The sequence below is a fragment of the Microbacterium sp. FW305-3-2-15-F-LB2 genome (assembly GCF_058787255.1).
Map to the genome: position 1 here is coordinate 1009215 of NZ_JBYSZO010000001.1, position 56691 is coordinate 1065905.

The window sequence follows — 56691 nt, forward strand, 5'->3', positions numbered from 1 at the left end:
CCGATCGAGGAGATCGCCGACGGCATCCTCGACGCCATCGCCGCGGAGTGCGAGGTGCGTGGCATCCCGATGCCCGATGTCGCGTGCGAGCCCGGACGCGTCATCGTCGGTCAGGCGGGCGTGACCCTCTACGAGGTCGGCACGGTCAAGAAGGTCTCGATCGGCGACGGGCTCGAGCGGACCTACGTCAGCGTCGACGGCGGCATGAGCGACAACGCCCGTCCCGCGCTCTACGGCGCCGACTTCTCCGCCCGCATCGTCTCGCGCGTCAGTTCCGTCACCCCCGCGCTGTCGCGCGTCGTCGGTCACCACTGCGAGTCCGGCGACATCGTCGTGGATGCCGAGTACCTCCCCGGCGACGTCACCCCGGGCGACCTCCTCGCCGTTCCCGCGACCGGGGCCTACTGCTTCTCCCTCGCGAGCAACTACAACTACACGCCGCGGCCGCCCGTCGTCGCGGTGCGCGACGGTCGGGCACGCGTCATCGTCCGCGGCGAGACCGTCGACGACCTCCTCTCCCGCGACGTCGGCGTCGCGGCATCCCCCGCCACCTCGTCCCGCGGCCCGGCCGCACCATCCCACGGAGACACCGAATGACCGACTACCGCACGCTGCGCGTCGCGCTGCTGGGCGCGGGTGCCGTCGGCTCGCAGGTCGCTGACCTGCTGCTCAAGCACCGCGCCGAACTGGCCGACCGCGCGGGGGCGAACCTCGAACTCGCGGGCATCGCCGTCCGCAACGTCGACGGCAAGCGCGACACCGACCTGCCGCACGAGCTGTTCACGACGGATGCCGAGACGCTCATCAACGGCTCCGACATCGTCATCGAGCTGATGGGCGGGATCGAGCCGGCGCGCACGCAGGTGCTGCAGGCGATCAACTCCGGGGCCGACGTCGTCACGGCGAACAAGGCGCTGCTCGCCACACACGGTTCCGAGATCTTCGAAGCCGCCGACCAGGTGGGCGCCGAGGTCTATTACGAGGCCGCGGCCGCCGGCGCGATCCCGATCATCCGGCCCCTGCGCGACTCCCTGGCCGGCGACCGAGTGGTCCGCATCATGGGCATCGTCAATGGCACGACGAACTACATCCTCGATCGGATGGACACCGAGGGCGCCGATTTCGGCGAGGTCCTCGCCCAGGCGCAAGCGCTCGGGTACGCCGAGGCCGACCCCACCGCCGACGTCGAGGGTTACGACGCCGCGCAGAAGGCCGCGATCCTCGCGAGCCTCGCCTTCCACACGACCGTCCCGCTGGATGCCGTGCACCGCGAGGGCATCACCCAGATCGACGCCGCGATCATCGAGTCCGCCCGCCACGCGGGGTATGTCGTGAAGCTCCTCGCCGTGTGCGAGCGTCTCCCGGCGTCCGACGGCGAGTCGAGCGAGTCGATCTCGGTGCGCGTGTACCCCGCGCTGGTCGAGCGCTCCCACCCCCTCGCGAGCGTGCACGGCGCGAACAACGCCGTGTTCGTCCAGGCCGAGGCCGCCGGTGACCTGATGTTCTACGGCGCGGGCGCCGGCGGCGTGCAGACCGCCTCCGCGGTCCTCGGCGACGTCGTCTCGGCCGCGCGCCGTCACATCGCCGGGGGAGTGGGCGTCGGCGAGTCCACGCGCGCCAACCTCCCCACCGTCCCGATCGGACGCGTCATCACGCGTTACCAGATCACGCTCGAGGTCGACGATCAGCCGGGCGTGCTGGCGACGGTCGCCGGCATCCTGAGCGAGGGGCGCGTGTCGATCGCGACCGTCGAGCAGACCACCATCGAACCGGATGCCGAGAACCCCGCCGAAGGCGGATCGGCGCGTCTGGTCATCGGAACACATCAGGCCCGCGAGCAAGACCTGAGCGAGACCGTCGAGCGTCTCGCCGCGAGCGGCGTCGTCGAGCGCGTGGTCTCCGTACTGCGTGTGGAAGGGAACTGACATGGCACACGTCTGGCGCGGAGTCCTCCGCGAGTACGCCGACCGTCTGGGCGTCACCGACGCCTCGACCGTCGTGACCCTCGGCGAGGGCGGGACGCCTCTCATCCCGGCCCCCGCGTTGTCGCACCGCACGGGCGCCGACGTCTACGTCAAGTTCGAGGGCATGAACCCGACGGGCTCGTTCAAGGACCGCGGCATGACCGTGGCCCTGTCGCGGGCCGTCGAGCACGGGGCGAAGGCCGTCATCTGCGCGTCGACGGGCAACACCTCCGCCTCGGCGGCCGCCTACGCGGCCCACGCCGGCATCACGGCCGCGGTGCTCGTCCCCGAGGGCAAGATCGCGATGGGCAAGCTCAGCCAGGCCGTCGCGCACAACGGTCGCCTGATCCAGATCCGCGGCAACTTCGACGACTGCCTCGAGATCGCGCGCGAGCTCGCCGACCACTACCCGGTGCACCTGGTCAACTCGGTCAACCCCGACCGCATCGAGGGCCAGAAGACCGCGGCGTACGAGGTCGTCGAGCAGCTGGGCGACGCCCCCGACTTCCACTTCATCCCCGTCGGCAACGCCGGCAACTACACCGCCTACTCGCGCGGCTACCGCGAGGAAGTCGACCGCGGCGTCGCCACGCGCGTCCCCCGCATGTTCGGCTTCCAGGCGGCCGGCTCCGCCCCGCTCGTGCGCGGCGAGGTCGTGAAGAACCCCGAGACGATCGCCAGCGCGATCCGGATCGGCAACCCCGCGTCGTGGCACCTCGCCCTCGAAGCGCGGGATGCCACCGACGGCTGGTTCGGCGCCATCGAGGACGACCGCATCCTCGCGGCGCAGAAGATCCTCGCCGGCGAGGTCGGCGTGTTCGTCGAGCCCGCTTCGGCGATCAGCGTCGCGGGCCTGCTCGACCGCGCCGAGGCCGGCCTTATCCCCGCCGGGGCGAAGGTCGTGCTCACCGTCACCGGTCACGGCCTGAAGGATCCGCAGTGGGCGCTGCGCAAGGCCGACGGCACCGAGGTGCAGCCGACCGTCGTCGACGCGACCACGTCGGAGGTCGCTTCGGTCCTCGATCTGAAGCCGGTGGCCGAGTGACCGCAGCCCTCGGGCGCCGCGTCGCGGTCCGCGTGCCGGCGACGAGCGCGAACCTCGGTCCGGGATTCGACACCCTCGGACTCGCGCTGAGCGTCTACGACGAGCTGACGGTCGAGGCGCTCGAGCCCGGTCGCCTCGAGATCGAGGTGTCCGGCGAGGGGACGGCCGACGTCCCCCGCGACGCCTCTCACCTCGTGGTCCGTGCGATCGCGCACACCTACGCCTCGGTCGGGCGCGAGATGCCGGGGCTTCGCCTCGTGGCGCACAACGTCATCCCGCACGGGCGGGGGATGGGCTCGTCGGGTGCGGCCGTGGTCGCCGGCATCCTGGCCGCGAAGGGGTTGTTGGAGGGCGAGGCCGATTTCAGCGACGTCGACCTGCTCCGCCTCGCGACCGAGATGGAGGGCCACCCCGACAACGTCGCCCCCGGCCTGTTCGGCGGTCTGACGATCGCGTGGATGGATGCCGCGGGCCCGCAGCACAAGCAGCTCATCGTGCACCGCGGTGTCTCGCCGCTCGTACTCGTGCCGAGCTTCACGATGTCGACGGCGGTGGCGCGCAGCCTGCAGCCCTTGCAGGTCCCGCGCGAGGACGCGGTGTTCAACGTCTCGCGATCGGCGCTGCTGATCGCGGCGATGACCCAGAGCCCCGAGCTGCTCATGGCGGCGACCGAGGACAAGCTGCACCAGAACTACCGTGCGCAGGCCATGCCGGAGACGGACCGCCTCGTGCGGGCGCTTCGGGCCGAGGGCTACGCGGCTGTGGTCTCGGGAGCGGGACCGAGTGTGCTCGTGCTCGCCGACGGTCCGGGGCAGCGCGTGGCCGCCGCGGACTTGACGGCATCCATCGTCGACACCCCGTGGCAGGCGCTCATGCTCGCCGTCGACGTCAAGGGTGGTACAGTGAAGCCCGTAGAGGGTTCCGCTTAGCACGCGAATCTGAGCCTCTGCACCCCTGCGAAATCCGCAACAAATTGCGAACCCGGTCTCGGCTGCAGTCTCCCGAACCGCTGGTGTGAGCTTCGTCTGCGCTCTGCAGCGATACCCCGCGATTTGACCATGTTTCATTTCTGAGGAGCACTCGTGGAGTCCATCTCCGAGACCCAGTCCGTCGACGCGCCCGAGGGCGCGGACATCCCCACCGAGGAGCAGTCGACCGCTCCCGCTGACGACACGCTGTTCGACACACCCGTCGATGCGGAGGGCGAGGGCGCCCCGGCCGCGGAGGAGCCGGTGGTCGACGAGACGCCGGAGGCCGACGCATCCGGCGAGCAGGCCCCGTCGAGCGACGAGCAGGCCGCTTCGGCCGTCGAGCCCGCCGCGGAGGAGTCCGCCGCGGCGCCGGTCGAGGCCCCCGCCGCCGAAGTGACGGCCGCTGCGGAGGCTGAGACGCCGGTCGCCGAAGAGACGAGCGACACGGTCGATGCCGCCGCGATCGCGCCCGCGGCCGAGGAGGCCGCCGCGGCCCCCGCCGCCGAGGACGCCGCCGCGGCCCCCGCCGCCGAGGACGCCGCCGCCGAAGAGGCGCCCGCCAAGCCCGCCCGCGCTCCCCGCAAGCGCGCTCCGCGCCGGGCGAAGAGCGCCCCCGCCGAAGAGACGCCGGCCGAGACCCCCGCGGACGCCGCGCCGACCGAGGTCCCGACCGACGCCGAGGCCCCGGTCGCGGAGATCCCGGCCGAGGCCCCCGAGGACACGGCGTCCGACGCCCCCGAGGCCGAGAGCGCCGAGGTTCCGACCGAGACCCCCGACGCCGACGCCGGCCCCGAGGCGGCATCCGGTTCCGAGAGCGAGGCTGCCGAGGGCGAGGCCACCGACGAGTCCGCCGAGACGCCGTCGCGCGGCCGCAGCCGCAGCCGGTCGCGCAACCGCAACCGCAACCGTGCCGACAACGCCGACGCGGCTCCCGCCGCCGCCCCTGCGACCGAGCCCGAGGAAGCCGCTGACGCCCCCGCGCAGAACGGCCAGCAGGCGCAGCAGCAGAACCAGGCGAACGGCCGCAACCGTCAGCGCAACAAGCGTCGTGGCCAGCCCACGCCCGGCGACGAGTTCGAGAGCGAGCTCGGTGAGGACGACGTCCTGATCCCGATCGCCGGCATCCTCGACGTCCTCGACAACTACGCCTTCGTGCGCACCACCGGCTACCTGCCCGGCCCGAGCGACGTCTACGTCTCGCTCGGACAGGTCAAGAAGTACAACCTCCGCAAGGGCGACGCCGTCGTCGGCTCCATCAAGCAGCCGCGCGAGGGCGAGCAGTCCAGCCGTCAGAAGTACAACGCGCTGGTCAAGGTCGACTCGATCAACGGCCTGTCGGTCGACGATGCCGCCGCGCGCGTGGAGTTCGGCAAGTTGACGCCGCTGTACCCGCAGGAACGCCTCCGCATGGAGACGGCTCCCGAGAAGCTCACGCAGCGCCTCATCGACCTCGTCGCCCCCGTCGGCAAGGGTCAGCGCGGCCTCATCGTCGCGCCCCCCAAGGCGGGCAAGACGATCGTGCTGCAGCAGATCGCCAACGCGATCGCGCAGAACAACCCCGAGGTCCACCTCATGGTCGTGCTCGTCGACGAGCGCCCCGAAGAGGTCACCGACATGCAGCGCACGGTGAAGGGCGAGGTCATCGCCTCGACGTTCGACCGCCCGGCCGAAGACCACACGACGGTCGCCGAGCTCGCCATCGAGCGCGCGAAGCGCCTCGTCGAGCTCGGTCGCGATGTCGTCGTGCTGCTCGACTCGATCACCCGCCTCGGCCGCGCGTACAACCTGTCGGCCCCGACGTCGGGCCGCGTGCTGACCGGCGGCGTGGACGCTTCGGCGCTCTACCCGCCCAAGCGCTTCTTCGGCGCCGCGCGCAACATCGAGAACGGCGGATCGCTCACGATCCTCGCGACGGCTCTCGTGGAGACCGGCTCGAAGATGGACGACGTGATCTTCGAGGAGTTCAAGGGCACCGGCAACAGCGAGTTGCGCCTGAACCGCCAGCTCGCCGACAAGCGCATCTTCCCTGCGGTCGACGTCAACGCGTCCTCGACGCGTCGCGAAGAGATGCTGCTCTCGCCCGACGAGGTCAAGATCACCTGGAAGCTGCGTCGCGCCCTCGCGGGTCTCGACCCGCAGCAGGCTCTCGAGGTCGTGCTCGGCAAGCTGAAGGAGACGCAGTCCAACGTCGAGTTCCTCGTCCAGATGCAGAAGTCGATCCCGGCCCCCGCGCGCGGAGACAACGGGCACGACAACGGCATCCGCTGAGTCGTGTCGGACTCTGGCATCCTCGAGTCCGTCCGCGGGCTGCTCGACGAGCACCGGCAGGTCGAGCTCGAGCTCAATGACCCGGCGGTGCACGCCGACGCGGCGCGCGCGAAACGCGTCAATCGGCGCTACGCCGAGCTGAACCGGATCGTGCACGCCTACGAGGCGTGGCAGTCTGCGGCGGACGACCTGGATGCCGCGCGCGAACTCGCGCGCGAAGATGCCGCGTTCGCCGAGGAAGTGCCCGCGCTCGAGCAGCGACTGGACGAGAGCCAGGAGCGGCTCCGGCGGCTGCTGATCCCGCGCGACCCCGACGACGCGCGTGACGTGATCATGGAGATCAAGGCGGGCGAGGGCGGTGCGGAGAGTGCGCTGTTCGCGGCCGACCTCCTGCGCATGTACCTCCAGTACGCGACGTCCATGGGGTGGAAGACCGAGCTCCTCGAGCGCAACGAGTCCGATCTGGGCGGCTACAAGGACGTCCAGGTCGCGATCAAGGGCTCGTCGAGCGACCCCGCGCAGGGCGTGTGGGCGCACTTGAAGTACGAGGGCGGCGTGCACCGGGTGCAGCGCGTTCCGGCGACCGAGTCGCAGGGGCGCATCCACACGTCGACGACCGGCGTGCTCGTCTTCCCCGAGGTCGACGAGCCGGAAGAGGTCGCGATCGACCCCAACGACCTGAAGATCGACGTGTTCCGCTCCTCGGGTCCTGGTGGGCAGTCGGTCAACACCACCGACTCGGCCGTGCGCATCACGCACGTCCCGACCGGCATCGTCGTGTCGATGCAGAACGAGAAGTCCCAGCTGCAGAACCGCGAGGCCGGGATGCGCGTGCTGCGCGCCCGCCTGCTCGCCAAGCAGCAGGAGGAGCGCGACGCGCAGGCCGCCGACGCCCGACGTTCCCAGATCCGGGGGATGGACCGCTCCGAGCGCATCCGCACGTACAACTTCCCCGAGAACCGCATCGCCGATCACCGCACCGGCTACAAGGCGTACAACCTCGATCAGGTGATGGACGGCGCCCTCGGCCCGATCATCGAGTCGGCGATCACCGCCGATGAGGAGGCACGGCTCGCCGCTCTCTCCGAGGGCTGAGTCCGCGGCATCCGCCGCTGGGGTCAGACGTCCCAGGCGGGCGGGTGGGGGAGCGGGCCGCGCCGGCGCTCGAGTTCGGCGCCGAGCGACAACAGGGACGCTTCGCCGCCGGGACGCCCGATCAGCTGCACCGACACCGGGTGTCCTTCGGCATCCGTCGTCACCGGCAGCGTCAGGGCGGGAAGCCCCGCCACGTTGACGAAGCTCGAGTAGGGCGCGTACTCCACCTGCATCGCGAACGTCCGCTCGGGGTCATGCCCGGCGTACCACCCGATCGGGCGCGGCGACTGGGCGAGCGCGGGGGTGAGGACGGCGTCGAAGGCCGCGAAGTCGGCGATGGTCCGCCGCTCGAACGCCCGCGCCTCGCTGAGCCCGCCGAGCAATTCCGGGGCGGAGAGCGAGCGACCCTCCTCGACCAGCCATGCCGTGAGCGGTTCGACGAGGGCCATGTCTGACGTGCTCAGCGGGATCCGCGCGGCGCTGGCGCGCCAGAGCACGCGAAAGAGGGCGGGATAGCCGACCGGATGCCAGTCGGCCCCCGCCACCGCGTTTCCCGCGTCGCTCAGCCACGCGGAGGCCGTGTCGAAGGCCGTCCGGGCGTCGTCGTCCAGCACGATGTTCTCGTCGTCATCCCAGGGCGAGACGGTCGTGACGCCGATCCGCAGGCCCGAGGACGGTGGGCGCGCGGCCGTGACGAAGGGACCGTCCCCGGGCGCCGCGGTCGCGTACGTGAACGCGGCGAGGCCGACGAGGGCGTCGAGGAGGAGTCCCGCGTCCTGGACGGTGCGGGCGATCGGTCCGGCCACGGCGAGCCCGTCGGGGCTGTCGAACCCCGAACCGATCGGGAGGCGTCCTCGTGACGGCTTGAGCCCGACGACGCCGACCGTGGCCGACGGGATGCGGATGGAGCCGCCCCCGTCCGATCCGACCGCCGCGGGCAGGAGTCCCGCCGCAACCGCGACGGCGGCGCCCCCGCTGGATCCTCCCGCTCCCGCCGACAGGCGCCACGGATCGCGTGCCGGGCCGTGGATGAGCGGTTCGGTGAAGCCGGTCAGCCCGAACTCGGACGTGCTCGTCTTGCCGACGTTGATCGCTCCCGCGGCGTCGAGGGCGGCGGCGAGAGGATCGGAGGCCTCGGGTATGAGGTGCGCGCGCGCCCGGGAGCCGTACCGCGTGGGGACGCCCGCGCGGGCGACGAGGTCCTTGTCGGCGAGCGGCACGCCCCACAGCGGCCCACGCTCCGGAGCGACGGTGAGGTCGTGAGCGCGACGGCGGGCGGCATCCGGGGTCACCTCGGCGAAGGCTCCGAGATCGGTGAGTCGCGCGATCCGGGCGAGATAGTGCTCGGTGAGATCGCGAGGATCCAGCGCGCCCGCGCGGAGCTCCTCGCCCTGCGCCACGAGCGACAGGTCGTGCAGGCGCGTCATGTGTCGAGCCTACGGTGTTGCGGCCATCGTGAGCCGGCGAGGGTGGGCGTCCGCGGGTCGCCCGTGCGGGGCTCCGGCCTCGTCAGATCCAGTACTCCGGTGCCGTCAGCAGGGCCCGAGTGTCTTCGTCGGTGCGTCGTGAGCGCTGCTTGGCCGGAACCCCCACCAGGACGCTCTCGGGCGGCGCGTCGCGCGTCACGACCGCGTTCGCGCCGACCAGGCTGTGGGCGCCGATCGTGATCGGACCGAGGATCTTGGCGCCCGCCCCGACAGCCACCCCGTCCTGCAGAGTCGGGTGGCGCTTGCCCCCCTCGCGCTGTCGGCCGCCGAGGGTGACACCGTGGTACAGCATCACGTCGTCGCCGACCTCCGCCGTCTCGCCGATGACGACGCCCATACCGTGGTCGATGAAGAACCGGCGCCCGATCGTCGCGCCCGGGTGGATCTCGACGCCGGTGAGCCACCGCGCGATCTGCGAGATGGCCCGCGCCGGGAAACGGAAGCCACGCACCCACAGCCCGTGAGCCACGCGGTACGTCCATACGGCGTGAAGACCCGGATAGAGCAGGGCGATTTCGAGGCCGCCGCGTGCGGCGGGATCGCGGAACTTCGCCGCGGCGACGTCCTCGCGGATGCGGGAGACCACTCCCACGTCAGTTGTCGCGCAGGTCTTCGTACAGGGCGGTGGAGAGGTAGCGCTCACCGTACGAGGGGATGATCACGACGACGTTCTTGCCCTCGGCCTCGGGGCGGCGGGCGATCTCGAGCGCGGCCCAGATGGCCGCTCCCGAGGACATGCCGACGAGGATGCCGTCCTTGGCCGCCGTCTCGCGCGCCAGGCGGATCGCGTCGTCGAACTCGACGTCGATGACCTCGTCGATGATGTCGCGGTCGAGGATCGCGGGGACGAAGTTCGGGCCGATGCCCTGGATCTTGTGGGGCCCCGGGTGGCCCTTCGTGAGGATGGGGGAGTCGGCCGGCTCGACGGCGACGACCTTGACGCCCGGCACGCGCTCCTTCAGCACCTGGCCGACGCCGGTGATGGTCCCGCCCGTGCCGATGCCGGCGACGAAGTAGTCGACCTTGCCGTCGGTGTCGCGCAGAATCTCCTCGGCCGTGGTCTTGCGGTGGATGGCGGGGTTCGCCTCGTTCTCGAACTGCCGCGCCCAGACGGCGCCGGGGGTCTCGGCGACGATGCGCTTGGCCTCCTCGACCGCGAAGGACATGCCCTTGGTGGGATCGGTGAGCACGAGCTCGGCCCCGAACGCCCGGAGCAGAACGCGGCGCTCCTTCGACATGGACGCGGGCATCGTGAGGATGACCTTGTACCCGCGGGCGGCGCCCACCATCGCGAGGGCGATCCCGGTGTTGCCGCTCGTGGACTCGACGAGGGTCCCGCCCGGCTTCAGCTCGCCCGACGCCTCGGCGGCGTCGACGATGGCGATCCCCAGACGGTCCTTGACGCTCGAGGCGGGGTTGTAGAACTCGAGCTTGGCCAGGATCTGGCCCCCGGCGCCTTCCGCGACGCGGTTGAGGCGCACCAGCGGAGTGTCGCCGAACGCGGAGGTGATGTCGGAGTGGATGCCGGGCATGGCTGGCCTTTCGCCGTCGGTCGGATCGCGACAATCCTAGATGCGCGGTGGCTCCCGCGTCCGTGTATGACGGTGCGCGACTAGGCTCGGGAGCCGTCATGCCCGAGCCCGTACACCCTGCCCTGCCGTCCGTCGCCGATGTCGTCCGCGACACCATCACGCGTTTCGCCTCCGCCGGCATCCCCGACCCCCAGGTGGATGCCGAACTCCTCGTCGCCCACGTCCTCGCGACCTCGCGGGGCGGGGTCCAGGCGGCCGCCGTCCGCGGCGACCGGTTCCCGGACGCCGCGCGAACGGCACTCGCGCCGCTCGTCGACCGACGCTGCGCGCGGGAACCGCTGCAACACCTCACGGGGCTCGCGCCGTTCCGGTCGATGGAGCTCGCCGTCGGACCGGGTGTGTTCGTCCCGCGTCCCGAGACGGAGATGGTCGCCCAGCTCGCGATCGACGCGCTGGGCGCATCGGCATCCGACGCCCCGATCGCGGTCGACCTCGGCACCGGCAGCGGGGCCATCGCCCTGGCGATGGCCACCGAGGTCCCGCGCGCGCGGGTGTACGCCGCCGAGAATTCCGTGGACGCGTTCATCTGGACGAAAGAGAACGTCGCCCGCATCGGGGCGGCCAACCTGACCCTCGCCTTCGTCGACCTCGCCGACGCGTTCCCCGAACTGGACGGCACCGTCTCGGTCGTGGCATCCAATCCGCCGTACGTGCCCGACGACGCGATCCCGCGCGACCCCGAGGTGCGGCTGTACGACCCTCCGGCGGCGCTGTACGGCGGGCCCGATGGATTGGATGCGGTGCGCGTGCTGAGCCACGTGGGCCTTCGCCTCGCGCACCCCGGCGGCATGATCGTGATCGAGCACGGGGAGTGGCAGGGCGCGGCGATCCGCGAGATCCTCACCGCCGACGGGTGGCGCGCCGCGGCGACCCACCCCGACCTCACCACGCGCGACCGCGCCACGACGGCGATTCGTCCCTGACCGCACGCCGGGCTCTCCGTCGGTAGACTGTCGCGCGACATGTCACCCGTCTACGACTGCCGTGACGAGTCGCAGCTGCTCTCCGGGATGCGCCACGCGCGTCAGGCGATCGGTCGAGGCGAACTCGTCGTGCTCCCCACCGACACCGTCTACGGAATCGCCGCGGACGCGTTCAACGCGCGCGCCGTCGCGGGCCTGCTCGAGGCGAAAGGCCGCGGCCGACAGCAGCCGCCGCCGGTCCTCGTGCCCGGCGTCGGCACGCTCCGCGCCCTCGTGGCCGAGGTCCCACCCGCTGTCGACGACCTCGTCCACGCGTTCTGGCCGGGCGGTCTGACCATCGTCCTGCCCTCCCAGCCCTCCCTGTCGTGGGATCTCGGCGACACGCACGGCACCGTCGCCGTTCGCATGCCGGCCCAGAACCTCACGCTCGAGCTGCTCGAAGAGACCGGGCCGCTCGCGGTGTCCAGCGCCAACCGCACCGGGATGCCGGCCGCCGTGAGCATCGACGAGGCCCGCGACATGCTCGGCGACAGCGTCGCCGTCTACCTCGACGCGGGTCCCAGCCAGTGGGGCTTCGCTTCGACGATCGTGGATGCCACGACCCTGGTCGGCGGTGCCGAGCCGCGCGTCCGCGTCCTCCGCGAGGGCACGATCTCGCGCGAGCAGCTGCGCGAGGTGCTCGGCGACCTGCTGGAGCCCGATCCCGAGACGGGCGCCGCCCCCCAGTCGGCGATTCCCGCCCCGGATGCCGAGGCCCCCGGGCCGTGACCCAATACCTCCTCACCATCCTGTTCACGGCGGCGGTGACTCTCGCGCTGTCGTGGGTGGTGTGGAAGCTCGCCCTGCGGTTCAAGCTCTACCCCGGCATCCGCGACAGAGATGTCCACAAGACACCGACACCGCGCCTCGGCGGAGTGGCCATGTTCCTGGGCGTGGCCGCCGCGTTCGCACTGTCCAGTCGCAATCCGTACTTCGCGATCTTCTGGACCGACCCGGTGCCCGTCCTGTCGCTCCTGGGAGCAGTGCTGCTGATCGTGCTCGTCGGTGTCGCAGACGACCTGTGGGACCTGGACTGGATGATCAAGCTCGGCGCGCAATTCATCGCGGCCGGCATCATCGCGTGGTTCGGCCAGCTGCAGATCCTGTCCCTGCCCATCGGTGCGTTGACGGTCGGGTCGAGCTGGGTGAGCTTTCTCCTCACCGTGTTCGCCCTGGTCGTCGTCATGAACGCCGTGAACTTCATCGACGGCCTGAACGGTCTCGTCGCCGGCGTCTGCCTGATCGCGAACGGCGTGTTCTTCGCCTACTCCTACCTCCTCGTGCGCGACACCGGTGCCAGCACCTACTTCAACCTGGCATCCTTCATCGCCGCCGTGCTGATCGGCGCGTGCCTCGGGTTCCTCCCGATGAACTGGACGCCGGCGAAGTTGTTCATGGGGGATGCCGGAGCCCTCATGCTCGGCCTCCTGATGGCCAGCTCGGCGATCGCGATCACGGGGCAGCTCGACCCGGCCGTGCTCGACCCCGAGCAGCTGGGCAGATCGCAGCTGCTCGGAGCGTTCATCCCCATCCTCCTGCCGGTGGTCATCGTGCTCCTGCCGCTGCTGGACTTCGGGCTCGCCGTCGCGCGACGGCAATGGGCCGGGCGCTCGCCGTTCTCGCCCGACCGCAAGCACCTGCACCACCGCATGCTGGACATGGGACACAGCGACCGCGATGCGGTCCTGATCTTCTACGCGTGGACGGCCGTGGTGAGCCTGTCCTTCTTGCTGATGTACATCGGCACACAGCAGAGCTGGCCGGGCGACTACTGGATCGGCATCGGCTTCGGCGCGGTCGGGGTCATCGCCTGCGCCGTCTTGACCCTTCTTCCCTCGCCCCGACTCCTGCGCCTGCGGACCCGCCGCGCGCAGCACACACCCCCGGAGACCTCCGCATGAGCACCGCTTCCCCCGCCGCCCGCCGCCCGCTCTCCAGCACGCCGATCCTGCGCACGGCCCTGGTCTGGGGAGGGATCGTCACCGCGGTGCTGCTCGTCGCCGGCGCCGTGGTCGGCTTCTTCACCGCGGGGCCCGCGGGACTGGGCAGCGCTCTCGTCGGGGTCGCCGTGAGCGCCTTCTTCCTCGCGGTGACCGCCGCGAGCATCCTGATCGCCAACCGCTGGTTCGGCGATCCGCTCTACGTTCCGATCTTCTTCGGCATCGTTCTGGGCGGATGGCTCCTCAAGCTGGTGCTCTTCATCGTGGCGATCGTCATCCTGCGGGGCCAGGACTGGGTGAACCCGGTGGTCTTCTACGTCGCCCTGGTCGTGAGCGTTCTCGCGTCGCTCGCCGTGGACGTGGTCGTCCTCTTGCGCATGCGCGTCCCCAGCGCGAGCGATGTGACGCTGCCGACCGACCCCGATGAGGGCGACCGTCGCGCCTGAGCCCTATAACCCGCGCCCTGGCGGGTCCGTGCACGATACTCCGTCGGCGAGACGACAGCGGGGCCGACACTCATGGATCAGCCGGGAGTTTGATAGGGTGGGAGAAGTACCCACCCGCGGCAGGAACTCTCTTCCACGCTCGCACTTCGGGTGCTCTCACCGACCATCGTCGCAACGGTTCACACCGATGCCCCGAAGCTGGAGCCAGCGCTGTCCACTCAAGCTGCGACCCTGATCACGAACTTCGCGTCTGCGGGTGCTGAGTTCCACCCGCCGTCCATCAACGAGTTCTTCCCCGATGCGGTTCTGTTCGAGGGAACCGTCTTCGCGATCACGCGCATCAATCTCGTGCAGATGCTCGCCACGGCGGTCCTGGTCATCCTGCTGATCGTCGGCACCCGCCGTATGAAGATCGTCCCCGGCCGTTTCCAGAGCGTCGTCGAAATGGGCCTGGACTTCGTCCGCGTCAACATCGCCGAGGACATCCTCGGGCGCAAGGACGGGCGTCGGTTCCTCCCGATCCTCACCACGATCTTCTTCATGGTGCTGTTCATGAACATCACGGGTGTCATCCCGTTCCTGAACATCGCCGGCACGAGCGTCATCGCCGTTCCGATGCTCCTGGCCCTCGTTGCCTACGTGACCTTCATCTACGCGGGCGTGAAGAAGAGCCCCGGCGGCTTCTTCAAGAACGCGTTGCTGCCGTCGGGCGTGCCGTGGCCGCTGTACATCATCATCGTGCCGCTGGAGTTCCTCTCCACCTTCATCATCCGGCCGATCACGCTGACGCTCCGACTGCTGATGAACATGGTCGTCGGCCACCTGATGCTGGTGCTGTTCTTCTCGGCGACCCAGTTCTTCGTCGTCGGCCTGAGCGGCTGGTGGACGGCGCTCGGAGCGGGTTCGCTCGCCTTCGGCTTCGCCTTCACCCTGTTCGAAATCTTCGTCGCCTTCCTCCAGGCGTACGTCTTCGCGATCCTCACCGCGGTCTACATCCAGCTCGCGGTCGCAGAAGAGCACTGAGCGGCCCGGCGCACGCCGAGCCACCCAACCGAAAGGAAAAAACCCGTGGACGCAACTACGGTTCTCGCCCAGGTCACCGGTAACGTCGCCACGATCGGCTACGGCCTCGCGGCGATCGGCCCCGCCATCGGTGTGGGCATCGTCGTCGGCAAGACGATCGAGGGTGTCGCCCGTCAGCCCGAGCTGGCCGGCCGTCTGCAGGTGCTGATGTTCATCGGTATCGCCTTCACCGAGGCGCTCGCCTTCATCGGTATCGCGACCGGCTTCATCTTCACCTGATCCGGCCGCTCTCGACTCACTGTAAGGAGACAGGATGCTGAACGCTCTTGTCACACTCGCCGCGGAGCCCGCGGGGGAGGAAGCGCACAACCCGCTGCTTCCGGCGGCGTACGACATCCTCTGGTCGGCCGTCTGCTTCGTCGTCATCATCTTCGTGGTGTGGCGCGTGGCTCTGCCGCGCATGGCGAAGCTGCTCGACGAGCGCAGTGCCGCCATCGAGGGCAACATCGCCAAGGCCGACGAGGCCCAGCGACAGGCCGAGGCCGCGCTCGAGCAGTACACCGCACAGCTGGCCGAGGCTCGCAAGGAAGCCGGTGAGATCCGCGAGGCCGCCCGCGAGGACGGCAAGAAGATCGTCTCCGAGGCGAAGGATGCCGCGTCCTCCGAGGCCGCTCGCATCACCGCCGCCGCGCACGCGCAGATCGAGGCCGAGCGTCAGTCGACCCTCGTGTCGCTGCGCGCCGAGGTCGGTACGCTCGCGGTCGACCTCGCCGGCAACGTCATCGGGGAGACCCTCACCGACGACGCCCGCGCGCAGGCCGTGGTCGACCGCTTCCTCGCGGACCTCGAGGCATCCGAGAAGGCGGCCCAGTAATGGGTAGCGCGACCACTCAGGCGCGGACCGCGACGACCGAGGCGCTGACCGCGGCCTCGGGCGTCGACCTCGACGTCGCCCGCGAGCTGTTCGCGGCCGTCGGCGCCGTGAACGGATCGGCGCAGTTGAGCGGCGCGCTCTCCGACTCGTCGGCCCCGGCCGCCGCGCGTGGCGCGCTGGTGACCGCGGTCTTCGGCTCCGGCTACCGCGACGTCACGGTGGCGCTTCTGCGTCGTGCGGCCGAGCAGCGCTGGTCGAACTCTCGCGAGTTCATCGAGGGGCTCGAAGAACTGGCCGTGCGCGCCGCGACCATCGCCGACCCGTCGGCCGACATCGAGGGCGAGCTCTTCCAGTTCTCGCGCACGGTGGCATCCAGCGGCGAGCTCGAGCTGGCACTGGGCGGTCGTCTCGGCGACGCGTCCGGCAAGGCCGGGCTTGTGTCCACGCTCCTCGACGGTCGCGCCAGCGCCGCCACGGCGCTGATCGTCGCCTCGCTCGTGCAGAACGCGCGCGGTCGCCGCGTCCGCGCGCTCCTGCGCCGCGCCGAGTCCCTCGTCGCCGACCAGCGCTCGAGCATCGTCGCCACGGTCTACGCGGCCGCGCCGCTGAACGCCGAGCAGCAGACGCGCCTCCAGAACGCGCTGCGCGCGCGTTACGGGTCGGCGGTCACCCTGAACACCGTGATCGACCCGACGGTGGTCGGCGGACTGCGTGTGCAGGTCGCCGACGACGTCATCGACGCGAGCGTGTCCGCACGTCTCGCCGACCTTCGCCAGCGCATCGCCGGCTAAGACTTTGCCGCCCGAGCGGGTGGAGATCTGGGGGCTCGCGCCCCACGAACGAAGGAAGACAATGGCAGAACTCTCTATCAGCCCCGACGTCATCCGTGACGCGCTGAAGGACTTCGTCAACGCCTACGAGCCGACGGGCGCGGGTGCGACCGAGGTCGGCACCGTCGTCGACGCGGCCGACGGCATCGCTCACGTCGAGGGACTGCCCGGCGTCATGGCGAACGAACTCATCCGCTTCGACAACGGCACCCTGGGCCTGGCTCAGAACCTCGACGAACACGAGATCGGTGTCGTCGTGCTCGGCGAGTTCTCCGGCATCGAAGAGGGCCAGAGCGTCACCCGTACCGGCGAGGTCCTCTCGGTCGGCGTGGGAGACGGCTACCTGGGTCGCGTCGTCGACCCGCTCGGCAACCCGATCGACGGTCTCGGCGAGATCGCGACCGAGGGCCGCCGTGCGCTCGAACTGCAGGCGCCGGGCGTCATGCAGCGCAAGAGCGTGCACGAGCCGCTGCAGACCGGCATCAAGGCCATCGACGCGATGATCCCCGTCGGTCGCGGCCAGCGCCAGCTCATCATCGGCGACCGCCAGACCGGTAAGACGGCCATCGCGATCGACACGATCATCAACCAGAAGGCCAACTGGGAGTCGGGCGACGTCAACAAGCAGGTCCGCTGCATCTACGTCGCCATCGGTCAGAAGGGCTCGACGATCGCTTCGGTCAAGGGCGCCCTCGAGGACGCCGGCGCGATGGAGTACACCACCATCGTCGCCGCTCCCGCGTCCGACCCCGCCGGCTTCAAGTACCTCGCGCCCTACACCGGTTCGGCGATCGGTCAGCACTGGATGTACGGCGGCAAGCACGTCCTGATCATCTTCGACGACCTGTCGAAGCAGGCCGAGGCTTACCGTGCCGTTTCGCTCCTCCTGCGTCGTCCGCCGGGCCGCGAGGCCTACCCCGGTGACGTCTTCTACCTGCACTCGCGTCTGCTCGAGCGTTGCGCGAAGCTGTCCGACGAGCTCGGCGCCGGATCGATGACGGGCCTGCCCATCATCGAGACCAAGGCCAACGACGTCTCGGCGTACATCCCGACCAACGTGATCTCGATCACCGACGGCCAGATCTTCCTCCAGTCCGACCTCTTCAACGCCAACCAGCGTCCCGCGGTCGACGTGGGTATCTCGGTGTCGCGCGTGGGTGGTGACGCCCAGGTCAAGTCGATCAAGAAGGTCTCGGGAACGCTGAAGCTCGAGCTGGCTCAGTACCGCTCGCTCGAGGCGTTCGCGATGTTCGCCAGCGACCTCGACGCCGCATCGCGTCGTCAGCTCGCTCGCGGTGCGCGTCTGACCGAGCTGCTGAAGCAGCCGCAGTACTCGCCGTACCCCGTCGAGGAGCAGGTCGTCTCGATCTGGGCCGGTACCAACGGCAAGCTCGACACGATCGAGGTCTCCGATGTGCTCCGCTTCGAGCGCGAGCTGCTGGACTACCTGCGTCGCAACTCCACGGTGCTCGACACGCTGCGCGAGACCAACGCGTTGGGCGACGACACCGTCGCGGAGCTGGAGCAGAAGATCGACGCGTTCCTTCTCGAGTTCCAGCCGGGCGCCGACCAGGGTGCCCCGGGTGCCGAGCAGGTCGAGGCGGCCGAGGCCGAAGACATCAACCAGGAGCGAATCGTCAAGGGCCGTCGCTAACAGCGACGACACGAGAACGGAATCATGGGCGCACAACTGCGGGTCTACAAGCAGAAGATCAGTTCTGCTCAGACGACCAAGAAGATCACGAAGGCGATGGAGCTCATCGCGGCTTCGCGCATCCAGAAGGCGATGGCGCGTGTGCGCGCGGCGTCGCCCTTCGCGCGAGCCGTGACGAGCGCCGTCTCCGCGGTGGCCACGCACTCCTCGATCGACCACCCGCTCACGACCGAGCGGGAGAACATCCGCCGCTCCGCCGTGGTGGTCTTCACCTCCGACCGCGGTTTGGCCGGCGCGTTCAACTCCCAGATCCTCCGTGAGGCCCTGGAGTTGGCCGAGCTGCTGCGGACGCAGGGCAAAGAGGTCGTGTTCTACCTCGTCGGGCGCAAGGCCGTCGGCTACTTCCAGTTCCGCCGGATGCCGAGCATCGCGCAGTGGACGGGTGACACCGACACTCCGCAGTTCTCGACGGCGGAAGAGATCTCGGATGCCGTGCTGCAGGCCTATCGCGCCGGTGGCGACAACGACGGCGTCGACGAGATCCACCTCGTGTACAACCGTTTCGTCAGCATGATGACGCAGTCGCCCGAGTCGGTTCGGCTCCTGCCCCTCGAGGTGCTCGAGGCTGAGGAAGCCCCCGCCCAGGCGGAGATCTACCCGCTCTACGAGTTCGAGCCCGACGCCGAGACCGTGCTCGATGCGCTCCTGCCGGTGTACGTGCAGAGCCGTATCTTCAATGCCCTCCTGCAGTCTTCGGCCGCGAAGCACGCCGCGACGCAGAAGGCCATGAAGTCGGCAAGCGACAACGCCGACAAGCTCATCACCGACTACACCCGCCTGCGCAACAACGCGCGTCAGGCGGAGATCACGCAGCAGATCGCCGAGATCGTCGGCGGCGCCGATGCTCTGTCATCCGGCAAGTAAGTTCCCAAGGAGAGAAGAAGCCATGAGCCTCACCGCCGAGAAGACCGACGCGGCTGTCGTCGGCCGCGTCGCGCGTGTCACCGGGCCCGTCGTCGACATCGAGTTCCCGCACGACGCGATCCCCGAGATCTACAACGCCCTCAAGACCACCATCACCATCGGTGACACCTCCACCGAGATCACGCTCGAGGTCGCTCAGCACCTCGGCGACGACCTCGTGCGCGCCATCGCCCTGAAGCCCACTGACGGTATCGTCCGCGGCCAGGAAGTGCGCGACACCCGCGGACCCATCTCGGTCCCGGTCGGAGACGTCACCAAGGGCAAGGTCTTCGACGTCACCGGTGAGGTGCTCAACGCCGCTCCGGGCGAGACGATCGAGGTCACCGAGCGCTGGGGCATTCACCGCAAGGCGCCCAGCTTCGACCAGCTCGAGTCCAAGACCGAGATGTTCGAGACCGGCATCAAGTCGATCGACCTCCTGACCCCCTACGTGCAGGGTGGAAAGATCGGTCTGTTCGGCGGCGCGGGCGTCGGCAAGACCGTCCTCATCCAGGAGATGATCCAGCGCGTCGCGCAGGACCACGGTGGTGTGTCGGTGTTCGCCGGTGTCGGCGAGCGCACCCGTGAGGGCAACGACCTCATCGGCGAGATGGAAGAGGCGGGCGTCTTCGACAAGACCGCCCTCGTGTTCGGCCAGATGGACGAGCCGCCGGGGACGCGTCTGCGCGTGGCGCTGTCGGCTCTGACGATGGCGGAGTACTTCCGCGACGTGCAGAAGCAGGACGTGCTGCTCTTCATCGACAACATCTTCCGCTTCACGCAGGCCGGCTCCGAGGTGTCCACCCTCCTCGGCCGCATGCCCTCCGCCGTGGGTTACCAGCCGAACCTCGCCGACGAGATGGGTGTGCTCCAGGAGCGCATCACCTCGACGCGCGGACACTCGATCACCTCGCTGCAGGCGATCTACGTCCCCGCCGACGACTACACCGACCCGGCTCCGGCGACGACCTTCGCCCACCTGGATGCCACGACCGAGCTCTCGCGCGAGATCGCGTCGAAGGGTCTGTACCCGGCCATCGACCCGCTCACCTCCACGAGCCGCATCCTCGACCCGCGCTACATCGGTGCCGACCACTACCGTGTGGCCACGTCGGTGAAGCAGATCCTGCAGAAGAACAAGGAACTGCAGGAGATCATCGCGATCCTCGGTGTCGACGAGCTCTCCGAGGAAGACAAGATCGTCGTGTCGCGTGCGCGCCGTATCCAGCAGTTCCTCTCGCAGAACACCTACATGGCCAAGAAGTTCACCGGCGTCGAGGGCTCCACGGTCCCGATCAAGGAGACCATCGAGTCGTTCGACGCGATCGTCAAGGGCGACTTCGACCACGTCGCCGAGCAGGCGTTCTTCAACGTCGGCGGCATCTCCGACGTCGAGGCCAAGTGGGCGCAGATCCAGAAGGAGAACGGCTGACATGCCGCTGCGCGTGAACCTCGTCTCGGCCGACGCCGAGGTCTGGACCGGTGAGGCATCGCTCGTCGTCGCCAAGACGGTCGAGGGCGAGATCGGCTTCATGCAGGGGCACGAGCCCGTGCTCGCGATCCTCGCCCAGGGCGAGGTGCGCATCACGGGTGTCGACGGGAACAAGATCCTCGCGAACGCGGAGGACGGGTTCCTGTCCATGGCGGGCGACGAGCTGACGATCGTCGCCGGTCACGCATCGCTGGTCTGACACACTCCTCTTCGACGCGCGTCGCCCGGTTCGTCGGGCGGCGCGCGTCGTTCGTTCCCCCGAGGTCGCATGCTGGTTCTCCTGCCCCCTTCCGAAACCAAACGCCCCGGCGGTGACGGTGCCCCGCTCGATCTCGGAACGCTCGCTCTGCCGTCGCTCCGCTCGCCCCGCGAGCAGGTCGTCGAGGGACTGGTCGCTCTGAGCGCTGACGCGGAGGCATCCGCGCGCGTGCTCAAGCTCAGCGCACGTCGCCTGCACGAGGTCGCGGACAACGCCGCGCTGCGGTCCGCGCCCACGCTGCCCGCGGTCGACCGGTACACCGGGGTGCTCTTCGATGCCCTCGGCGCCGACACGCTCGACGTGACCGCGCGCACGTGGGTAGGGCATCACGTCCTCATCCACTCGGCGCCCTTCGGTCCCGTGGGGGCGCTCGACGGCATCCCCGCCTATCGGCTCGCGGCATCCACCTCGGTTCCGGGGCTCCCGCCCCTTCGGCGGGTGTGGGCCGATGCCGTGTCCGCGGCCCTTCACCAGGCCGCGCCCGATTTCGTCCTCGATCTGCGCTCGGAGGCGTACGCCGCGCTGGGGCCGCTACCCGCGGGCGTGGACGGCGTCTACGTCCGCGTGGTGTCCGAGGGCGCCGACGGCGCGGCACGCGCACTCAACCACTTCAACAAGAAGGCCAAGGGCGAGCTCGTCCGTCTGCTCGCGCGGACCGAGGCCGGTGTCCGGTCCCGGTCCGATCTCCTGGCCTGGGCGCGGACGGCGGGGCTGGTCCTGCGCGAGAGCGCGGAGCGCGAGATGGAACTGGTCGTCTGAGGTCGCCGCAAGGGGTCTATCAGCGAACATTCAGCTTCGCTAACATGTGAGACGCATAGCACGCGCGGACGTCGCGTCGTGTTCATCCTGAAAGGGAACTCACATGGGTGACTCCTATTACTACGACGACGGCAGCGGCGCCTTCGGGGCCTTGGCGTTCTTCCTCGTCCTCCTGCCCATCCTGCTGATCTTCGCCCTGGCGGGATACGTCATCTCCGCCTTCCTGCTGATGAAGGTGTTCGAGAAGGCTGGGGTCGAGGGCAAGTGGCGCGCGTGGGTGCCCGTCTACAACGCCCTCGTCGCCGCGAAGCTGGGCGATCTCTCGCCCTGGGTCTACCTGATCGCCATCGTCGCCTCGAGCGTGCTGGTGAACATCCCGATCATCGGATGGATCATCGGTCTCGCCGGTGTCGCCGCCGCGGTCATGTTCGGCTACCGTCTCGGCCTGAAGTTCGGCAAGGACTGGCCGTACCTCCTCCTCTGGCTCATCCCGGGCGTGGGATATCTCATCTGGCTCGGCATCCTCGCCTTCGGCTCGTCGCCGTGGAACCCGGCGATCCGCCCGTCGCCGTGGGCGAACACCTTCCTCGCCGACAAGACCGTCTGGAGCGGCATCCCGGTGCAGCCGGACCAGCAACTGCAGGGATCGACCCCCGGCGGCCCGGCGGGTCCGCCCACGGGCTACGCGCCGCCCGCTCAGCCCTACACCCCGCCGCAGGCTCCGCCGGCCGCGGGCCCCACGCCGCCTCCGCCGGCATCCCCGGCCGGGCCGACGCCGCCCCCCGGCGGGCCCGCAGGTCTGACCGCAACGATGAGCTCCTCGCGCCGCGAGGAGCTCATCGTCGTCTCGCCGCCGACGTCGCCGCGCCCGTGGCATCCGGGGGCAGCGTCCGCGCGTCGACTAGGATGACAGGGCCGCGCGGTTCCGCCGGCGAAGATGTCGGCCAACCGGAGGATCTGTTCGTGCCCGAGGTGACCACGCATACGCGTACTGTTCCGCTGACGGACGGGGCGCTCGACCTCTCCTGGGCGGCGATCACCGATACCGGTAAGCGCCGCGAGGTCAACCAGGACGCGGTGCTCGCGGAGTTCCCGCTGTTCGTCGTCGCCGACGGCATGGGCGGCCACCTCGGTGGCGAGATCGCGAGCGCGAGCACGGTCGATCGTCTGCGCGCGGTCGTCGAGGGCGGGTCGGTCTCCCCGAAGAACATCGAGAAGGCACTCGCCCGCGCGGTGAAGGACATCGTCGCGCACCCCGAGACCACCGATGAGGGCACGGGCACGACTCTGACGGGCGTCTACCTCGAAGTGGGGTCGGACGAGCCGCACTGGGTGACGTTGAACATCGGCGACTCGCGGGTGTATTTGCTGCGCGATGACGACATCGTCCAGATCACCACCGACCACTCGGTCGTTCAGGAGCTCATCGCCGCCGGACGGCTGAGCCCGGAAGAGGCCGAGAACCACCCGTACGGCAATGTGATCACGCGCGCCGTCGGTCCGAGCGACAGTGTCAAGCCCGATTACCTGCGACTCGAGGTGCTCGACGGCGACCGCTTCGTCATCTGCTCAGATGGATTGACGAAAGAACTCACCGATTTCGGCATCCGCCATTTCCTCGAGGCGAATCCCGACCCCGCCGCGGCGGTCGAGGCCATGATGGCTGCGGCTCTTGAAAACGGCGGCCGCGACAACATCACCATCGTCGTGCTCGACGTCGCCCGCCGCGCCGCCTGAGAAGGCGGAACTTGACCGGGGAGCATCGCTGCTCCTACGTTCAGCACATGACCACCGCACCCGAACGGACGGCCGGCAAAGGCCTCGCCGCAGGTACCTTGGGCCTCTGGGGCTCGACCGTCATCGGCCTCGCCTCCACCGCGCCGGTGTATTCGCTCGTGGCGACACTCGGTTTCGTGGTGCTCGCCGTGGGCGCCTCCGCCCCGATCGCGTTCGTCATCGCGTTCATCCCGATGCTTTTCATCGCGTTCGCGTACCGCGAGCTGAACAACGCCGTCCCCGATTGCGGGACCACGTTCACGTGGGGCACGAAGGCATTCGGCCCCTGGGTCGGATGGATGGGCGGCTGGGGCGTCGCGGTGGCCGGAATGGTGGTTCTCGCCAACCTGGCGCAGATCGCGGGCATCTACCTGTGGACGCTGATCGGCGACGGATCCCTCGCCGAGAACGTGCCGCTCGTGACCGCCACGGGCGTCGCCTTCATCGCTGCCATGACGTACGTCAGCTACCGCGGCGTCGAGATCGGCGAGCGTATCCAGAACATCCTGCTCGGGGTGCAGTACCTCGTGCTGGCGCTGTTCGTCATCGTGGCGCTGTGGAAGTTCTTCGACGGCACGGCGCCGAACCCGACGCCGTTCGACTTCGCCTGGTTCAACCCTCTCGGCTTCACCGACTGGAGCGGATTCACCGAGGCGGTCCTGCTGGCCCTATTCATCTACTGGGGGTGGGACACCTGCCTCGCCCTCAACGAGGAGACGAAGGACCCCAAGCGCATCCCGGGGCGCGCGGCCCTGCTGACGACCGTCATCCTGCTCGGCACCTACGTCTCGGTGACGGTGGCGGCGATGATGTACGCCGGGGTCGGCGAGGACGGGACGGGGCTGGCCAACGCCGACAACGCCGACGACGTGTTCCTCGCGTTGAAGGATGGTCTCTTCGGGCCCTTCGGCTGGATCCTCGTCATCGCGGTGCTCATCTCGGCGGTCTCCTCGACCCAGACGACCATCCTCCCGACGGCGCGTGGGACGCTCGCCATGGCCGCCTACAAGGCACTGCCGGCACGCTTCAGCACGGTGCACCCGCGGTTCCACACGCCGTCGTTCTCGACGCTGGTGATGGGCATCGTCGCAAGCATCTACTACATCGGCATGACGCTCATCAGCGACAACATCCTGCAGGACTCGATCCTGTCTCTCGGTCTCGCGATCGCGTTCTATTACGCGATCACGGGGTATGCCTGCGTCTGGTACTTCCGCCGTGAGCTGTTCACGTCGGCTCGGAACCTCGTGTACCGCGGCATCCTGCCCCTGCTGGGCGCGCTGATGCTGACCTACGCCTTCGTGCAGTCGGCCATCGACATGTACGACCCCGAGTACGGTTACACGGTCCTGTTCGGTATCGGCGGCACGTTCGTCCTGGGAATCGGCTCGCTCGCGATCGGCGTCGTGCTGATGGTGCTCTGGTACGCGTTCCCACGGTCGAAGCCGTTCTTCCGCGGCGAGAGCCTCAACCGCGACACCGAGGTCCTCGTGCCCGAGGAGCCGATCGCCTACCCGCGGTCGGTCGACGGCGGCATCTGACGGCCGTCGCGCCGGTCGCGCATCCGCCGATCGGCCGGGGGGATCAGGCCACGGCCCGGATGACGCCGACCGGCTGACCGCCGCCGAGCACCTCGAGGGACAGGGCGGGAAGCACGTCGGCGACCGCCGAGGCCTCGAGGGCGCCGGCACGCTCCAGCAGGCGAAGGGCGACCGCGTGCGCCGCGCGGTTGGATCCGTCGAGCATCTTGAGGGCGACCGTCGTGCCGTTCGGTGCCGTCATCACCTGCACGCCTTCGGCACCCTTCTTCGCGAAGACCCCGAGCCGCTCGATGACGACGGCGTCGGGCAGACCCGGTCCGTCGATGGTCCACGGATTCTCGCGGACGGCGCGCACGAGGGCACCGGCACTGCGGTGGAGGGCGAAGGGCGACCTCTCGGAGGACGTCGCGATGCGCTGGATGGCCCGGGCGAGGCCGATGAGACTCATCGCGTAGACGGGCGCGCCGCACCCGTCGATGGCGGTGGTGGTGATCCGCTCGCCGACCAGGCGCTCGATGACCTCGCGGATATGCACCTGCAGCGGGTGCTGCGGGTCGAGGTAGCCCGCTGTCGGCCATCCGTTCGTGACGCACGTGAGGAGCATCGCCGAGTGCTTGCCCGAGCAGTTCATGCGGAGTGGGGAGGGAGCCCCGTGGTCGCGGACGAGATCGTCTCGCGTGCGGGGGTCGCCTGGCCAGGCCGCGGGGCAGCCCAGATCGTCCTCCGTCAGACCGGCCGATTCGAGGATGCCGCGGGCGACCTCGACGTGGCGGTCGGTGCCGGAGTGGCTCGCCGTGGACAGTGCGAGCCGCTCGCCGGCGAGGTCGGCACCCGCCGACAGACATGCGAGAGCCTGGAGCGGCTTCATGCTCGAACGGGGGAGGAGGGGCGCCGAGGGGTCTCCGAGAGTGATCTGCTCGGACCCGTCGGGGGCCAGCACCACGGCGAAGCCGCGGTGGCGCGACTCGATGAATCCGCTGCGTTCGACGACGGCGAGTTCGACGGCATCCGGGGCTGTGGCAGGCATCCCTCCATGGTATCCGGCGGCCCGAGAGGCGCGGGAGAGGGCAGGATGGAAGGCATGATCGGAGAGCACCAGTACCGTCTGCACGCCACGTGGGCCGGCGACCGCGGAACGGGGACGAGCGGGTATCGGGACTACGACCGCGCGGTCACCCTGGAGGTCGACGGCAAGCCGCCGCTGGAGGCTTCGGCGGACAAGCCGTTCCGAGGAGACCCGGCGAAGTGGAACCCGGAGGAGCTCTTGCTGGGGGCGCTCAGCGAGTGCCACCTCCTGTCGTACCTGCACGCGTGCGTGACGACCGGTGTGGTCGTCGTCTCCTATAGCGACGATGCCACCGGGACGATGGTCGAGGACGGGAAGGGCGGGGGAGCGTTCACCGACGTGCTGCTCCGGCCCCGGGTGGTCGTCGCGGACGAGTCGATGGTCGAGGCCGCGATCGCGGCGCACCGCCAGGCGCGCGAGTGGTGCTTCATCGCGAACTCGGTGAACTTCCCGGTGCGCCACGAGCCGGTGGTCACCACCGCCTGAGTCGACGCCCGCGGGCGGCGTCGTACAGTGAGCGCATGCAGCTCGAACCCGCTCTGCGACGTCTGGACCAACTTGCCGGAGGGCGTCAGGCCGACCACCGTGTCCCCCCGTCCGAGGATCCCCGCGTGCGCCGTGCTTTCCGCGCCGTGACGATCCTGCTCGCCGCCGGGTTCCTGCTGGGGGTCGCCACGATCGTGGTCGCCGCGATCATGACCGTCGGTGGGGACGACGTCGGATTCGGGGTGTGGATGCGGTGCCTCGTCGTGCTCGGCATCACCACGACGCTGTTCTACTTCCTCTGGCGGGCGCGCGCGGGCTGGTACTGGGCGTTCCGGCGCTTGCAGCTGTTCAGCCGAATCTTCCCGATCGTGGCGCTCGTCCTCGCGGCGATCCCCGGTCTCTACCCCTTCTGGGTGGTGACCGAGCAGATCCTCTTCGCCATCCTCCTGATCGGCGTCTCGGACTACTTGCAGTCGGACGCGATGCGCGCGGCCTTCCCCAAGCCGTCGCGGTGACTCGGCATCCGGATGCCGCACCTCCGGGAAACGACGGAACCCCGCCGGCGCGATGCCGACGGGGTTCCGGTGTTCCTGGATGGGCTCAGCGCACGTCGTCGTCGACCCAGTCCATCGACTTCGTGACGGCCTTCTTCCACAGGCGCAGCTGACGGTCGCGCTCGTCGGAGTCCATGTCGGGCTCCCAGCGCTTGTCCTCCTGCCAGTTGGCGCGGAGGTCGTCGAGGTTGTCCCAGAAGCCCACGGCGAGGCCGGCGGCGTACGCAGCGCCGAGGGCGGTGGTCTCGGCGACGACCGGACGCACGACGGGGACGCCGAGGATGTCGGCCTGGAACTGCATCAGCTCGTCGTTGGCGGTCATGCCGCCGTCGACCTTGAGCTCGGTGAGGTCGACGCCGGAGTCGGCGTTGACGGCCTCGAGCACTTCGCGCGTCTGGAAGGCGGTGGCCTCCAGAGCCGCTCGGGCGATGTGGCCCTTGTTGACGAATCGCGTCATACCGACGATCGCGCCGCGCGCGTCGGGACGCCAGTACGGAGCGAACAGACCGGAGAATGCCGGCACGAAGTACACGCCGCCGTTGTCGTCGACCGTGCGGGCCAGGGCCTCGACCTCGGGCGCCGACGAGATGATCCCCAGCTGGTCGCGCAGCCACTGGATCAGCGAGCCGGTGACGGCGATCGAACCCTCCAGCGCGTAGTGCGCCGGACCGTCTCCCAGCTTGTAACCGAGCGTGGTGAGCAGGCCGTTCTTCGAGCGGACGATCTCCTCGCCGGTCTGGAAGATGAGGAAGTTGCCCGTGCCGTAGGTGTTCTTGCTCTCGCCCGGATCGTAAGCCGCCTGACCGAAGGTCGCGGCCTGCTGGTCGCCCAGGATTCCGGCCACGGGGGTCTCACGCAGCAGCGAGGAGGACTCGACGGTCCCGTAGACCTCGGAGGAGGAGCGGATCTCGGGCATCATCGAGCGCGGGACACCGAAGTCGGCGAGGATGTCGTCGCGCCACTGCAGGGTCTCGAGGTCCATGAAGAGCGTCCGGCTGGCGTTGGTGACGTCGGTCGCGTGCACGCCGCCGTCGATACCGCCGGTGAGGTTCCACAGGACCCAAGCGTCGGTGGTGCCGAAGATCAGGTCGCCGGACTCGGCCTTCTCGCGAGCGCCCTCGACGTTCTCGAGGATCCAGACGATCTTGGTGCCCGAGAAGTAGGTCGCCAGCGGCAGACCCACGATGCTCTTGTAGCGCTCGACGTCGCCGTCGGCGAGGCGGTCGACGATCGACTGCGTGCGGGTGTCCTGCCACACGATGGCGTTGTAGACGGGCTTGCCGGTGTTCTTGTCCCAGACCACCGCGGTCTCGCGCTGGTTGGTGATGCCGACGGCGGCGATGTCGTGACGGGTGATGTCGGCGCGGCTCAAGGCCAGGCCGATGACTTCCTGGGTGTTGCGCCAGATCTCGAGCGGGTCGTGCTCGACCCACCCGGCCTTGGGGAAGATCTGCTCGTGCTCCTTCTGTCCGACGGACACGACGCCGCCGGACTTGTTGAAGATCATCGCGCGCGTCGAGGTCGTGCCCTGGTCGATGGCGAGGACGTAGTCGGCCATGGAGGACTCCTTTGTCAGTGGGTGGAGATGGTGGACGGGAGGGGAAGAGGAGCGGGGGCGCCGTACCGACGCCCCCGCGGAGGATTACTTGCCGAGGCTGAGGAGGACCGGGGCCAGCAGGCCCGCAAGGAGACCGCCGACGAGGGGACCGACGACCGGCACCCACGAGTAGCCCCAGTCGCTCGAGCCCTTGCCCTTGATGGGGAGGATCGCGTGGGCGATGCGGGGTCCGAGGTCACGGGCGGGGTTGATCGCGTAACCGGTGGGACCACCGAGAGAGGCGCCGATACCGACCACCAGGAGCGCGACCGGCACGGCGGCAAGACCACCGATGCCGCCCGGGACGCCGATGTCGGCGACGCCGTAGTCGGCGAACCCGAAGATCACGAAGACCAGGACGAAGGTCGCGATGATCTCGGTGAGGAGGTTCCAACCGTACGAACGGATGGCGGGCCCGGTGGAGAAGACGCCCAGCTTGGCGGCCGGGTCGGGCTCCTCGTCGAAGTGCTGCTTGTACGAGGCCCAGGCGAGCACGGCGCCCACGATGGCGCCGATCAACTGCGCGGCAACCGCGATGAGGAACTGGACGAAGCTGATCTTTCCGGCGACAAGGAGTCCGATGGAGACGGCGGGGTTCAGCTGAGCGCCGGAGTACGCCGACACGATCACGCCGGCGAAGACGGCGAGACCCCACCCCCAGTTCACCATCAGGAATCCGCCGGCATTGCCCTTGGTCTTGGCCAGCGCCACGTTGGCGACCACGCCGCAACCCAGCAGGATCAGCATGGCGGTGCCGACGACCTCCGAGAGGAAGTACAGCCCCAGATTCACTTCTTGCATGTCGTCATCGACCTTTCTGTTGTGCCCGGCCGCCATCGGCTCGGACGTTTCGCGGCTCGGTAACCCGAATGTATGACCGCCGTGCGGGCGCGCAACAGACGGCGCGCCCGCACGTTCTCTCAGATTCGGGCGACTCCGGCCTCGGCGAGATCCACGCGGTGAGCGTTCCGCAGCGACGCGGTCGCCGTGGCGATCTCCTCGTCGATCCGCGCGGCATCCCAGCCCAGCGGTCCAGCGACGGCCTCCGCGACTTCGCGCAGCGTGCGCTCGGTCATCCCGCCGACGAAGGCGAGGTGGGTCCGGCGCAGCAGCACGTCGATCAGGTGGACGACCTGCTCGTGCTCGGCGATCCAGACCAGCTCTTCGCGGTAGTAACCCGGGGCGCTCTCCAGAGCGGTGGGGTCGGCGGGCAGGACCGCGAGGATCGCGTCGGCGCGGGTGCCATAGCGCTCGAGCATGGCATCCACGAGCTCGGCGGAGTGAGCATTCGTGCGCGCGGCGACCCACCGCTGCCGTTCCGCGCGGGAGGTGGGGAAGCCCTTGCCTCCGCCGATGGCGAGTCCCTGGGTGCTGACGCGGTGCGGGCGGCGGAGCTTCTGCAGCGTCTTCATGCTGAGGTGCTCGGCGAGCGCGCGGAACGTCGTCCACTTGCCGCCGACGAGGCTCATCGCCGGGGTGCCGCCGATCTCGTCGTCGACGATGCGGTAGTCACGCGAGACGAACCCGGGTGCCGTGTCGTCGTGGCGGGGGAGCGGGCGGATGCCGGAGAAGGTGTAGACGATCTGCGAGCGGTCGACGGACACCGTGGGGAACACGTGACCGATGAGGTCGAAGAAGTACTCGATCTCGTCATCGGTGCACACGACCGGCGTCGACGGGTCGGCGTCGATGTCGGTGGTGCCGACGAGGACGCGGTCCTTCAGCGGGTAGATGAGAACAATGCGACCGTCGGAGTGCTCGAAGAAGATCTCGCGGCCACCGGTGGCGGCGAGCAGCTCGGGGTTGTCGAGCACGATGTGCGACCCCTTGGTGCCGCCCATGAACTGGGTGTCCAGACCCAGCGCGCCGTTGGTGAGGTCGGTCCACGGGCCCGAGGTGTTGAGGATGACCTTGGCCGCGACCGAGAACTCCTCGCCCGAGACCTCGTCGCGAACACGCACGCCGTTCTCGTCGGCACCGACGGCCGAGACGTAGTTGACGGCCTGGGTGCGGCCACCGCCGGCGACGATCCCGTCGTGCAGGACGTCGAGCGCGATGCGCTCAGGGTCGTGCATCGAGGCGTCGAAGTAGGTGGCGGTGTAAGCGAGGTCGGGGTTCAGGCGGGGAAGTTCGGCGAGCGACTTCTTCTTGCCGAGGAACTTGTGACGCGGGACCGAGCCGCCGTCGCGCGAGAAGGTGTCGTACATGATCAGGCCGACTTTGATGAGCAGAGCGCCGCGTTCACTGGGCTTGCCGCGACCGTGGGTCACCAGCAGGCGGAACGGGGCGGACAGAATGCCCGAGAACGTCTTGTAGATCGGGATGGTCGTTTCCAGCGGCTTGACGTAGTGGGGCGCCGTCTTGAGCAGATCGTTGCGCTCGGTGACGGCTTCCTTCACCAGGCGGAACTCGCCGTTCTCGAGGTACCGGATGCCGCCGTGCACCATGTGGCTGGATGCCGACGACGCGCCGGAGACGAAATCGCCGCGCTCGACGAGGGCGACATGGACGCCCTGGAGGGCGAGATCGCGGAGAGTGGCGAGGCCGTTGATGCCCCCTCCGATGATGAGGACGTCGAGGTCTTCGGCGTCACGGAGCGCCTGGACATCGGCGCGAAGTGAAGAAGAGGGGGACGACATGTCGACTGCGACCTTTCGTAGGAGTACGACGAAAAGAATGCGCGCCGCTGCACGTTGTTGCAAGCCCCTTGAACAAACGTGCAGAATGGGCAACGCGAAGAAAGGGCGGGCATGACGACCCAGACCGAAGAGCGTTCGCGCGACGCGCTGCGCGCCGCGCAGCTCTACTACATGCAGGACTTGACGATGGATGCCATCGCCCACGAGATGCGCGTTTCGCGCTCCTCCGTATCCCGGCTGCTCCAGCATGCCCGCGACGTCGGGCTCGTCACGATCTCGATCAGCCCGCCGGACGACGCCCGCGGACAGATGGCCCAGCGCATCGCCGATCGCTTCGGCATCACCGCTCACGTCGTGCCGACCCCGGCGCGGACCTCCGAGGCCGAACGTCTCGAGCGGACCGCGCTGACGGCGGCGCGAATCCTCGCGGAACGCATCGAGTCCTCGATGACGATCGGCATCGCGTGGGGGTCGACGCTGTCGGCCATCGCGCGCCACGTCCCGGCGAAGGAAGTGCACGACACCCACATCGTCCAGATGAACGGCGCGGCCAACCTCCGGACGTCCGGCATCCCGTACGCGGGCGAGATCCTCTCGCGGCTGGGGTCCGCGTGGTCGTCATCCGTGCACCAATTCCCGGTCCCCGCGCTGTTCGACGACCCGCGCACGAAGCAGGCGATGTGGCGGGAGCGGTCGGTTCGGTCGGTGCTGGAGATCCAGCAGCGGGTCGGCCTGTTCGTCTTCGGTCTCGGATCGCCCCACGCCGACGTCCCCTCGCACGTCTACAGCGGCGACTACTTCGACGAGCGCGACCGCGCGATCCTCGAGCGCGAAGGCGTCGTCGGGGACTGCGCGACGGTGTTCTACCGCGTCGACGGGTCGTGGGACATCCCCGAGCTCAACGCGCGCTCGAGCGGACCCGACCTCGACACTGTGCGCCGCATCCCGCGCCGGTTCTGCGTCGTCTCGAGCCTGTCCAAGCTGACCGCCCTCCGCGGTGCGCTGGCCGCGGGCCTCATCACCGAGCTCGTCGTCGAAGAGGCGCTCGCCCGGCGTCTGCTCAGCGTGACCCGCTGAACCGACGCCGGCTGCTCAGACCTCGCCAAAGCCTTCGTCGATGAGCTTGTGCAGCTCGTCCAGCGCTGGGCGCGCCTCCGGCCCGGTCGCGGTCACGCGGACCCGTGTCCCCTGACGGATCCCGAGAGCCATCAGCGCCAGCAGGCTTCGCGCGGAAACGGCGGGGGACTCGCCGCCCACTTCGGTGATCTGCACGTCGGCGTCGTACCGGGATGCCGCCTTGACGAAGGTGGCTGCGGGTCGGGCGTGCAGACCGGACGGGTTGATGACCGTCGTCTCGAACGAGATCTCGCCGGCAGGGTCCGTCGCCGGGGCGGGGGCCGGCGCGTCGTCTGCGCCGCCGCCCAGCTGGCGCCGCTTCGCGTCGGCGGCGCCCGCGACCTCGGCGGCGACCTGTGCGAGCGTCGCGCCCCCGGCCGCGGTGACGACGGCGGCGACGAGACCCTCGACGAACGGCGCGGGGCTGAGGACCACGCGGTCGGGCGAAGTGGCGAACTCGAGCGCCATCTCCGCGCTCAGCAGCGCCGACCCGAGGTCCATCATGACGAGCACGCCGTCTCCGGAATCCGCCGAGTCCAGCGCCTCCGCGATCGCCGTGGCATCCGTGCCGAGGTCGCCGTCGGGGCCGCCGGCGGCGACGCGAACCGTGGGCGGCTCGTCGCCGCCCATCCGCAGCGCCAGGTCGACCGCGGCCTCGGCGAGCGGACGACTGTGTGAAACCGCGACGATGCCGATCACCCGCGAGCCGCCAGCGTGTCACTCAGCGTCCGGAACAGCAGGGCCGACGAGGCGGCACCGGGATCGATGTGTCCGGCGCTTCGCTCGCCGAGGTAGCTCGCGCGCCCCTTCCTCGCCACGAGCGGTTCCGTGGCATCGCGAGCCTTCGTGGCCGCGTCCGCGGCGGCCGCGGCAGCGCCGGCGGCATCCGCCCCGGAAGCGACGGCCTCGTCCCACGCGGCGAGGGCGGGGAGCTGCGCGTCCACCATCGTCTTGTCGCCGAGTTCGGCTTTGCCGCGCGCGACCACTCCCTCTGCGCCCGCCCGGAGCGCGGCCCCGAGGGTGGAGGCATCCGCACCGTCCGCGAGCGCCGGGCCCATCCGCAGGAAGAACGTCCCGTACAGCGGGCCGCTGGCCCCGCCCACCGACGACACCAGCGTCATGCCCACGGTCTTGAACAGCTCCGCCGCCGATGCGGGCGGCGACTCGAGCTTCGCGACGACCGCATCGAGGCCGCGCGCCATGTTCGAGCCGTGGTCGGCATCGCCGATCGCGGAGTCCAGGGCGGTCAGCTCGTCGCGGTGCTCCTGGACGGCATCCCGGAACGCGCGGATCCAGGCGACGAGGTCGTCGGTCGAGACGGCGCCGCTCATGCGCCCCACCGCAGGCCGGGCGTCACGACGGGGGCGTCCCAGAGCCGCAGGAACTCCTCGTCCGCCTTCACGACGGTGAGAGACGCTCCCGCCATGTCGAGGCTCGTGATGTAGTCGCCGATGAGGACCCGCTGGACCTCGACGCCGGCGTCGGCGAGCAGCGGTGCGATCTCGCCGTACAGGAGGTACTGCTCGATGAGCGGGGTACCACCGAGGCCCGAGAGCAGCACGATCGCGGGGCCCACCGGGTCACCGAAGTCGTGCACGATCGGGTCGACCATGAGCTTCGCGATCTCGTGGGCGGTGGCGAGCGTGACGCGGCTGCGGCCGGGTTCGCCGTGAATGCCCACCCCGACCTCCATCTCGTCCTCGGGGAGGTCGAACGTGGGGTGTCCCACCGCGGGAACGGTGCAGCTGGTGAGCGCGACGCCCATGGAGCGTCCCGCCTCGGACACGCGTCGGGCCAGCGCCGCGACGGCGTCGAGGTCGGCGCCTTCCTCGGCGAGTGCGCCGACGATCTTCTCGAGGATCACCGTCGTGCCGGTGCCGCGGCGGCCCGCGGTCCACGTCGAGTCCTGCACGGCGACGTCGTCGGCGACGACGACGGACTCGACGCGCACGCCCTCGGCGGCGGCCAGTTCGGCGGCCATCTCGAAGTTCAGCACGTCGCCGGTGTAGTTCTTCACGATGTGCAGGACGCCCGCACCCGAATCCACCGCCTGGGTCGCCGCAAGCACCTGATCGGGCGTGGGGGAGGTGAACACCTCACCGGCGGCCGCGGCGTCGAGCATGCCGCGCCCGACGAAGCCACCGTGCATCGGCTCGTGGCCCGAACCGCCGCCGGAGACGAGCGCGACCTTCCCTTCACGAGTGGGTTCTCCGCGCAGGATGACGCGGTTCTCGGTGTCGATACGAAGCTCGGGATGAGCGGCGTGGATCCCTCGCAGGGCTTCCGCCAGCACGTCGGCCGGATCGTTGACGAACTTCTTCACGGGTGCCTCCTCGTCGTGGCTGCGGCGGGTTCGGGCCCGCCTCTTCAGACCATGCTCGCCGGGAGGCGTCGCGTCAAGGGCGTCCGCTCAGATGCGCTCGTGAGGGAGGACCTGCTTGATGCGCTCGATGGCGTTCTGCGCGGGCACCTCGTTGTAGGCGTTGGCCAGTTCTTGTTCGCTGAGCGCGTGGATGGCGGCCATGATCTCGTCCGTCGCCGCTCGGCGCGCGCGACCCGAGGAGGCGGCGCCGTGGGGCGAGAGGTCGAGGGGCTCGCCGAAGCGCACGGTGATGCGCTCTTTCGTGGTGGGCACCTTCGCCCCGACGGGCATGACCTTGTCGGTGCCGATGAGTCCGACCGGCACGACCGGCGCGCCGGTCTGGAGGGCCAGGAACGCGACCCCCGTGCGGCCCTTGTAGAGGCGCCCGTCGAGCGAACGCGTGCCCTCCGGATAGAGCGCGACGGCACGACCGTCTTCGAGCAGCGCGCGCTGCTGATCGAGGGCGTCGAGGGCCGCCTGCCCCGCACCGCGTTCGACGGCGATGGCGCCGATCGCGGTGAAGAACTGCCGTGAGGCCCACTTCTCGAAGTAGGTCGACTTGGCCAGGAAGTGCACGGGGCGGGGTGACGCGACGGGAATCGCGATCGAGTCGATGAAGGAAAGGTGGTTGCTCGCGAAGATCACCGGTCCCGTGCGCGGGACGTTGTCGCGACCCTCGACGCGGGGCCGGTAGACGGCGCGCGCGAGCGGGGCGATGAAGAAGCGCCCGAGGCCGTAGGCCGCGCCCATCTGCTTCGGTGGGACGGCGGGGGTGCCGCCCGGTTCGTCGGAACTCACCCGTCGAGGCTACTGTGCGCCGCATGCGTCGCCGCGCATGAGGCTCCCAGCGGCACCAAAGCCGGATGGGGGATGATGAGACGGTTCCCGTCGTCTCCGAGAGGTCTGCCGTGCGCATCCGCCCGATCGCTTCCCTGTCCGTCGCCGCCGCCGCGGTTCTCCTCCTGGCGGGGTGCTCCGGTTCGTCGAACGAGAGCCCGACTCCGGATGCCAGTGGCTCAGCCGACGCGAGCGCCTGCCAGAGCGCGCTGTCGCAGGGCGAGGTGTCCAGCGACGTGCAGGTCTCGGGCGACTTCAAGGGCAAGGTTCAGGTCACCCTCCCGGACGGTTACGCGCCGGACGGACTCGAGCGCACCACGCTCATCGAAGGCTCCGGTCAGCAGGTGCGGGCCGGCGACGTGCTCCGCGCGAACTACACGCTCATCGATGCCGCCACCGGTGAGGTGCAGCTCGAGTCCCAGACGACGTCGCCCGACGGTATGGACACCCTGATCTCTTCGCAGCAGATCTTCGGCGCGGCTCTCGAATGCGCGACGATCGGTTCGCGCACGGTCTCGGCGTTCCCCGCGGGTGCGCTCGGTGAGGGCTCTCCGGCGTTCGTCCTCGTGGCCGACGCCATCGAGGAGCTCCCCACGCGCGCCGATGGCACCGAGGTCGCCCCGGCCGAAGGAATGCCGACCGTGACCTTCGACGACAAGGGCGCGCCCACCATCACCATGCCCGACGCCCCTGCCCCCACCGAGACGCGTGTCACGAACCTGCGCCAGGGAGACGGCGACGTGGTGAACCCCGGTGACCAGGTCATCGTGCAGTACACCGGTGCCCTCTACGACGACGGCACCGTGTTCGACTCCAGCTGGCAGAGCGGTCAGCCCGCCGAGTTCGCGACCACCGGCGTCGTCCCCGGATTCCGGAAGGCGCTCGAGGGCCAGACCGTGGGCTCGCAGGTCCTCGTGGTCATGCCGGCGTCGGACGGATACGGCGACAAGGGGCAGGGAACCATTCCCGCCAACGCACCGCTCGTGTTCGTCGTCGACATCCTCGGAGTCCAGCACGCGGCGGCGACCGGTCAGTAGGCTGAGCGGATGCGTCGCGTCGTCATCCTCGGCTCCACCGGTTCGATCGGCACCCAGGCGCTCGACGTCATCCGGGCCAACCCCGACCGGTTCGAGGTCGTCGGGCTCGCGGCCGGCAGCGACCGCGCGGGCGTCGAGGCGCAGGCGGCGGAGTTCGGCGTCGACGACATCGCGCTCGGGGCCGTCGAAGCCGAGCACCTGGTACGTGACGTGCCAGCCGAGGTGGTGCTCAACGGCATCACCGGGTCGGTCGGGCTCGGTCCCACGCTCGCTGCTCTCGAGGAAGGGCGTACGCTCGCGCTGGCGAACAAGGAGTCGCTGATCGTGGGCGGCGATCTGGTGACGCGCCTCGCCGCGCCCGGGCAGATCGTCCCCGTCGACTCCGAACATTCCGCGATCGCGCAGGCGTTGCGATCGGGCGAACCGGACGAGGTGCGTCGACTCGTGCTCACGGCATCCGGAGGTCCTTTCCGCGGTCGCTCGAGGGACGAGTTGGCCGAGGTCACGCCCGCGCAAGCGCTCGCCCACCCCACCTGGGACATGGGCCGCGTCGTGACGACCAACTCGGCGACGCTGGTGAACAAGGGCCTCGAGGTCATCGAGGCGCACCTGCTGTTCGACGTGCCGTACGAGCACATCGACGTCGTCGTGCACCCCCAGTCGATCGTGCACTCGATGGTCGAGTTCCTCGACGGATCCACGATCGCCCAAGCCTCGCCGCCCGACATGCGCCTTCCCATCTCGCTCGGCCTCGACTGGCCGAACCGGATCTCGGGCGTCGGGGTGCCGCTGGACTGGACGACCGCGACGCAGTGGACGTTCGAACCGCTCGACGAAGAGGCGTTCGGCTCCGTGGCCCTCGCCAAGCGCGTCGGCCGAGCGGGCGGCACCTACCCGGCCGTCTTCAACGCCGCGAACGAGCAGGCCGTGGACGCCTTCCACGAGGGTCGCCTGAGCTTCCTCGGCATCGTCGAGGTCATCGAGCGCGTCGTCGAGCGCCACGATGCACCGGACACGCTCACCCGCGAGTCGCTCGCCGACGCCGAGGCGTGGGCCCGCCGCACGGCCGACGCCGTCATCGCCGCACTCTGACCTGCGCCGCCGCACGGAGGTGCGCGGGGCGGCTCGAGTGGCCCGCCGACTCAGGCGGGGAAGTCGACCGGCCGCTCGGGGTCGGACGAGGGGGTGTGATCGACCGGGTACGGTACGGGCCAGTGGGGCTCGGGCACCGACCAGCCGGCCGCGCGCAACGCGCGGCGGGAGAGCTCGCGCGCCGAGTACGGGGTGCGGACGCCGCGGATGTCGCGGTAGTCCTGGTGTCCCGGGCCGGCCCACAGGATCGCGTCGCCCTCGCCGACGAGCTTCACGGCCTCGAGGATCGCGCGCTCGGGCGGGGTGAACTCGTGGATCTCGGCATCGGGCCGCGCCCGACGAGCCCCCTCCACGAGCACCTCGCGAATGGCATCCGGGTTCTCGTTCCGGGGGTGGTGGTCGGTGACGATGAGGATGTCGCTGCCCTCGACCGCGGTGCGTCCCATGTCGTGGCGCTTCGTCGCGTCGCGGTCGCCGTCGGCGCCGAACAGCATCACGACGCGGCCCGGAGTGACGCGCCGCACCGCCGCGAGCGTCTTCTCGAACGCGTCGGGGGAATGGCCGAAGTCGACGTAGACCGCCGGTCCGTCCGGACCGGACACCAGCTGGGTTCGACCGGGAAGAGAGGCGGCGATCCGGCCACCGTCGAGGGCCGCGGTCAGGGCCTCCCACGTGTGGCCGGCCTCGAGCAGCATGACGATCGCGAGGCCCGCGTTCGCCGCCATGTGTCGACCGATCACCGGGACGACGGTCGTGAGCGAGCGTCCGCCACGGTCGCGGACGGTGAACTCCGTGCCGTCCTGGCGCTCGTCGACGATGTCGACGGTCCAGTCGGCTTCGGCGGTCGGGTCGGCGGCGATGGCGGGAGTGACGATCGTCACCGTCGGGATGTCGGCCCGCGCCGCGATCTCCGCACCCGCGGGGGAGTCCAAGCAGACGACACCGCGACGCGAGCGGTCGGATCGGAACAGGGGAAGCTTGGCCTCGAAGTACTCGCGCATGTCGGCGTAATCATCGAGGTGGTCGTGCGTGAGGTTGGTGAACCCCGCCACGTCGAAGAGGAGCCCGTCCACACGGTGCCGCGTCAACGCCTGCGCGCTCACCTCGACCGCGACGGCCTCGACGCCTCGCTCCCGCATGAGGGCGAGAAGCGCGTGGAACTCGGACGCCTCCGGCGTCGTGAGCCGCGACACGATGACCTCGCCCGCGATGTGTCGCTCGGCCGTCGACGACAGGCCGGTCACGACCCCGAGCTGACCCAGGATGCCTTCGAGCAGGTGCGACACGCTCGTCTTGCCGTTCGTGCCGGTCGTGGCGAGGAGCTGGGGGAGGTCGTCATCGGGACCGGTGCCGTAGACCCAGGCCGACAGGTCGCCCAGCAACGCGCGAGGGTCTTCGACCACCACGATCGGGAGACCCGTGGACGCGGCGATGTCGGCGCCCGCCTCGTCCGTCACCACGGCGACGGCTCCCCGCTCGGCGGCGACGCCGGCGAACTCCGCACCGTGGCGGTTCACTCCACGGATGGCGACGAAAGCCTCACCGGCGCGCAGATCCGCGGTCGCGAGCGTGATGCCCGTGAGGACGGTCCCCTCGACGTCGCCGATGCTGCGCTCGCCGAAACGGCGGGCCAGCTCCGAGAGATCGCGGCGCGGCGGGTGCTCGGGCCGGAGGACGGGCGGGAGGTGAGAGGGCGTGTCGGTCGGCATCCCTGCCATTGTCTCATCCGCCCCCGCACAGCCCTCGCATCGGCGCCGCACGGGAGGTTCCAAGGGCGGCGGCGGTATCGTCGGCAGGTGACCGCGATCGCCTTCCTCATCGGCGTGCTCGTGCTCGTGATCGGCCTGGCCGTCTCGATCGCCCTGCACGAGATCGGGCACCTGCTGCCCGCGAAGCTGTTCGGCGTGCGCGTCGGGCAGTACATGATCGGGTTCGGCCCGACGCTGTGGTCGCGCCGCATCGGCGAGACGGAGTACGGCGTCAAGCTCCTCCCGCTCGGTGGATTCATCTCGATGTCGGGGATGTACCCGCCCGCGCCGGAGAGCGACGCGCAGCCGACGCGCCGTTCGCGCCTGTTCGCGACGATGATCCAGGACGCCCGCGACGCCAACGCCGAGACGATGATCGCCGGTACGGATCGCGTCTTCTACAAGCTCCCGGTCTGGAAGCGCGTCATCATCATGCTCGGCGGCCCCGTGATGAACCTGGTGCTGGCGTTCGTGCTGTCGGCGGTCGCCTTCAGCGCCATCGGCGTGGCGCAGGGCACCACCACGGTCGCCTCCGTGTCGCAGTGCGTGATCCCCGCGAGTGCGGAGCGGTCCGACTGCCAGCCGAGCGACCCCACGGCCCCGGCGGCCGCCGCCGGTATCCTTCCCGGCGACACGATCGTCTCGATCGGCGGCACTCCGGTCTCGACGTTCGATGAGGCGGCCGCCATCATCCAGCGCTCGCCGGATCAGACCCTGCCGGTCGTGGTCGAGCGCGATGGCGCGCAGCAGACCCTCACGATCACCCCGATCACCACCGACCGTGCGGTGACGGGCGCGGACGGACAGCCCGTCGTGGACGCCGCCGGCGCCCCGCAGTACGAGACCGTCGGTTTCGCCGGCCTCAGACCGCAGTCGGCGCTCGTCCCCCAGCCCATCTGGGTGGGGCCCGAGGCGACGATCCAGCAGGTCGGGCAGGTCGCGCAGATCATGACGCAGCTGCCGGTACGCGTCTACGACACCGCGGTCGACCTGTTCACGGGGCAACCGCGCGATCCCAACGGCCCGCTCAGCGTCGTCGGCGCCGGGCGCCTCGCGGGGGAGTTCGCGGCGGTCGATGCGCCCATCCTCGCCCGCGTCCAGTCGATCATCGGGCTGCTGGCGGCGCTGAACATCGCCCTCTTCGTCTTCAACCTCATCCCGCTGCTGCCGTTGGACGGCGGACACGTCGTGGTCGCTCTGTGGGACGGCCTGAAGCGCTGGTTCGCTCGCGTGCGCGGCAGAGTCGCCCGACCGGTGGATGCCACCAAGCTCGTGCCCGTGACCTTCGTCGTGGTCGTGCTGCTCATCGGCATGGGCGGAGTCCTGTTCCTCGCCGACATCTTCAACCCCGTGCAGCTGCTGTAGGGGGCGCGATCCCCGCGGCGTCAGAGGGCGGCGGCGATCAGTCGCTCGAGTGTGCGCATGCCGTCGCGCGACAGGATCGACTCGAGGTGACCCTGGACGCTGGAGAAACGCTCGCCATGCAGGGCGTACACGTCGCCCGTGTCCTCGTCCGCCGCGATTTCGACACCCTCGGGGAGCGTCTCGGGTAGCCGGGCGGTGAAGGTGTTGTAGAACCCGATGGACGCGGGCTCCCCGAACACGTCGACGCTCTTCTGCAGGCCCTGGTGCGGCTGCGCGAGTGGCGCCAGACCGAGGCCCAGCTGATCGGCGAGGATCTGGTGGCTGAGGCACACGGCGAGCAACGGGGCCCCGTGCGACAGTCGGCGCGACACCACCGCCCGCATCGCGGTGATGCGCGCGCTGTCGTGGTCGCGCGGGTCGCCGGGGCCGGGGCCCGCGACCACGAGGTCGGCGGCATCCACCTCGGCGTCGGTCGCCTCCGACCAGTGCACGATCCGGGCGTCGAGTCCGAGGTGGCGGAGCTGATGCGCGAGCATCGTGGTGAAGCGGTCCTCGGCATCCACGACGAGGGCGGTGCGCCCTGCGAACGGGCCGGTGCCGTCGGGGTCCTGCGGGTTCATCCAGAACGGTGCGAGGCGCTCGTTACGGGATGCCAGGAGCTCGGCGATCGCGGGATCCTCGGCGAGCGGGCGGCGCGGGGCGACCGGGGCGTCCGGGTCGGCGTCGGGCGCGGCGGCCGGAGCGGAGTCGCGGGGGATCGCTCCGATCGCGCCGAGCACCCCGGCGGCCTTGCCGTGGGTCTCACCGACCTCGCCGTACGGGTCGGAGTGACGCACGAGGGTCGCTCCCACGGGGACGCGGAGGCGTCCGTCGACGAGGTACGCCGTGCGGATGAGGATGGGCGCGTCGAGGTCGTGGGTCGGCCCCTCTGTCGCGCCGTTCGGGGTGAACAGCGCGGCGACGCCCGAGTAGTACCCGCGCGGGGTGGTCTCGTGGCGCGCGATCACCGTGCAGGCGTTCTGCATCGGCGAGCCGGTGACGGTGGGCGCGAACATCGTCTCGCGCAGGATGTCGCGCGGATCGAGCGTGCTGCGGCCGCGCAGCATGTACTCGGTGTGGGTCAGGCGCGACATCTCTTTGAGGTGGGGCCCGGTGATCCGGCCGCCGTCGCTGCAGACGGCGCTCATCATCTTCAGCTCTTCATCGACGACCATGAAGAGCTCCTCGGTCTCCTTGGTCGAGCGCAGGAACTCCGCGAGCGTCTCGGCCGTCGCGCCGCCGCGCGGGTGACGGAACGTGCCCGAGATGGGGTTCATGGTGACGATGCCGTCGCGCGCGCTGACGTGCGCCTCGGGGCTCGCGCCCACCGCGATGTGACCGGGCGTCACCACGGCGAACGTCCAGTACGCGCCCTTCTCGTGTTCGAGGAGCGCGCGGAACCACGTGAGCGCCGCGACCCCCGGATCGGCGTCCACACCGGCGACGAAGTCGCGGCGGATGACGAAGTTCGCCCCCTCGCCGCGCCCGATCTCGTCGGCGATCACCCGGCGCACGATGTCGGCGTACGCCTCGTCGTCGATGTCGAACCCGGCGTCCTGCAGGGCCACGGGGGTGGAGGGGAGGGATGCCAGGGCCCCGGCGCGGGGGAGTGGCATCCGTTCCTCGATCACGAGGCAGCGCAGCGGCGCGCCGTCGTCGTGGCAGACGAATCCGCGCTCGCGCACCTGGCGGAAGGGGACGAGCGCGAGCACCTCGCGCGGCGAGCCCTCGTCGTCGATCAGCGGAATGTCGGCGAGCAGCTCGACGTCGACGACGGTGCCGGTGAGCACCTCGACCGTCGCGTCGTCGCGGGCGATCAGCGCGAACGGCTCACTACCGGCGAGGAGATCGTGGATCAAGGAGGAGGGGTCGGGCCCGGTCATCGAAGTACTTCCGTCAGTGATCGAGGGTCCGGAGCGGCCGCCGGAAACACGAAGACCGCCCCGATCCCGAGGGAGGGCGGTCTGTCGCACGCGTGCTCACCGCCTAGACGGTGGGCCACCAGCCGGTATACGCGCGCATGCCGCCGAATTTATCACAGAGCGGCCCTCAGCCCCCGCCCGGGTGGGGCGGCGTAGGCTGTGGGCGTGCCTGCAGTGAACATCGGGATGCCCCGCGTACCGGAGGTCCTCGCTCCCCGTCGCAAGACCCGCCAGATCAAGGTCGGCAAGGTCCTCGTCGGCGGTGACGCCCCCGTGAGCGTCCAGTCGATGACGACCACTCCGACCACCAACATCAACGCCACCCTGCAGCAGATCGCCGAGCTCACGGCATCCGGGTGCGAGATCGTGCGCGTCGCCGTCCCGTCGCAGGACGACGCGGACGTGCTCCACATCATCGCGAAGAAGAGCCAGATCCCCCTCATCGCCGACATCCACTTCCAGCCGAAGTACGTCTTCCAGGCGATCGACGCCGGGTGCGGCGCGGTGCGCGTCAACCCGGGGAACATCCGCAAGTTCGACGACCAGGTCGGGGCGATCGCGAAGGCCGCCAAGGACGCGGGCGTCTCGCTCCGCATCGGCGTGAACGCCGGGTCGCTCGATCGCCGCCTGCTCGAGAAGTACGGCAAGGCGACCCCGGAAGCGCTCGTGGAGAGCGCGGTGTGGGAGGCGTCGTTGTTCGAAGAGCACGACTTCCACGACTTCAAGATCTCGGTCAAGCACAACGACCCCGTCGTCATGGTGAAGGCCTACCGCCTCCTCGCCGAGCGGGGAGACTGGCCGCTGCACCTCGGTGTGACCGAGGCCGGTCCCGCGTTCCAGGGAACCATCAAGAGCGCGACGGCCTTCGGCATCCTGCTGTCCGAGGGCATCGGGGACACGATCCGTGTCTCGCTGTCGGCGCCGCCGGCGGAAGAGGTGAAGGTCGGCCACCAGATCCTGCAGTCGCTCAACCTCCGCGAGCGCAAGCTCGAGATCGTCTCGTGCCCGTCCTGCGGACGCGCGCAGGTCGACGTCTACACCCTCGCCGACAACGTCACGGAGGGCCTCAAAGACATGACCGTGCCGCTGCGCGTGGCCGTCATGGGCTGCGTCGTGAACGGCCCGGGCGAGGCCCGTGAGGCCGATCTCGGTGTGGCGTCGGGCAACGGCAAGGGCCAGATCTTCGTCAAGGGCCAGGTCATCAAGACCGTGCCCGAGGCCGAGATCGTGCAGACCCTCATCGAAGAGGCCAACCGCCTCGCCGACGAGATGGGCCCGGACGCCGCCGTCGGCACCGCGCAGGTCGTCACGTCCTGACGAGTCCACCTGTTCGGCGGTGGCCCGCAGGGAGGTCGCGCCGAACCCGATAGCGTCGGAAGCCGTATGACCGCTTCCCTCGCTTCCGACGCGCCCGCCTCCCGCCCGCTCATCGCCGGTGTGGTGACCGCCCTCGTGGGATTCACGAGCACGTTCGCCGTCGTCCTCACGGGGCTCCGGGCTGTCGGCGCGACCGCGGACCAGGCCGCCAGCGGGCTCCTCGCCCTGTGCGTCGTGGTGGGATTCGGATGCCTCTTCGTCGGTGCGCGGTACCGGATGCCGATCACGATCGCGTGGTCCACCCCAGGAGTGGCCCTCCTCGCGGCGACCGGCGCGGTGGACGGCGGATGGCCCGCGGTCGTCGGCGGGTTCCTGGTGTCGGCGGCGCTGATCCTGCTCGCAGGGTTCTTCCCGCCGCTCGGCGCGCTCATCGCCCACATCCCGCCGTCGATCGCACAGGCGATGCTCGCGGGCGTTCTGCTTCCCTTGTGCGTGGCACCGTTCACGGGCCTGCTCTCCGATCCGTGGGGGGTCGCACCTGTCCTCGTCGTGTGGCTCGTGGCCGCGAGGCTGCTGCCCCGGTGGGCCGTGCCGCTGGCATTCGTGGCTGCCACGGTCGTGATCGTGATCGGGATCGTCCGGTCGGGCGCGCAGGTGGACCCGGCGACCCTCGTCCCCCGCGTCGAGTTCGTGGTCCCCACCCTCACGTTCGGCTCAGTGGTCGGCATCGGCATCCCGCTGTTCGTGGTGACGATGGCGTCGCAGAACGTGCCCGGGGTCGCCGTGATGCGGAGTCTCGGATACGCGGTCCCGTGGCGTCCCGCCATGATCGTGACCGGACTGGGCTCGGCGCTCGGCGCGACCGCCGGGGCGCACGCCATCAACCTCGGGGCGATCAGCGCCGCCATCGCGGCGGGACCCGACTCCCACCCCGACCCGAACCGTCGGTGGCTCGCGAGCATCTCGGCCGGTGGGTCGTATCTCGTGCTCGCGGTCCTGTCGTCGGCGTTCGCCGCGCTCGTGCTGCTGGCCCCGGCGGGGGTGATCCCCGCCGTCGCGGGTGTCGCGCTGTTCGCCGCGTTCGGCTCGGCGATCCAGCAGGCGATTGATGACCCCGGTGAGCGGATTCCTGCGGTCGTGACCTTCCTCGTCGCGGCCTCCGGTGTCGCCGTGGCAGGCGTCAGCGCGGCGTTCTGGGCACTGCTGGCGGGCCTCCTCGTGCGAACGGTGCTGCACGCCGGGCGGCGCCGGGCGCACTGACGGCGCGTCGCGTTCCGCGGGGTCCGAGCAACGGTCCGCCGTCGGGCGGTCAGTCCAGACCGAACTCTGCGCGAATGCGCTCGCGTGCCCCGGCGTACTCGGGCAGAGCGGCGAAGAACGCGAACTTCTCGGCGATCACGGAGTCCGTGGTATCCGTTTCCGGTTCGACCACGTACGCCGCGAAGGTCTCGGCGAAGTCCTCGGAGGCGTTTGTCGCGGCGTAATCGTCCACGAAGTCCTCCTCGTGCGCCTGGTAGAAGTCCCACGCGACGTCGACGTCGACGTTGTCGCGCGCCGGAGCGTCGGTGTAATCGGCCCAGAACTGCTGCGCGAACCGCTCGAGGTCGGCGTCAGGGAGGAGGCATCCGGCGCCCGCCCACTCGGTGTCGCACTCCGTTGCGGTGGCGTCGGTGTCGTCGGCCCCGAGGCTGAGCATGTGGGCGTACTCGTGGACGAGCGTCGAGAGCAGCAGATCGGCGTCGTCAATGTACGCCAGATTGGTGGCGAAGACCCACTTGCTCGGGTCGGCCGCGCTCGTGACGTACGCCAGGGTGTCGCTGTCCGGGTCGTCGCCGGTCTCGTACTGGGTGATCATGGACGTCGCGAACGCGGGGGTGGTCACGCGGAGGAGGTGCTCCCAGACTAGGCCGGCCCGTGAGTCCGGGTGCGGCGTCAGCGTGCCGTCCGCGGTGACGGTGAAGACATCCGTCGTGGTGAAGTCGGGCGAGGCCTCCGTGCTGTTCCGTGTCGTGGCGAGGATGCCGGTGCCGACGCCGATCCCCGCACCGATGGCGACCCACGCCATCACGCCCACCAGGACAGCGATCGACGCGCTGAGCAGGGCGATCCAGCGGGGGCGCATGCCCTCACCCTAGGTTGTGCGCGCGGGTTCGGGGACGTTGCCGTTTCGTTATCGAACCTGCCTCGCCGGAGGGAACCGATCGGCGTCTGCCGGACACTGAAGAGTGTGGGAGATAACGAGGCCGGGCTGTGGGCTCGGGTGCGCCTGGGGGATGAGCTTGCGCTCGCGGGGTTGTTTGATCGGTATGAGGGGCGGTTGTTCCGGCATGCGTCGCGGTTGTTGACGCATCGGGAGGATGCGAAGGATGCCGTGACGGTGGCGTTCTTCGAGTTGTGGCGTAAGCGTGCGTCGGTGCGGCTGGTCGATGGGTCGCCGTTGCCGTGGTTGTTGAACACGGTGGCGCATTGTGCGCGGAATCTGGAGCGGTCGGGGCGTCGGTATCGGGCGTTGTTGGATCGTGCGCCGGCGGCGGAGCCGGTGTCGCACGATCGCGATGACAGCGGAGTGTTGGCGGCGTTGAAGCGGTTGCCGGAGCGGGAGCAGGCGGTGGTGGTGCTGTCGGTGTTGGAGGGGTTTTCCGAGCGCGAAGTGGCGCAGGCCCTCGGCATCCCGGCGGGGACGGTGAAGTCGCGGTTGGCGCGGGCGAAAGCGAAGCTCCGTGACGACGTGGCCCGGGAAGGGGTGCAGGCATGAACGACGAATTGACGCCCGATGAGCGGGCCGCTTTGCGCTCTCGCATTCTCGGCGGAGCGCGCGATATCAAGCCGGCCGGTGCGCACCGGAACGCGTGGATCGCGGGGTCGATCGCGGCGGTTCTGGTGGTTGCCATCGCCGGCGGTGTGGTCGCGACGTCGACGCTGTCAGCACCGCAGATCGCGGAGACCCCGACGCCGACGCCGGTGACCACCGAGACCGTCCCGCCGAGTCCCACTCCGCCCCCGACGTCCGTGCCGACCCCCGCCGCGACCGCCGTGACGGCAGTTGGACGCGCACCGTTCGGCGACTCGTGCGACAACGTCCTCACGTCGGAGCAACTGGCCGCGGCCACGGGTCATCCGATGTACGACGTCACTTTCATCCGGCATGACACCAGGGCGACGGTGCGGGGTGGCGTCTTCTGTGCGTGGGTGTCATCCGATGAGCGCTGGGCCGCGACCGTGAACGTCGCCGTCCTTCCGTCGACGGAATCGCTCCCCGCGCCCGAATCCGACCAGTTCGCTACCGAGGGATGCGACGAGAACGGCCGTTGCACACTCACCCGGGTCGAAGACGGGGTGCGGGTCTGGGTACAGGTCTGGGCGAAGCTCACAACACAGTCGCCCGACGTCACCGCCACGCGGTCCAGCACCCTGCTCGACCAGATCTTCGCGAGAGCGGGCGACTATCCCGCGGGCGTCACAGCGACCCCGACGTCGGCGTGGTGGTCTCCGTGGGACTGCGCGGATGTGACGTCGTGGATAGATCCGACCGTGTCCGGCTACGACACCGCGACGAGCGTGACCGCGGAGCCGGACACTGCGAAGGCGGACGGAGCCTGCACGATCACTCTGTCTCGACCGACGTCGACATGGGACGCTCAGGTCTGGCTCGTACCCGGCGGTGCTGTCGGTCTCGACCAGATGGTCGCCGCCGCGGACAGATCGACTCCCGTGACGGTGTCAGGAGCCGTCGAGGCGTACTCGGTGACGGTCCTCGCCAAGGTCGACGATGGTGGCGCGTCCTTCCTGTGGGTCAGCGACGGCACGAACCTGCTCGTCGTCACGCCTTCATCCTTGGAGGAACCGGATGTCGCGATCCAGCTCGCAGAGCAACTCCTCGCCCGGCTCTGACATGGCAGATGACGAGGCCGGGCTGTGGGCTCGGGTGCGGCAGATGGCACGTGGGCCCGGTTCTCGCTGCCCACGGAGGCCAGGTCTGCGGAACTGACGTCCATCGCCTCGCAGATCGCGTCGACGATCGTTCAGGCCGTGTATCGGATACCGTGACCGTGGCGTTCTTCCCCGTGGAAGCGTACCTTCGCCTCGGCGCTGATCAGGGGGTTCCATCGTTGGAGAGGTTCTTGACGCGCAGGAACGCCTGGATCGCGGGGTCGATCGCGGCGGTTCTGGTGGTTGCCATCGCCGGCGGTGTGGTCGCGACGTCGACGCTGTCGGCACCGCAGATCGCGGAGACCCCGACGCCGACGGCGACCGTCGCGCCGGTGGTCCCGACCCCCACCCCGACCCCGAGCGCCACCCCGTCGAGCACCCCGGTCGTGGCGTTCGACGGGGACTGCGGGAATGCGATGAGCAAGAACGACGTGTCGGCTCTCGTCGGCGTGCCCATGGTCCTCTCGAACGGTCTCGCAGCGGGGGATGCCCGGGTGCTGGGGGGTGTCGCCTGTCAGTGGCGCTCAGGAGGCGAGCAGTACCAGGCAGTCGGAGTCGACGTCTTCCCCGCTGCGGTCGTTCCCGAATCCGTCCGGGGCTCCCTTGGCGTACCGTCCGACTGCAAGATGGGTGGCCTCGCGTGTCGCTCCACCGAGCGATTCGGGGACGCGATCGTGTCGGCGTGGGGTGCGCGCGATGACGAGGTCGCGGCATTGCTCGAGGCGGTGGGACCTCGCGCCGCCGCGTCACCCGGCCGGCCCGGCACCATCCCCTCAGGCGCGTGGGCCCTCCCTGACTGTGCCGATGTTCTGAAGATCGCCGAGGCGGCCCGCGGGCGGGGGGATCTCGTTCCTCATCAGGGTGATTTCTTGCCGAACGGTCTGGCGTGGGACGTCATGAGCGCCAACGGCGCCGCCGGTTACTGCGCGGTGGACAACCGATCGGCGATCAACGTCGCGAGCGTGGTCGACATCTTCTTCGGTCCCGGTTCGTCGCCCGATCTCGCCGAGATCGCCCGGAGCTCGGGCTCAGAGACGGTCGTTGCCGGGGCGGATGCGGCCTGGTTCTTCCCGGAGTTGACGCCTTCCTTCGATTACCTCCTCGTTCAATCCGGGCCGAACGTCCTGATGATCGGAACCAAGGCCATGATCGAGGAGGAGATGGCGCAGCTCGCGGCCGGCCTGATCGCCGCGCTCGGCTGAGCAGGCGGCATCCACCGCTCTAGACTCGATGATCGTGGTCACCCGTCTCTCGAACTACTTCCTCCGCACGCTCCGCGAAGACCCCTCGGATGCCGAGGTCACGAGCCACCGCCTGCTCGTGCGCGCCGGCTACATCCGTCGCAACGCCCCGGGCATCTTCGCGTGGCTGCCGCTGGGACTGAGGGTCAAGGCCAAGATCGAGACGGTCGTCCGCGAGGAGATGGCGAACGCCGGGGCGTTCGAGGTGCACTTCCCTGCGCTGCTGCCCCGTGAGCCCTACGAGGTCACGGGCCGCTGGGAGGAGTACGGCGACGCGCTGTTCCGCCTGCAGGACCGCAAGGGTGCCGACTACCTCCTCGCCCCCACGCACGAGGAGATGTTCACGCTCCTGGTGAAGGACCTGTACTCGTCGTACAAGGACCTGCCGCTGACGATCTACCAGATCCAGGACAAGTACCGCGACGAGGCGCGTCCCCGCGCCGGTCTCCTGCGCGGTCGCGAGTTCACGATGAAGGACGCGTACTCGTTCGACGCGACCGATGCGGGACTGGATGCCTCGTACCAGGCGCAGCGCGACGCGTACGAGCGGATCTTCCAGCGCCTCGGGCTCGAGTACGTCATCGTCGCGGCGGACGCCGGCGCGATGGGCGGGTCGAAGTCGGAGGAGTTCCTGCACCCGACACCGATCGGCGAGGACACCTTCGTGCGTTCGGCGGGCGGGTACGCGGCCAACGTCGAGGCCTTCACGACGGTGGCGCCCGAGGCGCTGCCCATCGAGGGGCAGCCCGCGCCGGTGATCTTCGACTCGCCGAACACGCCCACGATCGCGACCCTCGTCGACCACGCCAACGCGGTGTTGGACACCCCGGCTCCCGGCGTCGCAGGCCCCGCCACCGCGGATGCCGCCGAGTGGACGGCCGCGCACACGCTCAAGAACGTGGTGCTCGCCCTCACGCACCTCGACGGCACCCGCGAGATCGTCGTCGTCGGCCTCCCGGGCGACCGCGACATCGACGACAAGCGCGTCGAGGTGGCGTTCGCGCCGGCCGAGGTCGAGGCCGCCACCGAGGCGGACTTCGAGAAGAACCCGCTCCTGGTGAAGGGGTACATCGGTCCCTGGTCGGAGACCGGCGCCATCCTCGGCGAAGAGTCCGCGACCGGCATCCGGTACTACCTCGACCCGCGCGTGGTGGACGGCACCGCCTGGATCACCGGCGCCAACATCGACCAGAAGCACGTGCACTCGCTCGTCGCAGGTCGCGACTTCGTCGGCGACGGCTTCGTCGAGGCCGCGACGGTGCGCGCCGGAGACCCCGCCCCCGACGGCTCGGGACCGGTGGAACTCGCCCGCGGCATGGAGATCGGCCACGTGTTCCAGCTCGGCCGCAAGTACGCCGAGGCCCTCGGCCTGAAGGTGCTCGACGAGAACGGCAAGCTCGCGACCGTCACGATGGGGTCGTACGGCATCGGCGTGACCCGCATCCTCGCGATCATCGCCGAGCTCAACAACGACGACAAGGGCCTCATCTGGCCCCCGTCGGTCGCCCCGTTCGACGTGCACGTCGTCGCGACGGGTCGGGATGCCGTGGCCTTCGACCTGGCCGCGTCGGTGTCGGAGCAGCTCGAGGGCGCCGGACTCGACGTCCTCTACGACGACCGCCCCAAGGTCTCGCCGGGCGTGAAGTTCGGCGACGCCGAGCTCGTCGGCATCCCGCGTATCCTCATCGTCGGTCGCGGCGCGGCCGACGGCGAGGTCGAGCTGTGGGACCGCCGCACGGGGGAGCGCGAGACCCTGCCGGTCGAGGCGGCGATCGCGCGCCTGCGCCCCTGAGCGCTGCTCTCTGATCTCCCATCTCTCACGCCGCGTCCGTCCGTGCGCCCCACGGATTCGCCGAGACGTCATCACGCTGACGAGTCCCTTGCATCCTGCCGCGCGGATGTCGGCGCGATGACGTCTCGCGGATCAGGAGGGGGACGCAACGCGCCGACGGGCGCCGACCGCGGATAGCGTGGATGCCATGATCTCCGCGCCCCGCGTCCCCCTGTCCGACGGCTCCTCCATCCCGCAGCTCGGGGTGGGGACGTACAAGGTACCCGCCGAGGTCACCGCGGATCTCGTCGCCGGGGCGCTCGCCGCGGGATACCGACACGTCGACACCGCCGCGCTCTACGGCAACGAGCGGGAGGTCGGCGAGGGGATCCGGGCTGCCGGGATCGCGCGCGACGACGTCTTCGTCACGACGAAGGTGTGGAACGACGATCAGGGGTTCGACGAGACGCTTCGCGCCTTCGACGTGAGCGCCGAGCGGCTCGGACTCGGACACGTCGACCTGTACCTCATCCACTGGCCGATCCCCAGTGCCGACCGGTACGTCGACACGTGGCGTGCGCTGGTGCGCCTGCGCGAAGAGGGCCGTGTCACCTCCATCGGGGTCAGCAACTTCTCGCCCGCCCACATCGAACGCCTCCGCGACGAGACGGGAGTGCTGCCCGTCATCGACCAGGTGGAGCTGCACCCCCGCTTCCCGCAGAACGAGCTCGTGGAGTGGAACACGGCGCACGGCATCGTCACCGAATCGTGGGCGCCGCTGGCGCGCGGCGGCCTGCTCGAGGAGCCGGTGCTCGCCGACATCGCGGCCCGCTACAGCAAGACGCCGGCGCAGGTCGTCATCCGCTGGCACCTCGACCGCGGCCTCGTCGTGTTCCCCAAGTCCGTGTCTCTCGACCGCCTGCGCGAGAACGGCGACGTGTTCGATTTCGCCCTCGACGCCGCCGACCACGCCCGGATCGCGACGCTCGAGACGGGAGAGCGGACGGGGCGGAACCCCGACCTGGACTGACGGGCGTCAGGCGTCCAGGCGTGCGTAGCGCGCACGAAGAACGGTGAACAGGCCGTAGGCCAGGAATCCCGCGCCGACCAGCGCCGCGAGGAGACGTCCAGCGGGGAGCGCGACGACGGCCGTCACAGCGCCGTCGAGACCGCCCGCGGTGTCGGGCTCCACGCGGATCGCGGCGACGACCAGAAGGATGCCCACGATCACCAGCGCCACGCCCTTCGCGAGGAACCCCGCCACCCCGAGCGCGGTCAACGCGACTCCACTCGTTCCATCGGGGATCCGGACTTTGGTGCGGAAGGATCGGCGCACGCCCATCCAGACGAAGCCGATGCCCACCGCCGCGACGACCACGCCGACGGCCCCGAGGACGAAGCCGCCGATCGGAAGATGCAGCACGCCCGCGCTGATTCCTTCGGCCGCCTGCTCCGCGTGGGGGCGGGCGCCCAGGGCGACGGATGCCGAGACCACCCCGACGGCGAGGAACACGATGCCCTGCGGTGCCTCGGCGGCGATGCGTGCGAGCCGCCGTGGGCCGGAGAGACCGCGGGGCGCGACGGCCTGCAGCAGATGCCAGGCGCCGAGGGCGACGAGGCCGACGGCCAGAGCCCACAACCCGACGGCTCCGAGGGGAAGCGCCGCGAGGGCGCGGAAAGCTCCGGTCTGATCAGTGTCCTCGGCGGCGCCCGTTCCCACCGCGATGACAAGCCCGCCGATGAGGAGGTGCAGGATGCCGTTGGCGGCATACCCCGCACGAGCGGCGAGGCGGAATCCGGGGTTTGCCTCGGCGTCGCGGGCGAGGACGCGGGCGGGGGAGGGCATTGGGGAACCGTACGCGTCCTCGCCCGTTGCGACAAACCCCGGGCGTGGGATGCGTCGGCCATGCGGCGGCGAGGTGAAGATCCTGTGTCGATGCCGATCCCTCTTGGCGCGCACGGGCGGTTCTCATTACGGTCGAACCGTGCCCGAGAACACTTCCTCCGCGTCCGAGCCCCGTCCGACCCACCCGCTCGCGCTCGCCCCCGTGGCAGCGCCTCCGGCATCGGTCGATGGCTTCGTCCGCCGCTTCCTGCAGAACCTCAACTTCGACCAGGGCGTGGCGCTGTCGACCTCCGACGACAACGACCGTTACCTGGCGCTGGCAGGCACGGTCCGCGACTACCTCATGGCCCGCTGGCTGGACGACCAGGCGCAGCAGAGCCGCCAGCAGTCCAAGACGGTCTGCTACCTCTCGGCCGAGTACCTGCTCGGGCGTCAGCTCGACAACAACCTCCTCGCCGCGCGGTTGACCGACATCGCCACCGAAGCGCTCGCGCAGTGCGGGATCGACATCGACGAGCTCCGCGCCCTGGAGATCGAGCCCGGTCTCGGAAACGGCGGCCTCGGCCGGCTCGCCGCCTGCTTCATCGACTCGCTCGCGACGATGAGCATCCCGACGATCGGGTACGGCATCCGATACGAGTACGGCATCTTCCGCCAGGCCTTCGCCGACGGCCAGCAGATCGAGCAGCCCGACGCCTGGCTGCGGCTCGGCTCGCCGTGGGACTTCCCGCACCCCGAGGCGGCACAGACCATCTCGTTCGGTGGACGCACCGAGACCTACGACGACGGCGGCGTCGAACGGACGCGTTGGGTACCCGACTGGAACGTGCTCGCGGTGCCGTACAACATGATGGTCCCCGGCTACCACAACGGGCGCGTCAACACCCTCCGTCTGTGGCGTGCGGTCGCGACCAACGCCTTCGACCTCCACACCTTCAACTCCGGCGACTACGTCGAGTCGGTCCGCGCGCAGACCTTCGCCGAGAACATCTCCAAGGTGCTCTACCCCGAGGACTCCACCCCGCAGGGCAAGGAGCTGCGCCTCCAGCAGCAGTACTTCTTCGTCGCGGCATCCATCGCCGACTTCGTCGAGAACGTGCTGCCCGAGGGGTTCGACCTCGCGAACCTCCCCGAGCGCGTCATCTTCCAGCTCAACGACACCCACCCCGTGATCGGTGTGCCCGAACTCATGCGCGTGCTCGTCGACGAGAAGGGGATGGAATGGGATGCCGCGTGGGCGATCACGCAGAAGTGCTTCGCCTACACGTGCCACACGCTGCTGCCGGAAGCACTGGAGGTCTGGTCGGTTGACCTGCTGGGCCGCCTGCTCCCGCGCCACCTGGAGATCATCTACCGCATCAACGACGAGTTCCTGCTCGAGGTGCGCGAGCGCTTCGGCGACGACGAGATGCTCATCCGCGACATGTCGATCATCGGTGAGCACCCGTTCCGCTCGGTACGGATGGCCTATCTCGCGACCGTCGCGGGATCCAAGGTCAACGGCGTCGCCGAGCTCCACTCGCAACTCCTGCGCGACAACGTGCTGAAGGACTTCGCGCGCATGTGGCCGGAGAAGTTCACCAACGTCACGAACGGCGTGACCCCGCGCCGCTTCCTGCGCCTGGCGAACCCCGAGCTGTCGACCCTCATCACCGAGACGCTGGGCGCGGGGTGGACGGTCGACCTCGAGCGCCTCCGCGGTCTCGAAGCGTTCGCCGACGACCCCGAGTTCCGCGAGCGGTTCGCGGCGGTCAAGGCGTCGAACAAGCGCCGTCTCAGCCGTGTCCTGGCCGCCCGCGACGGAATGACCCTCGACGACGGGCACCTGCTCGACGTCATGATCAAACGCCTCCACGAGTACAAGCGTCAGACGCTCAAAGTGCTGCACATCGTGAGCTCGTACGACGGCATCGTCTCGGGGCGCGTGTCCGTCGACGATGTCCAGCCCCGCACGTTCCTCTTCGGCGCCAAGGCCGCCCCCGGGTACGCGATGGCGAAGCACATCATCCACCTCATCAACGCCGTCGGCGAGGTCGTCAACGCCGACCCCCGGGTGCAGGGGCGACTCAAGGTGCTCTACCCGGCGAACTACAACGTGACGCTCGCCGAGAGCATCATCCCGGCCGCGGATCTCTCCGAGCAGATCTCGCTCGCGGGCAAGGAGGCCTCGGGCACCGGAAACATGAAGCTCGCCCTCAACGGCGCGCTCACGATCGGCACCGACGACGGCGCCAACGTCGAGATCCGCCAGCTCGTGGGAGACGACAACTTCTTCCTCTTCGGCATGAGCGAGCCCGAGGTCGAAGCCCTGTGGGCGGAGGGGTACCGTCCCGCCGACTTCTACCACGAGGACGACCGCCTGCGCCGAGCGATCGACCTAATCGCTGCGGGAACGTTCTCGGACGGGGACCGCACGGTGTTCGAGCCCCTCATCTCGAACCTGCTGTACGACGACCGGTTCATGGCGCTCGCCGACTTCGGCTCGTACGTCGATGCGCAGGAGCGCGTCGACCTCGCCTACGCCGATCAGGACGCGTGGGTGCGCTCCGCGATCCTCAACGTCGCCCGCAGCGGCTTCTTCTCCTCCGACCGGGCGATGCGCGATTACCTCGACCGCATCTGGCACGCGACTCCCGTCAACTGAGCGGACACGGATGCCACGACCCCGGGTCGTGGCATCCGTCCCGCTCTGGCAGGAAGTCGCCGAAGGCTGACCGGCGGGCGCCCGTTCGCGGTGTCGGCGCAGGCGAGAGTGGGGGGAGCGGGCGCGTCCGCCCGCCGAAGGAGCCCCGCCATGCGCCTGTCCGACATCATCGCCCCCGACACCGCCGCCGCTCGCGGCGCTCTCGCGCTGGCACAGCACTACCAGTCGCCCGCGATCACCGCCCACGCTCTCCGCTCGTGGCTGTGGGCGGAGGCGTTCGCTCTCGTCGACGGCATCGAGGGCGTCGATCATGAGCTCCTCTACGTCGCGGCGGTGCTGCACGACATCGGGACGGTGACCGAGTTCGACAACCACACGCTGTCGTACGAGCACGCCGGTGGCCACGTCGGCATCGCCCTCACCGCAGGGGCCGGGTGGGACACGGCCCGACGCGCGCGCGTGCTCGACGTGATCGTGCGGCACAACTGGCCGCGGGTCGACCCGGGCATGGATGCCGAGGGCTATCTGCTGGAGACCGCGACCGGACTCGACATCTCGGGAGCACGGCCCGACGCACTTCCGCGGGAGTTCGTGCGCGAGGTCCTCGCCGCCCATCCGCGGGGCGCGCTCGCGGCGGAGTTCGGCGCCTGCGTTGTGGATCAGGCGGAGCGCAAGCCCGACACGGCGGCGCGACGGCTCGTCGACGGGGGAGTCCTCGACAAGCTGGCCGCGAACCCGCTCGAGCGCATCTGACGCCGGCGTCCGGGCCGGCGCGGGTGCACCGGCTCCGGGGCGCGGCGTGCCGGACTCCGGAGATTCCCGTCAGGCAGCCAGAGCCATCCGCCGAATCACGCGGAGCCGCCTTCGCGCGCTCGCAGATTCTCCGGAGTTGCGCACAGCGGACGCGAGCCGGGATGCCGGGAACGCTTGTGCGGCGGCATCCGGAACCCTTCCGCGGGTCGCGGGGGGTGCGGCATCCCGGGTATCGTAGGAGGGTTGTCGGTACCGGTTGTGCCGACGAGAGCTGAATACGGAGGATCCCGATGGACATCGATCTTGCACTCCTGAAGACGATCGAACGCGAGAAGGAGATCCCCTTCGACGAACTCGCGCGCATCATCGAGCAGGCGATCCTCACCGC

54 protein-coding genes (2 of these 54 running past the window's edge) are annotated in these 56691 nt (G+C 69.8%); 38 read left to right on the forward strand and 16 right to left on the reverse strand.

Annotation, left to right across the window (positions count from 1 at the left end):
- The 6 genes from lysA to prfA all read left to right on the forward strand — a co-directional run.
- On the forward strand, window positions 1-597 hold the 3' portion of the coding sequence (lysA, locus tag AC3WLZ_RS04840) for a diaminopimelate decarboxylase (protein ID WP_492469265.1). It extends 852 nt beyond the left edge of the window; only the last 597 of its 1449 coding nucleotides appear in the window; its start codon lies beyond the left edge, outside the window; its stop codon occupies window positions 595-597.
- A complete protein-coding gene (locus tag AC3WLZ_RS04845; protein ID WP_492469266.1) occupies window positions 594-1925 on the forward strand; it encodes a homoserine dehydrogenase in 1332 nt (443 codons plus the stop codon). The genes lysA and AC3WLZ_RS04845 overlap by 4 nt, the downstream gene beginning before the upstream one ends.
- Before the next feature lies 1 nt (window position 1926).
- Window positions 1927-3009, forward strand: a complete 1083-nt coding sequence (thrC, locus tag AC3WLZ_RS04850; RefSeq protein ID WP_412923961.1) for a threonine synthase — start codon at window positions 1927-1929, stop codon at window positions 3007-3009.
- The gene (gene thrB, locus AC3WLZ_RS04855; protein WP_492469267.1) at window positions 3006-3938 is read left to right on the forward strand and encodes a homoserine kinase; all 933 of its coding nucleotides are present in this window, start codon (window positions 3006-3008) and stop codon (window positions 3936-3938) included. Before thrC ends, thrB begins: the two co-directional genes overlap by 4 nt.
- A 153-nt stretch (window positions 3939-4091) precedes the next feature.
- Window positions 4092-6248, forward strand: a complete 2157-nt coding sequence (gene rho, locus AC3WLZ_RS04860; RefSeq protein WP_492469268.1) for a transcription termination factor Rho — start codon at window positions 4092-4094, stop codon at window positions 6246-6248.
- An 18-nt stretch (window positions 6249-6266) separates the two neighbouring features.
- Entirely contained in the window at window positions 6267-7343 is a 1077-nt protein-coding gene (gene prfA / locus AC3WLZ_RS04865) for a peptide chain release factor 1 (RefSeq protein WP_412926108.1), read from the forward strand.
- 23 nt (window positions 7344-7366) lie between these two features.
- Here prfA and AC3WLZ_RS04870 read toward each other — a convergent pair whose 3' ends face one another.
- The 3 genes from AC3WLZ_RS04870 to cysK all read right to left on the reverse strand — a co-directional run bounded on the left by AC3WLZ_RS04870 (window position 7367) and on the right by cysK (window position 10362).
- Entirely contained in the window at window positions 7367-8770 is a 1404-nt protein-coding gene (locus AC3WLZ_RS04870) for an amidase (RefSeq protein ID WP_492469270.1), read from the reverse strand.
- An 82-nt stretch (window positions 8771-8852) separates the two neighbouring features.
- On the reverse strand, window positions 8853-9422 hold the full coding sequence (gene epsC / locus AC3WLZ_RS04875; protein ID WP_412923965.1) for a serine O-acetyltransferase EpsC: 570 nt from the start codon (window positions 9420-9422) through the stop codon (window positions 8853-8855).
- A 1-nt stretch (window position 9423) separates the two neighbouring features.
- Window positions 9424-10362 carry a cysteine synthase A gene (cysK, locus tag AC3WLZ_RS04880; protein WP_492469271.1) on the reverse strand — a complete coding sequence of 313 codons (939 nt, stop codon included), beginning with the start codon at window positions 10360-10362 and terminating at the stop codon, window positions 9424-9426.
- A 98-nt stretch (window positions 10363-10460) separates the two neighbouring features.
- Between cysK and prmC the strand changes: the two genes are divergently transcribed.
- The 16 genes from prmC (at window position 10461) to AC3WLZ_RS04960 (ending at window position 24941) form a co-directional block, all read left to right on the forward strand.
- Window positions 10461-11345: a peptide chain release factor N(5)-glutamine methyltransferase gene (gene prmC / locus AC3WLZ_RS04885; RefSeq protein ID WP_492469272.1), complete on the forward strand. Its 885-nt coding sequence runs from the start codon at window positions 10461-10463 to the stop codon at window positions 11343-11345.
- 39 nt (window positions 11346-11384) lie between these two features.
- The gene (locus AC3WLZ_RS04890) at window positions 11385-12113 is read left to right on the forward strand and encodes an L-threonylcarbamoyladenylate synthase (protein WP_492469273.1); all 729 of its coding nucleotides are present in this window, start codon (window positions 11385-11387) and stop codon (window positions 12111-12113) included.
- On the forward strand, window positions 12110-13285 hold the full coding sequence (locus AC3WLZ_RS04895; RefSeq protein WP_412923969.1) for an MraY family glycosyltransferase: 1176 nt from the start codon (window positions 12110-12112) through the stop codon (window positions 13283-13285). Before AC3WLZ_RS04890 ends, AC3WLZ_RS04895 begins: the two co-directional genes overlap by 4 nt.
- Window positions 13282-13770 carry a Cg1360 family ATP-synthase-associated protein gene (locus AC3WLZ_RS04900; RefSeq protein WP_492469274.1) on the forward strand — a complete coding sequence of 163 codons (489 nt, stop codon included), beginning with the start codon at window positions 13282-13284 and terminating at the stop codon, window positions 13768-13770. The genes AC3WLZ_RS04895 and AC3WLZ_RS04900 overlap by 4 nt, the downstream gene beginning before the upstream one ends.
- 210 nt (window positions 13771-13980) lie before the next feature.
- On the forward strand, window positions 13981-14793 hold the full coding sequence (gene atpB / locus AC3WLZ_RS04905) for a F0F1 ATP synthase subunit A (protein WP_492470943.1): 813 nt from the start codon (window positions 13981-13983) through the stop codon (window positions 14791-14793).
- Between the two features lie 45 nt (window positions 14794-14838).
- A complete protein-coding gene (gene atpE / locus AC3WLZ_RS04910) occupies window positions 14839-15072 on the forward strand; it encodes a F0F1 ATP synthase subunit C (protein ID WP_043360904.1) in 234 nt (77 codons plus the stop codon).
- Window positions 15073-15106: 34 nt separating this feature from the next.
- On the forward strand, window positions 15107-15667 hold the full coding sequence (locus AC3WLZ_RS04915) for a F0F1 ATP synthase subunit B (protein ID WP_412923971.1): 561 nt from the start codon (window positions 15107-15109) through the stop codon (window positions 15665-15667).
- Entirely contained in the window at window positions 15667-16458 is a 792-nt protein-coding gene (locus tag AC3WLZ_RS04920) for a F0F1 ATP synthase subunit delta (RefSeq protein ID WP_492469276.1), read from the forward strand. Before AC3WLZ_RS04915 ends, AC3WLZ_RS04920 begins: the two co-directional genes overlap by 1 nt.
- A 61-nt stretch (window positions 16459-16519) precedes the next feature.
- Entirely contained in the window at window positions 16520-18151 is a 1632-nt protein-coding gene (gene atpA / locus AC3WLZ_RS04925; protein ID WP_412923973.1) for a F0F1 ATP synthase subunit alpha, read from the forward strand.
- 24 nt (window positions 18152-18175) lie between these two features.
- A complete protein-coding gene (locus AC3WLZ_RS04930) occupies window positions 18176-19075 on the forward strand; it encodes a F0F1 ATP synthase subunit gamma (protein WP_412923974.1) in 900 nt (299 codons plus the stop codon).
- Window positions 19076-19097: 22 nt separating this feature from the next.
- Window positions 19098-20546 carry a F0F1 ATP synthase subunit beta gene (gene atpD / locus AC3WLZ_RS04935; protein WP_412923975.1) on the forward strand — a complete coding sequence of 483 codons (1449 nt, stop codon included), beginning with the start codon at window positions 19098-19100 and terminating at the stop codon, window positions 20544-20546.
- Between the two features lies 1 nt (window position 20547).
- Window positions 20548-20805 (forward strand): F0F1 ATP synthase subunit epsilon, encoded by a 258-nt coding sequence (locus AC3WLZ_RS04940; protein WP_412923976.1) that lies wholly within the window; start codon window positions 20548-20550, stop codon window positions 20803-20805.
- A gap of 69 nt (window positions 20806-20874) precedes the next feature.
- Window positions 20875-21624 carry a YaaA family protein gene (locus tag AC3WLZ_RS04945; protein WP_492469278.1) on the forward strand — a complete coding sequence of 250 codons (750 nt, stop codon included), beginning with the start codon at window positions 20875-20877 and terminating at the stop codon, window positions 21622-21624.
- Window positions 21625-21727: 103 nt separating this feature from the next.
- Complete coding sequence (locus AC3WLZ_RS04950) at window positions 21728-22534, forward strand: large exoprotein (RefSeq protein ID WP_492469279.1); 807 nt, start codon at window positions 21728-21730, stop codon at window positions 22532-22534.
- 53 nt (window positions 22535-22587) lie between these two features.
- A complete protein-coding gene (locus tag AC3WLZ_RS04955; RefSeq protein WP_412923979.1) occupies window positions 22588-23361 on the forward strand; it encodes a PP2C family protein-serine/threonine phosphatase in 774 nt (257 codons plus the stop codon).
- 47 nt (window positions 23362-23408) lie between these two features.
- Window positions 23409-24941, forward strand: a complete 1533-nt coding sequence (locus tag AC3WLZ_RS04960; RefSeq protein ID WP_492469280.1) for an APC family permease — start codon at window positions 23409-23411, stop codon at window positions 24939-24941.
- A 43-nt stretch (window positions 24942-24984) separates the two neighbouring features.
- On the opposite strand, the gene AC3WLZ_RS04965 is transcribed toward AC3WLZ_RS04960, so the two are convergent.
- Window positions 24985-25968, reverse strand: coding sequence for an asparaginase (locus AC3WLZ_RS04965; RefSeq protein WP_492469281.1), 984 nt, complete (start codon window positions 25966-25968; stop codon window positions 24985-24987).
- 54 nt (window positions 25969-26022) lie between these two features.
- On the opposite strand from AC3WLZ_RS04965, the gene AC3WLZ_RS04970 reads away from it, so the two are divergent.
- The gene (locus AC3WLZ_RS04970; RefSeq protein ID WP_492469282.1) at window positions 26023-26493 is read left to right on the forward strand and encodes an OsmC family protein; all 471 of its coding nucleotides are present in this window, start codon (window positions 26023-26025) and stop codon (window positions 26491-26493) included.
- Between the two features lie 35 nt (window positions 26494-26528).
- Entirely contained in the window at window positions 26529-27008 is a 480-nt protein-coding gene (locus tag AC3WLZ_RS04975; RefSeq protein ID WP_492469283.1) for a hypothetical protein, read from the forward strand.
- Window positions 27009-27093: 85 nt separating this feature from the next.
- Here AC3WLZ_RS04975 and glpK read toward each other — a convergent pair whose 3' ends face one another.
- From glpK to AC3WLZ_RS04990, 3 genes are all read right to left on the reverse strand, one after another.
- Window positions 27094-28605 carry a glycerol kinase GlpK gene (gene glpK, locus AC3WLZ_RS04980; RefSeq protein WP_412923984.1) on the reverse strand — a complete coding sequence of 504 codons (1512 nt, stop codon included), beginning with the start codon at window positions 28603-28605 and terminating at the stop codon, window positions 27094-27096.
- A gap of 84 nt (window positions 28606-28689) precedes the next feature.
- Entirely contained in the window at window positions 28690-29445 is a 756-nt protein-coding gene (locus tag AC3WLZ_RS04985) for an MIP/aquaporin family protein (RefSeq protein ID WP_492469284.1), read from the reverse strand.
- A gap of 119 nt (window positions 29446-29564) precedes the next feature.
- A complete protein-coding gene (locus AC3WLZ_RS04990; protein ID WP_492469285.1) occupies window positions 29565-31283 on the reverse strand; it encodes a glycerol-3-phosphate dehydrogenase/oxidase in 1719 nt (572 codons plus the stop codon).
- Window positions 31284-31394: 111 nt separating this feature from the next.
- Here AC3WLZ_RS04990 and AC3WLZ_RS04995 point away from each other — a divergent pair, with 111 nt between their 5' ends.
- Complete coding sequence (locus AC3WLZ_RS04995; protein ID WP_492469286.1) at window positions 31395-32360, forward strand: sugar-binding transcriptional regulator; 966 nt, start codon at window positions 31395-31397, stop codon at window positions 32358-32360.
- A 15-nt stretch (window positions 32361-32375) separates the two neighbouring features.
- Here AC3WLZ_RS04995 and dhaM read toward each other — a convergent pair whose 3' ends face one another.
- From dhaM to AC3WLZ_RS05015, 4 genes are all read right to left on the reverse strand, one after another.
- Window positions 32376-33098, reverse strand: coding sequence for a dihydroxyacetone kinase phosphoryl donor subunit DhaM (gene dhaM, locus AC3WLZ_RS05000; protein ID WP_492469287.1), 723 nt, complete (start codon window positions 33096-33098; stop codon window positions 32376-32378).
- Complete coding sequence (gene dhaL, locus AC3WLZ_RS05005; protein ID WP_492469288.1) at window positions 33095-33730, reverse strand: dihydroxyacetone kinase subunit DhaL; 636 nt, start codon at window positions 33728-33730, stop codon at window positions 33095-33097. The genes dhaM and dhaL overlap by 4 nt, the downstream gene beginning before the upstream one ends.
- Complete coding sequence (gene dhaK, locus AC3WLZ_RS05010; protein ID WP_412923990.1) at window positions 33727-34722, reverse strand: dihydroxyacetone kinase subunit DhaK; 996 nt, start codon at window positions 34720-34722, stop codon at window positions 33727-33729. The genes dhaL and dhaK overlap by 4 nt, the downstream gene beginning before the upstream one ends.
- Before the next feature lie 87 nt (window positions 34723-34809).
- Window positions 34810-35511 (reverse strand): lysophospholipid acyltransferase family protein, encoded by a 702-nt coding sequence (locus AC3WLZ_RS05015; protein ID WP_412926110.1) that lies wholly within the window; start codon window positions 35509-35511, stop codon window positions 34810-34812.
- 113 nt (window positions 35512-35624) lie between these two features.
- Here AC3WLZ_RS05015 and AC3WLZ_RS05020 point away from each other — a divergent pair, with 113 nt between their 5' ends.
- Complete coding sequence (locus AC3WLZ_RS05020; RefSeq protein ID WP_492469290.1) at window positions 35625-36635, forward strand: FKBP-type peptidyl-prolyl cis-trans isomerase; 1011 nt, start codon at window positions 35625-35627, stop codon at window positions 36633-36635.
- Between the two features lie 9 nt (window positions 36636-36644).
- A complete protein-coding gene (gene dxr, locus AC3WLZ_RS05025) occupies window positions 36645-37727 on the forward strand; it encodes a 1-deoxy-D-xylulose-5-phosphate reductoisomerase (RefSeq protein ID WP_412923993.1) in 1083 nt (360 codons plus the stop codon).
- A 50-nt stretch (window positions 37728-37777) separates the two neighbouring features.
- Here dxr and AC3WLZ_RS05030 read toward each other — a convergent pair whose 3' ends face one another.
- Window positions 37778-39436: a Mur ligase family protein gene (locus tag AC3WLZ_RS05030; RefSeq protein ID WP_492469291.1), complete on the reverse strand. Its 1659-nt coding sequence runs from the start codon at window positions 39434-39436 to the stop codon at window positions 37778-37780.
- A gap of 87 nt (window positions 39437-39523) precedes the next feature.
- Here AC3WLZ_RS05030 and AC3WLZ_RS05035 point away from each other — a divergent pair, with 87 nt between their 5' ends.
- A complete protein-coding gene (locus AC3WLZ_RS05035) occupies window positions 39524-40840 on the forward strand; it encodes a M50 family metallopeptidase (RefSeq protein ID WP_412923995.1) in 1317 nt (438 codons plus the stop codon).
- Window positions 40841-40860: 20 nt separating this feature from the next.
- Here the strand turns inward: AC3WLZ_RS05035 and AC3WLZ_RS05040 are convergent, their stop codons facing one another.
- The gene (locus AC3WLZ_RS05040; RefSeq protein ID WP_492469292.1) at window positions 40861-42762 is read right to left on the reverse strand and encodes a chorismate-binding protein; all 1902 of its coding nucleotides are present in this window, start codon (window positions 42760-42762) and stop codon (window positions 40861-40863) included.
- A 204-nt stretch (window positions 42763-42966) separates the two neighbouring features.
- On the opposite strand from AC3WLZ_RS05040, the gene ispG reads away from it, so the two are divergent.
- Both ispG and AC3WLZ_RS05050 read left to right on the forward strand, forming a co-directional pair.
- Window positions 42967-44118, forward strand: coding sequence for a flavodoxin-dependent (E)-4-hydroxy-3-methylbut-2-enyl-diphosphate synthase (gene ispG, locus AC3WLZ_RS05045; protein WP_492469294.1), 1152 nt, complete (start codon window positions 42967-42969; stop codon window positions 44116-44118).
- A gap of 66 nt (window positions 44119-44184) precedes the next feature.
- Window positions 44185-45378: a benzoate/H(+) symporter BenE family transporter gene (locus tag AC3WLZ_RS05050; RefSeq protein ID WP_492469296.1), complete on the forward strand. Its 1194-nt coding sequence runs from the start codon at window positions 44185-44187 to the stop codon at window positions 45376-45378.
- A gap of 49 nt (window positions 45379-45427) precedes the next feature.
- On the opposite strand, the gene AC3WLZ_RS05055 is transcribed toward AC3WLZ_RS05050, so the two are convergent.
- On the reverse strand, window positions 45428-46240 hold the full coding sequence (locus tag AC3WLZ_RS05055; RefSeq protein ID WP_492469297.1) for an NADH:ubiquinone oxidoreductase subunit 4 (chain M): 813 nt from the start codon (window positions 46238-46240) through the stop codon (window positions 45428-45430).
- 105 nt (window positions 46241-46345) lie between these two features.
- On the opposite strand from AC3WLZ_RS05055, the gene AC3WLZ_RS05060 reads away from it, so the two are divergent.
- Both AC3WLZ_RS05060 and AC3WLZ_RS05065 read left to right on the forward strand, forming a co-directional pair.
- Window positions 46346-46873 (forward strand): RNA polymerase sigma factor, encoded by a 528-nt coding sequence (locus tag AC3WLZ_RS05060; RefSeq protein WP_492469298.1) that lies wholly within the window; start codon window positions 46346-46348, stop codon window positions 46871-46873.
- Window positions 46870-48009, forward strand: a complete 1140-nt coding sequence (locus AC3WLZ_RS05065) for a hypothetical protein (RefSeq protein WP_492469299.1) — start codon at window positions 46870-46872, stop codon at window positions 48007-48009. The genes AC3WLZ_RS05060 and AC3WLZ_RS05065 overlap by 4 nt, the downstream gene beginning before the upstream one ends.
- 202 nt (window positions 48010-48211) lie before the next feature.
- Here AC3WLZ_RS05065 and AC3WLZ_RS05070 read toward each other — a convergent pair whose 3' ends face one another.
- Entirely contained in the window at window positions 48212-48505 is a 294-nt protein-coding gene (locus tag AC3WLZ_RS05070; RefSeq protein ID WP_492469300.1) for a hypothetical protein, read from the reverse strand.
- A 256-nt stretch (window positions 48506-48761) separates the two neighbouring features.
- Here AC3WLZ_RS05070 and AC3WLZ_RS05075 point away from each other — a divergent pair, with 256 nt between their 5' ends.
- The 3 genes from AC3WLZ_RS05075 (at window position 48762) to AC3WLZ_RS05085 (ending at window position 52090) form a co-directional block, all read left to right on the forward strand.
- The gene (locus tag AC3WLZ_RS05075; RefSeq protein ID WP_492469301.1) at window positions 48762-49250 is read left to right on the forward strand and encodes a hypothetical protein; all 489 of its coding nucleotides are present in this window, start codon (window positions 48762-48764) and stop codon (window positions 49248-49250) included.
- Window positions 49251-49284: 34 nt separating this feature from the next.
- Window positions 49285-51081 (forward strand): proline--tRNA ligase, encoded by a 1797-nt coding sequence (locus tag AC3WLZ_RS05080; RefSeq protein ID WP_492469302.1) that lies wholly within the window; start codon window positions 49285-49287, stop codon window positions 51079-51081.
- 187 nt (window positions 51082-51268) lie between these two features.
- Window positions 51269-52090 carry an aldo/keto reductase gene (locus AC3WLZ_RS05085; protein WP_492469303.1) on the forward strand — a complete coding sequence of 274 codons (822 nt, stop codon included), beginning with the start codon at window positions 51269-51271 and terminating at the stop codon, window positions 52088-52090.
- A 6-nt stretch (window positions 52091-52096) separates the two neighbouring features.
- Here the strand turns inward: AC3WLZ_RS05085 and AC3WLZ_RS05090 are convergent, their stop codons facing one another.
- Complete coding sequence (locus AC3WLZ_RS05090) at window positions 52097-52906, reverse strand: DUF1206 domain-containing protein (RefSeq protein ID WP_492469304.1); 810 nt, start codon at window positions 52904-52906, stop codon at window positions 52097-52099.
- 139 nt (window positions 52907-53045) lie between these two features.
- Here AC3WLZ_RS05090 and AC3WLZ_RS05095 point away from each other — a divergent pair, with 139 nt between their 5' ends.
- The 3 genes from AC3WLZ_RS05095 to nusA form a co-directional block, all read left to right on the forward strand.
- Entirely contained in the window at window positions 53046-55550 is a 2505-nt protein-coding gene (locus AC3WLZ_RS05095; RefSeq protein ID WP_412924006.1) for a glycogen/starch/alpha-glucan phosphorylase, read from the forward strand.
- A 150-nt stretch (window positions 55551-55700) separates the two neighbouring features.
- A complete protein-coding gene (locus AC3WLZ_RS05100; protein ID WP_492469306.1) occupies window positions 55701-56303 on the forward strand; it encodes an HD domain-containing protein in 603 nt (200 codons plus the stop codon).
- Between the two features lie 290 nt (window positions 56304-56593).
- Window positions 56594-56691: the beginning of a transcription termination factor NusA gene (gene nusA / locus AC3WLZ_RS05105; RefSeq protein ID WP_492469307.1), read on the forward strand. It continues 892 nt past the right edge of the window; 98 of the gene's 990 nt are visible here — the first part of the coding sequence; its start codon is at window positions 56594-56596; its stop codon lies off the right edge, out of view.

Excerpts from the sequence above, each read along its gene's own strand:
- AC3WLZ_RS04845 (WP_492469266.1), top strand. The coding sequence starts at position 594 with ATGACCGACTACCGCACGCTGCGCGTCGCGCTGCTGGGCGCGGGTGCC.
- thrC (WP_412923961.1), top strand. The coding sequence starts at position 1,927 with ATGGCACACGTCTGGCGCGGAGTCCTCCGCGAGTACGCCGACCGTCTG.
- AC3WLZ_RS04870 (WP_492469270.1), bottom strand. The coding sequence starts at position 8,770 with ATGACGCGCCTGCACGACCTGTCGCTCGTGGCGCAGGGCGAGGAGCTC.
- cysK (WP_492469271.1), bottom strand. The coding sequence starts at position 10,362 with ATGCCCGGCATCCACTCCGACATCACCTCCGCGTTCGGCGACACTCCG.
- prmC (WP_492469272.1), top strand. The coding sequence starts at position 10,461 with ATGCCCGAGCCCGTACACCCTGCCCTGCCGTCCGTCGCCGATGTCGTC.
- AC3WLZ_RS04890 (WP_492469273.1), top strand. The coding sequence starts at position 11,385 with ATGTCACCCGTCTACGACTGCCGTGACGAGTCGCAGCTGCTCTCCGGG.
- AC3WLZ_RS04900 (WP_492469274.1), top strand. The coding sequence starts at position 13,282 with ATGAGCACCGCTTCCCCCGCCGCCCGCCGCCCGCTCTCCAGCACGCCG.
- AC3WLZ_RS04915 (WP_412923971.1), top strand. The coding sequence starts at position 15,107 with ATGCTGAACGCTCTTGTCACACTCGCCGCGGAGCCCGCGGGGGAGGAA.
- AC3WLZ_RS04920 (WP_492469276.1), top strand. The coding sequence starts at position 15,667 with ATGGGTAGCGCGACCACTCAGGCGCGGACCGCGACGACCGAGGCGCTG.
- atpA (WP_412923973.1), top strand. The coding sequence starts at position 16,520 with ATGGCAGAACTCTCTATCAGCCCCGACGTCATCCGTGACGCGCTGAAG.
- AC3WLZ_RS04930 (WP_412923974.1), top strand. The coding sequence starts at position 18,176 with ATGGGCGCACAACTGCGGGTCTACAAGCAGAAGATCAGTTCTGCTCAG.
- atpD (WP_412923975.1), top strand. The coding sequence starts at position 19,098 with ATGAGCCTCACCGCCGAGAAGACCGACGCGGCTGTCGTCGGCCGCGTC.
- AC3WLZ_RS04940 (WP_412923976.1), top strand. The coding sequence starts at position 20,548 with ATGCCGCTGCGCGTGAACCTCGTCTCGGCCGACGCCGAGGTCTGGACC.
- AC3WLZ_RS04945 (WP_492469278.1), top strand. The coding sequence starts at position 20,875 with ATGCTGGTTCTCCTGCCCCCTTCCGAAACCAAACGCCCCGGCGGTGAC.
- AC3WLZ_RS04950 (WP_492469279.1), top strand. The coding sequence starts at position 21,728 with ATGGGTGACTCCTATTACTACGACGACGGCAGCGGCGCCTTCGGGGCC.
- AC3WLZ_RS04960 (WP_492469280.1), top strand. The coding sequence starts at position 23,409 with ATGACCACCGCACCCGAACGGACGGCCGGCAAAGGCCTCGCCGCAGGT.
- AC3WLZ_RS04965 (WP_492469281.1), bottom strand. The coding sequence starts at position 25,968 with ATGCCTGCCACAGCCCCGGATGCCGTCGAACTCGCCGTCGTCGAACGC.
- AC3WLZ_RS04970 (WP_492469282.1), top strand. The coding sequence starts at position 26,023 with ATGATCGGAGAGCACCAGTACCGTCTGCACGCCACGTGGGCCGGCGAC.
- AC3WLZ_RS04975 (WP_492469283.1), top strand. The coding sequence starts at position 26,529 with ATGCAGCTCGAACCCGCTCTGCGACGTCTGGACCAACTTGCCGGAGGG.
- glpK (WP_412923984.1), bottom strand. The coding sequence starts at position 28,605 with ATGGCCGACTACGTCCTCGCCATCGACCAGGGCACGACCTCGACGCGC.
- AC3WLZ_RS04985 (WP_492469284.1), bottom strand. The coding sequence starts at position 29,445 with ATGCAAGAAGTGAATCTGGGGCTGTACTTCCTCTCGGAGGTCGTCGGC.
- AC3WLZ_RS04990 (WP_492469285.1), bottom strand. The coding sequence starts at position 31,283 with ATGTCGTCCCCCTCTTCTTCACTTCGCGCCGATGTCCAGGCGCTCCGT.
- AC3WLZ_RS04995 (WP_492469286.1), top strand. The coding sequence starts at position 31,395 with ATGACGACCCAGACCGAAGAGCGTTCGCGCGACGCGCTGCGCGCCGCG.
- dhaL (WP_492469288.1), bottom strand. The coding sequence starts at position 33,730 with ATGAGCGGCGCCGTCTCGACCGACGACCTCGTCGCCTGGATCCGCGCG.
- AC3WLZ_RS05015 (WP_412926110.1), bottom strand. The coding sequence starts at position 35,511 with ATGGGCGCGGCCTACGGCCTCGGGCGCTTCTTCATCGCCCCGCTCGCG.
- AC3WLZ_RS05020 (WP_492469290.1), top strand. The coding sequence starts at position 35,625 with ATGGGGGATGATGAGACGGTTCCCGTCGTCTCCGAGAGGTCTGCCGTG.
- dxr (WP_412923993.1), top strand. The coding sequence starts at position 36,645 with ATGCGTCGCGTCGTCATCCTCGGCTCCACCGGTTCGATCGGCACCCAG.
- AC3WLZ_RS05030 (WP_492469291.1), bottom strand. The coding sequence starts at position 39,436 with ATGCCGACCGACACGCCCTCTCACCTCCCGCCCGTCCTCCGGCCCGAG.
- AC3WLZ_RS05040 (WP_492469292.1), bottom strand. The coding sequence starts at position 42,762 with ATGACCGGGCCCGACCCCTCCTCCTTGATCCACGATCTCCTCGCCGGT.
- AC3WLZ_RS05050 (WP_492469296.1), top strand. The coding sequence starts at position 44,185 with ATGACCGCTTCCCTCGCTTCCGACGCGCCCGCCTCCCGCCCGCTCATC.
- AC3WLZ_RS05055 (WP_492469297.1), bottom strand. The coding sequence starts at position 46,240 with ATGCGCCCCCGCTGGATCGCCCTGCTCAGCGCGTCGATCGCTGTCCTG.
- AC3WLZ_RS05065 (WP_492469299.1), top strand. The coding sequence starts at position 46,870 with ATGAACGACGAATTGACGCCCGATGAGCGGGCCGCTTTGCGCTCTCGC.
- AC3WLZ_RS05070 (WP_492469300.1), bottom strand. The coding sequence starts at position 48,505 with ATGGGCACGCCGACGAGAGCCGACACGTCGTTCTTGCTCATCGCATTC.
- AC3WLZ_RS05085 (WP_492469303.1), top strand. The coding sequence starts at position 51,269 with ATGATCTCCGCGCCCCGCGTCCCCCTGTCCGACGGCTCCTCCATCCCG.
- AC3WLZ_RS05090 (WP_492469304.1), bottom strand. The coding sequence starts at position 52,906 with ATGCCCTCCCCCGCCCGCGTCCTCGCCCGCGACGCCGAGGCAAACCCC.
- AC3WLZ_RS05100 (WP_492469306.1), top strand. The coding sequence starts at position 55,701 with ATGCGCCTGTCCGACATCATCGCCCCCGACACCGCCGCCGCTCGCGGC.